Annotated in this window: 54 protein-coding genes (2 of these 54 only partly in view); 43 read left to right on the top strand and 11 right to left on the bottom strand. The window is 36.6% G+C overall.

Annotated features, from left to right (window positions below; genetic code table 11):
* Together MMB69_RS16905 and MMB69_RS16900 are read left to right on the top strand one after the other, a co-directional pair.
* Positions 1–169, top strand: partial view of a hypothetical protein gene (locus MMB69_RS16905; protein ID WP_181170473.1) — the 3' portion only. 8 nt of this gene lie to the left of the window's left edge; only the last 169 of its 177 coding nucleotides appear in the window; its start codon lies beyond the left edge, outside the window; its stop codon occupies positions 167–169.
* Positions 170–395: 226 nt separating this feature from the next.
* Positions 396–701 (top strand): hypothetical protein, encoded by a 306-nt coding sequence (locus MMB69_RS16900; protein WP_140450902.1) that lies wholly within the window; start codon positions 396–398, stop codon positions 699–701.
* A gap of 661 nt (positions 702–1,362) precedes the next feature.
* Here the strand turns inward: MMB69_RS16900 and MMB69_RS16895 are convergent.
* Positions 1,363–2,220 (bottom strand): permease prefix domain 1-containing protein, encoded by an 858-nt coding sequence (locus MMB69_RS16895; protein WP_277448032.1) that lies wholly within the window; start codon positions 2,218–2,220, stop codon positions 1,363–1,365.
* Complete coding sequence (locus MMB69_RS16890) at positions 2,217–2,555, bottom strand: PadR family transcriptional regulator (protein ID WP_153253235.1); 339 nt, start codon at positions 2,553–2,555, stop codon at positions 2,217–2,219. Before MMB69_RS16890 ends, MMB69_RS16895 begins: the two co-directional genes overlap by 4 nt.
* A 209-nt stretch (positions 2,556–2,764) precedes the next feature.
* On the opposite strand from MMB69_RS16890, the gene MMB69_RS16885 reads away from it, so the two are divergent.
* From MMB69_RS16885 to MMB69_RS16855, 7 genes are all read left to right on the top strand, one after another.
* Positions 2,765–3,271, top strand: coding sequence for an RNA polymerase sigma factor (locus tag MMB69_RS16885; RefSeq protein WP_277448031.1), 507 nt, complete (start codon positions 2,765–2,767; stop codon positions 3,269–3,271).
* Positions 3,255–4,190 (top strand): anti sigma factor C-terminal domain-containing protein, encoded by a 936-nt coding sequence (locus MMB69_RS16880; RefSeq protein WP_277448030.1) that lies wholly within the window; start codon positions 3,255–3,257, stop codon positions 4,188–4,190. The genes MMB69_RS16885 and MMB69_RS16880 overlap by 17 nt, the downstream gene beginning before the upstream one ends.
* A gap of 882 nt (positions 4,191–5,072) precedes the next feature.
* Positions 5,073–5,600, top strand: coding sequence for an RNA polymerase sigma factor (locus MMB69_RS16875; RefSeq protein ID WP_277448029.1), 528 nt, complete (start codon positions 5,073–5,075; stop codon positions 5,598–5,600).
* Positions 5,584–6,663 carry a DUF4179 domain-containing protein gene (locus MMB69_RS16870; RefSeq protein WP_277448028.1) on the top strand — a complete coding sequence of 360 codons (1,080 nt, stop codon included), beginning with the start codon at positions 5,584–5,586 and terminating at the stop codon, positions 6,661–6,663. The genes MMB69_RS16875 and MMB69_RS16870 overlap by 17 nt, the downstream gene beginning before the upstream one ends.
* A 194-nt stretch (positions 6,664–6,857) precedes the next feature.
* Entirely contained in the window at positions 6,858–8,027 is a 1,170-nt protein-coding gene (locus tag MMB69_RS16865; RefSeq protein WP_277448027.1) for an FtsW/RodA/SpoVE family cell cycle protein, read from the top strand.
* 365 nt (positions 8,028–8,392) lie between these two features.
* Positions 8,393–8,653, top strand: a complete 261-nt coding sequence (locus MMB69_RS16860; protein WP_277448026.1) for a hypothetical protein — start codon at positions 8,393–8,395, stop codon at positions 8,651–8,653.
* Between the two features lie 147 nt (positions 8,654–8,800).
* Complete coding sequence (locus MMB69_RS16855) at positions 8,801–9,460, top strand: DUF3885 domain-containing protein (RefSeq protein WP_277448025.1); 660 nt, start codon at positions 8,801–8,803, stop codon at positions 9,458–9,460.
* Positions 9,461–10,015: 555 nt separating this feature from the next.
* On the opposite strand, the gene MMB69_RS16850 is transcribed toward MMB69_RS16855, so the two are convergent.
* Complete coding sequence (locus tag MMB69_RS16850) at positions 10,016–10,927, bottom strand: sigma factor regulator N-terminal domain-containing protein (protein ID WP_277448024.1); 912 nt, start codon at positions 10,925–10,927, stop codon at positions 10,016–10,018.
* Positions 10,927–11,418 (bottom strand): RNA polymerase sigma factor, encoded by a 492-nt coding sequence (locus tag MMB69_RS16845; protein ID WP_277448023.1) that lies wholly within the window; start codon positions 11,416–11,418, stop codon positions 10,927–10,929. Before MMB69_RS16845 ends, MMB69_RS16850 begins: the two co-directional genes overlap by 1 nt.
* Positions 11,419–11,648: 230 nt before the next feature.
* Between MMB69_RS16845 and MMB69_RS16840 the strand changes: the two genes are divergently transcribed.
* Complete coding sequence (locus MMB69_RS16840; protein WP_277448022.1) at positions 11,649–11,882, top strand: hypothetical protein; 234 nt, start codon at positions 11,649–11,651, stop codon at positions 11,880–11,882.
* Positions 11,883–11,959: 77 nt separating this feature from the next.
* On the opposite strand, the gene MMB69_RS16835 is transcribed toward MMB69_RS16840, so the two are convergent.
* On the bottom strand, positions 11,960–12,517 hold the full coding sequence (locus MMB69_RS16835) for a hypothetical protein (RefSeq protein WP_277448021.1): 558 nt from the start codon (positions 12,515–12,517) through the stop codon (positions 11,960–11,962).
* A gap of 111 nt (positions 12,518–12,628) precedes the next feature.
* Positions 12,629–13,021, bottom strand: coding sequence for a UPF0715 family protein (locus MMB69_RS16830; protein WP_277448020.1), 393 nt, complete (start codon positions 13,019–13,021; stop codon positions 12,629–12,631).
* A gap of 393 nt (positions 13,022–13,414) precedes the next feature.
* On the opposite strand from MMB69_RS16830, the gene MMB69_RS16825 reads away from it, so the two are divergent.
* From MMB69_RS16825 to MMB69_RS16810, 4 genes are all read left to right on the top strand, one after another.
* Positions 13,415–13,684 (top strand): hypothetical protein, encoded by a 270-nt coding sequence (locus tag MMB69_RS16825; protein ID WP_277448019.1) that lies wholly within the window; start codon positions 13,415–13,417, stop codon positions 13,682–13,684.
* A 67-nt stretch (positions 13,685–13,751) separates the two neighbouring features.
* Complete coding sequence (locus MMB69_RS16820; protein ID WP_277448018.1) at positions 13,752–14,051, top strand: hypothetical protein; 300 nt, start codon at positions 13,752–13,754, stop codon at positions 14,049–14,051.
* A 537-nt stretch (positions 14,052–14,588) separates the two neighbouring features.
* Entirely contained in the window at positions 14,589–15,776 is a 1,188-nt protein-coding gene (locus MMB69_RS16815) for an MFS transporter (protein WP_277448017.1), read from the top strand.
* A gap of 232 nt (positions 15,777–16,008) precedes the next feature.
* Entirely contained in the window at positions 16,009–16,428 is a 420-nt protein-coding gene (locus MMB69_RS16810; RefSeq protein WP_277448016.1) for a MarR family winged helix-turn-helix transcriptional regulator, read from the top strand.
* Positions 16,429–16,606: 178 nt separating this feature from the next.
* Here the strand turns inward: MMB69_RS16810 and MMB69_RS16805 are convergent, their stop codons facing one another.
* Positions 16,607–17,485, bottom strand: a complete 879-nt coding sequence (locus MMB69_RS16805) for a LysR family transcriptional regulator (protein WP_221786037.1) — start codon at positions 17,483–17,485, stop codon at positions 16,607–16,609.
* Between the two features lie 307 nt (positions 17,486–17,792).
* On the opposite strand from MMB69_RS16805, the gene MMB69_RS16800 reads away from it, so the two are divergent.
* Entirely contained in the window at positions 17,793–18,071 is a 279-nt protein-coding gene (locus MMB69_RS16800; protein WP_025753557.1) for an ArsR/SmtB family transcription factor, read from the top strand.
* A gap of 355 nt (positions 18,072–18,426) precedes the next feature.
* Positions 18,427–18,999: a flavin reductase family protein gene (locus MMB69_RS16795; protein ID WP_025753556.1), complete on the top strand. Its 573-nt coding sequence runs from the start codon at positions 18,427–18,429 to the stop codon at positions 18,997–18,999.
* Between the two features lie 439 nt (positions 19,000–19,438).
* On the opposite strand, the gene MMB69_RS16790 is transcribed toward MMB69_RS16795, so the two are convergent.
* Positions 19,439–19,942: a L,D-transpeptidase gene (locus MMB69_RS16790; RefSeq protein ID WP_277448015.1), complete on the bottom strand. Its 504-nt coding sequence runs from the start codon at positions 19,940–19,942 to the stop codon at positions 19,439–19,441.
* A gap of 292 nt (positions 19,943–20,234) precedes the next feature.
* Between MMB69_RS16790 and MMB69_RS16785 the strand changes: the two genes are divergently transcribed.
* Complete coding sequence (locus MMB69_RS16785) at positions 20,235–20,720, top strand: PaaI family thioesterase (RefSeq protein WP_057241907.1); 486 nt, start codon at positions 20,235–20,237, stop codon at positions 20,718–20,720.
* 38 nt (positions 20,721–20,758) lie between these two features.
* On the top strand, positions 20,759–21,007 hold the full coding sequence (locus MMB69_RS16780; RefSeq protein WP_221786035.1) for a group-specific protein: 249 nt from the start codon (positions 20,759–20,761) through the stop codon (positions 21,005–21,007).
* Positions 21,008–21,189: 182 nt separating this feature from the next.
* Here the strand turns inward: MMB69_RS16780 and zwf are convergent, their stop codons facing one another.
* On the bottom strand, positions 21,190–22,704 hold the full coding sequence (gene zwf, locus MMB69_RS16775) for a glucose-6-phosphate dehydrogenase (protein WP_221786034.1): 1,515 nt from the start codon (positions 22,702–22,704) through the stop codon (positions 21,190–21,192).
* Positions 22,705–22,868: 164 nt separating this feature from the next.
* On the opposite strand from zwf, the gene hxlR reads away from it, so the two are divergent.
* The 10 genes from hxlR to MMB69_RS16725 all read left to right on the top strand — a co-directional run bounded on the left by hxlR (position 22,869) and on the right by MMB69_RS16725 (position 36,619).
* Entirely contained in the window at positions 22,869–23,234 is a 366-nt protein-coding gene (gene hxlR / locus MMB69_RS16770; RefSeq protein ID WP_013056244.1) for a transcriptional activator HxlR, read from the top strand.
* A 201-nt stretch (positions 23,235–23,435) separates the two neighbouring features.
* Positions 23,436–24,077 (top strand): 3-hexulose-6-phosphate synthase, encoded by a 642-nt coding sequence (hxlA, locus tag MMB69_RS16765; RefSeq protein ID WP_013056245.1) that lies wholly within the window; start codon positions 23,436–23,438, stop codon positions 24,075–24,077.
* 362 nt (positions 24,078–24,439) lie between these two features.
* Entirely contained in the window at positions 24,440–26,863 is a 2,424-nt protein-coding gene (locus tag MMB69_RS16760; protein ID WP_277448059.1) for a GcvT family protein, read from the top strand.
* Between the two features lie 30 nt (positions 26,864–26,893).
* On the top strand, positions 26,894–28,054 hold the full coding sequence (solA, locus tag MMB69_RS16755) for an N-methyl-L-tryptophan oxidase (RefSeq protein WP_277448014.1): 1,161 nt from the start codon (positions 26,894–26,896) through the stop codon (positions 28,052–28,054).
* Positions 28,055–28,120: 66 nt separating this feature from the next.
* Positions 28,121–29,269 carry an aromatic ring-hydroxylating oxygenase subunit alpha gene (locus MMB69_RS16750; RefSeq protein ID WP_277448013.1) on the top strand — a complete coding sequence of 383 codons (1,149 nt, stop codon included), beginning with the start codon at positions 28,121–28,123 and terminating at the stop codon, positions 29,267–29,269.
* Positions 29,270–29,349: 80 nt separating this feature from the next.
* The gene (locus tag MMB69_RS16745; RefSeq protein WP_221786030.1) at positions 29,350–30,603 is read left to right on the top strand and encodes a quaternary amine ABC transporter ATP-binding protein; all 1,254 of its coding nucleotides are present in this window, start codon (positions 29,350–29,352) and stop codon (positions 30,601–30,603) included.
* Positions 30,604–30,605: 2 nt separating this feature from the next.
* On the top strand, positions 30,606–31,469 hold the full coding sequence (locus MMB69_RS16740; RefSeq protein WP_221786029.1) for an ABC transporter permease: 864 nt from the start codon (positions 30,606–30,608) through the stop codon (positions 31,467–31,469).
* Between the two features lie 21 nt (positions 31,470–31,490).
* The gene (locus tag MMB69_RS16735; protein WP_221786028.1) at positions 31,491–32,372 is read left to right on the top strand and encodes a glycine betaine ABC transporter substrate-binding protein; all 882 of its coding nucleotides are present in this window, start codon (positions 31,491–31,493) and stop codon (positions 32,370–32,372) included.
* A gap of 620 nt (positions 32,373–32,992) precedes the next feature.
* On the top strand, positions 32,993–35,746 hold the full coding sequence (locus MMB69_RS16730) for a CHASE3 domain-containing protein (protein ID WP_221786027.1): 2,754 nt from the start codon (positions 32,993–32,995) through the stop codon (positions 35,744–35,746).
* Between the two features lie 18 nt (positions 35,747–35,764).
* Positions 35,765–36,619, top strand: a complete 855-nt coding sequence (locus MMB69_RS16725) for a CheR family methyltransferase (RefSeq protein ID WP_013056253.1) — start codon at positions 35,765–35,767, stop codon at positions 36,617–36,619.
* A 28-nt stretch (positions 36,620–36,647) separates the two neighbouring features.
* Here MMB69_RS16725 and MMB69_RS16720 read toward each other — a convergent pair whose 3' ends face one another.
* Entirely contained in the window at positions 36,648–37,790 is a 1,143-nt protein-coding gene (locus MMB69_RS16720; RefSeq protein ID WP_221786026.1) for a SpoIIE family protein phosphatase, read from the bottom strand.
* A 185-nt stretch (positions 37,791–37,975) separates the two neighbouring features.
* Complete coding sequence (locus MMB69_RS16715) at positions 37,976–38,590, bottom strand: LysE family translocator (RefSeq protein WP_277448012.1); 615 nt, start codon at positions 38,588–38,590, stop codon at positions 37,976–37,978.
* A gap of 289 nt (positions 38,591–38,879) precedes the next feature.
* Here MMB69_RS16715 and MMB69_RS16710 point away from each other — a divergent pair, with 289 nt between their 5' ends.
* The 15 genes from MMB69_RS16710 to MMB69_RS16640 all read left to right on the top strand — a co-directional run.
* Positions 38,880–40,253 (top strand): amino acid permease, encoded by a 1,374-nt coding sequence (locus MMB69_RS16710; protein ID WP_221786024.1) that lies wholly within the window; start codon positions 38,880–38,882, stop codon positions 40,251–40,253.
* A gap of 171 nt (positions 40,254–40,424) precedes the next feature.
* Positions 40,425–41,117 carry a Crp/Fnr family transcriptional regulator gene (locus tag MMB69_RS16705; protein ID WP_028408102.1) on the top strand — a complete coding sequence of 231 codons (693 nt, stop codon included), beginning with the start codon at positions 40,425–40,427 and terminating at the stop codon, positions 41,115–41,117.
* A 36-nt stretch (positions 41,118–41,153) separates the two neighbouring features.
* A complete protein-coding gene (locus tag MMB69_RS16700) occupies positions 41,154–41,870 on the top strand; it encodes a YjjG family noncanonical pyrimidine nucleotidase (protein ID WP_277448011.1) in 717 nt (238 codons plus the stop codon).
* 228 nt (positions 41,871–42,098) lie between these two features.
* Positions 42,099–43,787, top strand: coding sequence for a gamma-glutamyltransferase (ggt, locus tag MMB69_RS16695; protein ID WP_221786022.1), 1,689 nt, complete (start codon positions 42,099–42,101; stop codon positions 43,785–43,787).
* A 588-nt stretch (positions 43,788–44,375) separates the two neighbouring features.
* Positions 44,376–45,830, top strand: coding sequence for a glycoside hydrolase family 68 protein (locus tag MMB69_RS16690; RefSeq protein ID WP_028413955.1), 1,455 nt, complete (start codon positions 44,376–44,378; stop codon positions 45,828–45,830).
* 96 nt (positions 45,831–45,926) lie between these two features.
* Entirely contained in the window at positions 45,927–47,492 is a 1,566-nt protein-coding gene (locus MMB69_RS16685) for a glycoside hydrolase family 32 protein (protein ID WP_481861877.1), read from the top strand.
* 107 nt (positions 47,493–47,599) lie between these two features.
* Complete coding sequence (locus tag MMB69_RS16680) at positions 47,600–48,034, top strand: ferritin-like domain-containing protein (protein WP_277448010.1); 435 nt, start codon at positions 47,600–47,602, stop codon at positions 48,032–48,034.
* 301 nt (positions 48,035–48,335) lie between these two features.
* Complete coding sequence (locus MMB69_RS16675; RefSeq protein ID WP_277448009.1) at positions 48,336–49,796, top strand: MDR family MFS transporter; 1,461 nt, start codon at positions 48,336–48,338, stop codon at positions 49,794–49,796.
* Between the two features lie 487 nt (positions 49,797–50,283).
* On the top strand, positions 50,284–51,474 hold the full coding sequence (locus MMB69_RS16670) for a glycine C-acetyltransferase (RefSeq protein WP_013056265.1): 1,191 nt from the start codon (positions 50,284–50,286) through the stop codon (positions 51,472–51,474).
* Positions 51,475–51,511: 37 nt separating this feature from the next.
* Positions 51,512–52,471: an L-threonine 3-dehydrogenase gene (locus MMB69_RS16665; RefSeq protein WP_221786019.1), complete on the top strand. Its 960-nt coding sequence runs from the start codon at positions 51,512–51,514 to the stop codon at positions 52,469–52,471.
* 210 nt (positions 52,472–52,681) lie between these two features.
* Positions 52,682–53,146 (top strand): hut operon transcriptional regulator HutP, encoded by a 465-nt coding sequence (gene hutP / locus MMB69_RS16660; RefSeq protein ID WP_098287235.1) that lies wholly within the window; start codon positions 52,682–52,684, stop codon positions 53,144–53,146.
* A 354-nt stretch (positions 53,147–53,500) separates the two neighbouring features.
* Positions 53,501–54,721 carry an MFS transporter gene (locus MMB69_RS16655; RefSeq protein WP_013056268.1) on the top strand — a complete coding sequence of 407 codons (1,221 nt, stop codon included), beginning with the start codon at positions 53,501–53,503 and terminating at the stop codon, positions 54,719–54,721.
* 261 nt (positions 54,722–54,982) lie between these two features.
* Positions 54,983–55,648 carry a type 1 glutamine amidotransferase domain-containing protein gene (locus MMB69_RS16650; protein ID WP_221786018.1) on the top strand — a complete coding sequence of 222 codons (666 nt, stop codon included), beginning with the start codon at positions 54,983–54,985 and terminating at the stop codon, positions 55,646–55,648.
* Positions 55,649–55,852: 204 nt separating this feature from the next.
* Positions 55,853–56,143, top strand: coding sequence for a putative quinol monooxygenase (locus tag MMB69_RS16645; RefSeq protein WP_013056270.1), 291 nt, complete (start codon positions 55,853–55,855; stop codon positions 56,141–56,143).
* 471 nt (positions 56,144–56,614) lie between these two features.
* Positions 56,615–57,671, top strand: the 5' portion of a protein-coding gene (locus tag MMB69_RS16640) for an aldehyde dehydrogenase family protein (RefSeq protein WP_050689120.1). It continues 383 nt past the right edge of the window; the window shows 1,057 of its 1,440 coding nt (coding positions 1–1,057); its start codon is at positions 56,615–56,617; its stop codon lies beyond the right edge, outside the window.

The raw sequence follows: 57,671 nt of genomic DNA, 5'->3' as shown, positions 1-57,671 counted from the left end.
TATATCGAAACATCATGATCTCCAACGAAAATACAGAGAAACGCTACAAAACAAACAAGAATTAAACACATATGTGAGAGGTTGGTTCTTGTTTGTTTTATTTGCTGTACTTCTCGTAGTATGGAGTTATTTTTTTGGCGGAACGTTTATGCCTTACCGAACAATGTAGGAAAATGAACGTTAATATTTTTATAGTATTATAAATTAATGTCATAAAAAGCAGAACACCACATTTGATGTTCTGCTTTTTATATTAATACCATCTATATTATATTAGGAAAAATATTTAGTTAATAGTTTTCTTTTGTTACATTGAAAAAAATAAAAATTAGTGTAAAATTACACTAATAGGATAAAATATATCTTATTTAGAGTTTGTTTTGGAGGTGTAATATATGGTGAAAGCTAATGTATTTATATGTACTTTTCTATTTTCAGCTACCGTATTAGCAATATTTGGTCAAGATATTTCTTATTTTATGGATAAGAACATAATAAAGTTAAATCCAATCTACTACCTGACTGTTATAACAGGTATAAGCATTTTTTTATATCTAATTACAATTGTATTGACTTACATATTCAATAAAAAAAATAAACTTAAAAAGAGTACCCTGGATGTTTATTGGCTTGTTGTTTTAGGACTTAGTTTGTTTGTTTCCCTATGGTCATTATTTGTTTTAGTTATGTGGTGGGGATAATTTTATTGATACCGATAACTTCCATTATGTTGACTAAAGATGTAAGGGGTATAGTGATTAAAATTTATGTTATTGATAAAATGGTAAAAAAGGTAAATTTAGTTAGGTGGTTAGTATGTTCTTTAATATGTATCGAGTTATACATCTTTTAATAACAGGCATTATTATTATCCCATTCGCTTGGTTCCTTGCTGAAGGAGGAATAGGCGAAAACTTTTCTGGAAACAGATTTACCGAGCCTCAAATGTTACTAGTAATTCCTGTATGGATTTTAGGATCAGTCCTGTTATTTATCAAAAAAACTGTAAAATGGGGTCTCCTTATTACTCTCTTACCCATAATTTCAGCTGTATTATGGGTTTCAATTTCTATTTTGAGAACGCTGTTTTTCTCTTTATAGGTTAAGATTTCTAAGGTCGTTTATTTTGTGAAGGTTTTTTATTTATGACTGATAATCTTTTTACATTAACTAGAAAAAAACAAGAGAAGTAAGCATACCATGCTTGCTTCTCTTAATTTTAATTCAAACTCGTCGCAATTAATAGCATACCTAGCATGAGAAGGACTAGAATTAGAACAAATGAGCTCATCATTAGTCCTTTCTCGTGTTTTTCAAAAGCTATTACTCTACATGAAAAGCAAACCGGGTAAAGTGTGCCTCCTAAATGTAATCCTCATAAAATTCATCATGTTTGCTAGGGATAAGACCTTGTCTTCCTGTAAGATAATAAATTAAATAGCCTAGAATATTAAAGAATACAAATATAAAAACCCATCCAATTCGTAACCTTTTTTGATGATAAGCATTGATAATTGCCCAGATAGTAAACAGAGTCCAGTAAATAGTCATTCCCACAAATAGGACAACGGCTTCTAATCGACTAAAGCTTCTATTGTCTATTGAAATGAACCATTGGTCATCCCCATTTCCAAATGTGTCAAAGTCTGCTCCTAACCATTTTGGAGCCCAAAGGGTTCTTTGATATTGAAAATCTGGCTGCACTCCCTTCCAGTGATAGTCAATATAATTTTCGCCAGAACGGCTGATTATATTTTTTGATTTATAAATAGTAACCCCGGAAACATAGTTTGTATCTTCTACTAACGCTTCTATTTTTCTTTTTATGTCTCTGGTTATCACACCTTTATCTTTCAATTCATAGGATATTAATGAACCTGTGTCGGATATTCCTTGAGCCGTTGATTCTTCCACTTTCCATAGAAAATAAAAGCTGGACATTGTGACGATTAAGCATACTACTGCTACGTATAGGATGCGCTTTGCAAATATCTTCTGTATTTCAAACAATTGTCCAATCACATTTCGTATTTCTTTTTCTTCACCAAACCGTTTAATAGCTATTGCAATGGCCTGTTGTTCTGTTTTGCCTTCTGCTTTTAATTCATGGACTGCTTCCAACAGATGATTGGTCATTTCTGCTTTCAGCTCATTAATTTCTTGTTGATCTCCTTCTACATTCAGGTACATAGAATCCACAAATTTTTCTATTCTCTTCACTTAGTGCCTCCCCATAAAAAAGAATCCATCATTTTCTTTACAAATTGCCATTCTAAACGCTTGGCTTCAAAGTTTTGCGTACCTAATGATGTGACTTTATAATATTTTCTTCTTCCACCAGGGCCTTGTTCATCTCCCCAGTACGAAGAAATCCAATTGTTTTTTTCCAATCTCTTTAAAGACAAATAAAGAGTACCTTCCTTTAATTCAAATTGTTCTTCACTCTTCTCACGAACAATCTTAGCTAATTCATAGCCATACATATCCCGTTGATGGAGTAGCGATAAGATTAGCGTATCAATATGCCCTTTCAAAATTTCTCTACTAATTTCCAATTTATCCACCTCTTATGAAATTATAAAAAAGAATACCTTTTAATACAAGGTATTCTCAAAAATATGTCGCGTGAAATATAGAATTAAATCATTCTTTCTTCGAATATGTAATAAGAGATTAATTGTTTTCCTTTTTTGTAGAAAAATGTGAAATGATTGTATACTTTTTCACTGCTCATACGTTATAAGACAAGAAGGAGGAAAAACACTTGAAAAATCGGTTATCAAACGATCAGCTAAAAATTGTCATGAATCAACTTTATTTGTACTTAATCAAACAAGGTGCAAACCAAGAAACAGCTAAAGATATTGTTCAAGAAGCAGTTTGTAAGTTACTTATTCATCTTGATTCGATTGATACCGGTAAATATAAATCGTGGCTTTTCAAAGTAGCGATAAACTTATATTACGATTATTGTCGAAAAAACAAAAAATCTCATTACGCAATAGTAGAGGAGTACCTTATTACCAATGAGCAATTAATTGAGGAAATAATGATTGCAAAAGAAAATCAGCTTCTAGTAAGAAGCATCCTTCAAAAAGTGTCTCCCACCTTTAAGCAGCTACTTCTTTTAAAGTACGAGTTGGGCTGGTCTTATAAACAAATTGCGGAATATGTGGATATGAAACCTGAAGCTGTTAAAACGTATTTAGCTCGTGCTAGGAAGACGTTTAAAGAAATGTATAGGAGAGAATGTCATGAAAAAAACGAATGATGAGTTAGACTCCATTTTTGATGAAAAGTCTTTGCATAGAACACTAAAAAAAGCAAAATACATAGCATTTTTACGAACAGTTTTTATCTCAGCACTCGTAGTCTGTTTTGTTATTACTGTATTAATAAAAGGAAACGATTATTTTATAAATACACAAGGAAATAAACTAACTGAACGGTTCATTAAAGAAAATCATGTAAGGATGTCTCCGAACACATTTACTAACACCGATACCATCTCAACAGGAATTTTAAAGGGAACGATTAAGAGTGAAGTATTTAAAGTGATTGAAGATAAAGTTATACCTTGGGGTACAGAAGAAGTAACGTACGATTTAAATGGAAACTTTAATGCATCCTTCTCAACGCACAGTACGATTGTTAATGACACTACAATGTATCATATTCCTAATGGACAACGTGAGATGCTATTCTACGTACCTAAGTATAAGTATAAGGTGTATGCTAATGACTTTGACGTGATTAAAGATTATCCAAATGATAAATATATGGAGATGGCCATATCTTTTGATAAAAATTACACACTGAAAGAAGTACAAAAGATGCTGCCTACATCTGCTCACCAAACATGGTATTGGGTAGATAACTATAACTATAAATATGCAAAGTCTACTGGGTACAGAGGTGAGCCAGAAAGTGGACGATGGTTATTAGGTATTCCTAAACCATCACCACAACTAGGAGTAAAACTAACGAGTAATAAAGTCAAAACAGAAGCAGACTTTTTAAATGAGCTCCAAAAAACAGATCCAGGGGAAGTCAAAAGTCTAAAAGACAGACAAGAAAATGGATTAATTATAGGCGTAGTAGTTACAGGAACAAAAGAAGAACTCCTTTCCTTGCAAAATAAGCCCTATGTTAAAGCAGCTAGTTTAGGAGCAGTGGTTGATAAGTACTGATTTTTAGGATGTTGTGGTATGGGAAGTAGGAATATAAACGTCGGTTTATTAAGCTTGCTATTTGCTACCTGCAGAATCAATCATGCTAATTAAGATTCTATCTCTTCTACCTCAAAACCGGTATATACACATATAAACTGATATGGTAAAATTACTCATATTTTGTTGTTAGAAACTTAGATTATGTTGGAGGTTTCAAATGAGTTACAGTGTTCCAGTGTTTCTTATAGTAGTACTTATGTGTATTGTTGCAAGTCAGTCTTATTTACCAAAATGGTTAAAGTGGTTGGTTGGTGTCTATTATTCGTTAGGAATATTACTTTTTAGTTATCTTCAAACTCGTTTAGCCGATAAATGGTATGTGCATACTCCTGTTCCGGACGAATATTGGGATGCAAACTCAAAGTTAACAGATATATTTTCTGCTGTGTTCTTTATACCTGTCTGCATTCTTTTTTTAATACTATATTATAACTGGTTCAAAAAACTAAAAAAGCCTCTACATCGTGTATATTTAGGAATAAGTGTGGTTCCTCTATTGCTTATAGGTTTTATATGTTTCTTTATGTTTGATTTCTTGTACGGGTATAGACCTTAAAACCTTATCGTATTAAACAAACTAGTCTAATAGAATTTGCTTATTCTTTTACCGACGATACTTGTCATCGTAACTAAAGTTAAATAGTTCTATTACGATAAATACACTCTCTAGAAGGCATTTATCCTTACGTTTCATTAAAGTTAATCAATAAAAATTTATAGCATATTGAATCAAAAACTCTCTTATTTGAGAGTTTTTTTATTTTTTGTATAAAAAACACAACTTTTTTTGAAAAACTCTCGTCTAAGTAAAGAATATTGGATAAAAGGATGGTCAGGATATTGGAAAAGACAAAAAAAGAAGAAATTGAGCGTTGGTATGACGCCCATAGCGACGCCATATTAAAATTTATTTTAATGCTGGTGAAAGATTATCAGCAAGCTGAAGATTTAACGCATGAAACATTTGTAAAAGCTTACCTTTCTTATGATTCCTTTCAGAAAAACTCTAGCGAAAAGACGTGGCTGTTCCGTATTGCACATAATGTTACCATGGATTATTTTAGGAAACAAAAACCCTTAAGTCTTTTGAAAGATTTTGTTCTTTCTAAAACAGACAATAATCCTCTACCTCAAGAGATGATTGAGTTGAAAGAAACCTCTCTAGAACTGTATCAAGCGTTAAAAAAGCTTAAAGAAGCTCACAGAAAGGTCATTGTACTACGAAAAGTGCAGGGGTTTTCTGTTAAAGATACAGCTACTATCCTAGGATGGTCTGAAAGCAAAGTAAAATCTACACAGTTCAGAGCAATTCCTGCTTTGAGAAAGCAGTTAGTAAAGGACGGATATATATATGAAGAAACGATTTAATTCTTTTACGGATGATAGTTCACTAGAAAAACTGAATGAGGATTTGGTCTGGAAATCAAAACAAAAACAGAAGCAGCGACTTTTAGAAGCCATTGACCAATTAGAACGATCAGAATCAGTAAAGCCTGGAAACGATATATTACCTATGAAAAAAAATCGCCTTCTAAGAAATGTTGTCTACTGTGGTATTGCACTTGTTATTTTGAGTGGTGCATTCGTTAGCTCAGCATTTGTTTCTCCTGCAATGGCTCAAGTAGTTTCTAAAATCCCTTACTTGGGTCAGATTTTCAAGAAAGAGTCTGTAGGCACTGAAATTATTAATACACTAAGGAAAAAAGGTTATAAAATTGATTCTCTAGGTCAGACTTATTATGGAGGAAAGAAGCAAATTGAGATAAGTGTGGATGGTTCAGAGAAGTATTTTAAGCGCGTTAAAGACGATATAAATAAAATTACAAAAGGTATTTTAGAGGCACGTAACTATGATAGTTATAAAGTCAAAATTACATGGTATGATCCTGTTCAATATGAGTATAAACCTGATCCTCGTCAAGAAAAATACGACAAAATAAATCAAGAGATTGATGCTGAATTAAAAAAACGTAATTATCATGTGTTAGATGCTAGCATAGCAGGATTTGACTCGGACGCCAGAGTAGTTCTAGAAGTACTTGATACTGAGAAGCATATTGAAGATATTAAACAAGTGATTAGCGATGTTCTTGTTAACAATAACGAAGGAAAAACACCTATAAAGGTATATAAAATTAACTTAAAAAAGCAAGAACAAGAAGGTAGATGGGGAAATATCCTTGATGATGTTGGTGAAGATTTATTAGGAAAAGAGGAATATCATGTGAAGATGGTCGGCTACTCTGTTCACCCTGAACCACAGGTGTTTATTTATACATCATTAAGTTATTCTGAAGAGAATAAAGAGTTTGCAAACGAACTCGAAGGAATTATTGATGAATTCCTTCAAACAGATGACATGAAGGCTAAAATAAAAGGTGATCCTTATAAAATCATTATTTACGCTAAAGGAAAGAAAAAACTAAATTAAATAGACGCGTTCCTCCCCTGAGGATTAGGCTCACTATTTCTCAGGGTACTTCTTTTTTAGTTTATATCAAATGGAATACGGGCTATAACCTTACTGTGTATGAGTAATTTTTTCTCAGAAATAGAAAACTATTTTGTTTTTGAAGCGTCTAATTAACGATGTCAACAAATCTATATAGAAATGGTGTTTTACAAATGGAACGTAAGAAATCAGAAAGCTTTAATTATGGGCTTGCTTTCACCCTTTTGTTATTTTTTATCATTAGTTGTGTTGCTATTTTTAATGCCCAGCAAACAGGCCAGTACACAACAAACTTCGTCGTTAAACAAGTGGAATGGTACATTGTAGGCGGAGTCATTATCTTCATGATGATGAGGCCAGATGAAGACCAACTGAATCGGATCACCTGGTTTTTCTACGGTTTTACTATTTTTATTCTTATTTTGCTAATTATTTCGCCCACAAGTATTGCTCCTCTCAAAAATAATGCGAAAAGTTGGTTTGTACTCCCCGGAATTGGTTCTATTCAGCCATCCGAGTTCATGAAAATCTCCTTAATATTAGCGTTTAGTAAAGTAATTCAACAGCACAATGAAAAATTTAGAGTTAGAGATGTCAGAAGTGATTTGCTGCTGATTGGAAAACTAGGTGCGACACTTTTTGCACCTATTCTTTTAATTATGCAACAACCCGATTTAGGAACAGCATTGGTTATGATTTTCTTATTTTTTATGATGGTATTTGTGTCAGGTGTCGCATGGAAATTGATTCTACCTATCTTTGCTTCTATGGGAGTAGTCGCTTCTGTCATTTTATATATGGTCCTAAATCATGCAGCCATCCTAGAAAAATATCTTCATGTTCATTCCTACCAGTTTGATCGTATCTATGCATGGTTTGATCCAGAATCTTACGCAGGGAATCTTTCTTATAACTATATGCAAGTTGTAAAGGCAATTGGTTCGGGTTCTATATCAGGGCGAGATACCTCCCATTATGCTGTATATGTTCCGGAAAAGCATTCAGATTTCATTTTTAGTGCAATTGGAGAGAACTATGGGTTCGTGGGAACAAGTTTGGTTCTTCTTTTGTTTATGGTATTAATTTATCAAATTATAACGGTGGCCTTTCATACAAAAGATAAATATTCTACGTACATTTGTACAGGAATTATATCTGTTATTTTCTTCCATGTTCTTGAGAATGTAGGAATGTGTATAGGTCTTCTTCCTATTACAGGCATCCCTTTACCTTTTATAAGCTATGGGGGCAGTTCCCTTATGAGTAGTATGTGTTTAATAGGGCTCGTTTTAAATATTAGTTTTAGATCAAATGCGTATATTTTCGACCAAAGCGAGAGGTAACTAAAAATGAATCAAGAAGTGAAAAGTAATGAACCAAATATGACGGCTCAAACACGTCTACATATATTAAAATATATTTTATTTGTCTCTTTTGGACTCTTGTACATTGGCTTTGTTATGTGGTGTTTGTAGCCTATTAGCCTAATTGAACTATTTTAAGGAAAATAAATTAAAAAAGAAAGTTCGATTTATAATTTCATAATTAAGTTAACAAAAAGAAACCTTTTCCTATACAGGCAAAGGTTTTTCAAGTTTATTAGAATAGGGGGAATACGTTATTAGTTTGGCCATATTTATAGATTAATATACATGGTGATTTATAATTTCAGTATTTAATAAAGTCTAAATATAGGGAAGGTGACAAGATGGATAAATTTAAAGATTTGCTATCTTACGGCATTTTAATGAAGCCTACTTCTTATTCTAAGTTAAGATTAGCTATTGAAGAGTTAACAACGGAGGAGTGGTTTAAAGAGTTGTATAAGGTTCCGTCTTATAACACTATAATTTGGAAGGACAAACAAATAAAAAGGATCCTTTTAGATCCTCAAAAAATAAAGATGATAAAACAAGATCAATCTCATGCAATGGAATTTATTGATCTTATCAAAGAATCAGCCGAATAAAACAAAGGCTTTGCTGATAAGCAGGGGCTTTGTTTTATAATTAAAATTTCCGATAAGGTACATTATGGTAACTAGAGATTTATATCACACAAAAAGAATTCACTAAAAAAATGTTAAAATAAAATCAAAAACCACGGAGAAAAATATATGAACCATGATATTCTACATTCGTTTTTAGAAAAGCATTTTGAAAGACTAATTTTGAGCCCTTCCTTATTTTATTCTTGGAAGAAAAGCATTCGATTTGAAATATCAAATCCTTTAATACCTTATTACAAAAAGGAATATTTAGAGCAAGCATTTTATCGTTCAAACAGATTGTTTGAAGCAGTATTTGGAGAAGAAGATGAAATTTTTCTTGTTACAGATGTACACACCATAAAAAAAGATATCTACCTCCAAAAAAGGCCTTTAAACGTATATTTAAAGTACATAAAAGATAAAGAAAAGCTATACCAATTAGGTCATTATCTTTTACCCAGTGTATTTGATGAGGAAAATGATCAATCTGTTACTCATCGATTTGCACTTTCTTGTAAGAGGTCAGAACTAAAGTATGTACAACTCTTAAAAGCTATTTGTTATGAAGACTTTGCTCATCCATCTAGCATACTTAAAAGTAATCCACAAAGTGGTTATAATATTTATTTTATCAATCTTTCTAAAGAAATAATTTTTCATTTGTATGATGATCGAGGTTGTGATGTATTAGCCTCTAATAAAGAATCTATAGAGTTTCTTTATGAAGAATATAATCATTGGATTTTAGATTATGATCGAGAAGAAATTGACCTTTTATTTAAATAAAAACATTATCAATACGCTAACGATTGCACTCTTTGGACTACCGATAAGGGGTTTTATGGTAACTAAAGTATGTATTAGTTATGTTTGCTTCTTAATTATCTACTCTTTTTCCTTTTCCATAATAAGTTTGTGATAAATGCACTCAAAAATCCTATAAACATTAAACAAAAGATAATTTGATATAAGATAAAATTCCAACTATCTTCAGAAGAAAAAAGCGAAATTTTCCCTGAATCCATAATGTCGATAACAATAAATAACATGAGTGTAATAAGATATATTAAAGAAAATTTCTTGTAAAAGTAATTTTTATAATTAGTGCTCATTTTAATCACCTCAATATAATTGTACGTTAAGCTTATTTCAATGTTTATTGTATCTTTGAAAAAAGTGTTTAAAGAAAAGGGATTATTAAATTAAATAACAGCATTCTCCTTCCATTTAGGCGAGTGCTGTTATTTTCTTAAGGTTCTTATAAGTGCAATTACATTAACTAGATGTTATATTCTCAGTTAAAGGAACACGGAAGAGACCAAATACTTAGTCTCTTCTTAATTATTTTTCTGTCTTGATATAAGGAACCCTTTGTGCTGTTGCCCCTACAGAAGCGCCACGAATAAAATCTCTATTTTCTAACGCTTTAAAATTTTGGGTTTGGCCTGTCACCATCACTCCTAAAATTTTGACTTTATCAAATGATTTATCTTTATTCGATGCTAAAAACTTCTCAATTGCCTCATCTTCAGCATCTGCATTGTACTTTTTAAGGTTTGTGGTAAATTCATTATAAGCATCTTTTGGCGAATCAGATGGATCAAACCCATAAACAGGCATGCCAGCAGGTCCTTTACTTTCGTTTACAATAGGCGATGCCATATACAACCATACAATGTTTAAATTATTGGGAATTTGTTTTTGTATTTCCTTCAATGTATAAGGACGATTAAAAGAGATAGCTACTTCCGCAACATAATTTTTCATTTGTGAGACTGCATTTAAGTCATTTTTTACGCCTCCATAGTAATTCTTAATAGATGGATGATAAAAAATCCCAACCTTCTGTTTAGTTTGTTTATCATAGTGATAGAGCTCTTTACCATACCTATAGAATCCTGGCACTAATTCATTTGTGTCAATATTAGACCTAAACCAATCATAAGAGCTTGTTAGTGTACTCCATTGGACTACATAACCATCAATATTCTTGGAACGATTTGTTACAATGTTACCTTCAAACATCGAGCGACTACTTATTGCTTGGGAGTCAATTTGAATATTAGGCCCTGAAATTTCATTATTTAAAAAAAGTGCGTCATGAAGTCTTGCAGTACTTTTGGCTGCAAAATAGCTTCCAGCTCTATAAAGGGTTGCTAATGCCACAATTACAACAACAATTGATATGATGACAATTTTAAAAGCTTGTTTTCGTTTGGCTTTTTGTAAAGCTTTTTGTAGTGAACTCTCCATTAATGTTTTCCTCCTGCTTTTGAGTGAATCAAATTACGTGCACGATATAACTTCTGCTTTACACTGTTTATTTTAACGTCCAACATGACCGCAATTTCTTCATAAGAAAAATCATAGTAATACTTTAAAAAGAACACTTCTTTGTACTCTTTTTTGATGTCCTTTAACAGATAGAAAATTTCATTTTTATTTAAAATGGCATCAAGTTCACAGTCTGTATATTGCAATTTAGAATAAATTTTTTCTGTTAAATAGATATTCTGCTGCTCCTTTTTTCTTTTGAAGTCTATGTATTCATTAAGTGCGACTCTAAAAAACCATGGACGTATTGTGTTCTCTCTTAGATCACCTAATAGTGTATATACCTTATAAAATGTATTCTGAATAATGTCCTCCGCATCTTCTTTCGTCGCACCCTTCGTTATTAACAGTTTGAGTACTTCCTCTCCTAAATCGATAAGATAGGAGGCGAGTATGTCTTCTTTTTTCATCATTTATCCTCCCTATACTTATACAACGAATAAGTAACAATGAATGTATACACTTAAAGGAAAAAATAGAAATTTTTTATTATAAATAAAAGAAGCACTGGCTCTATAACCAATGCTCCTTCTATTTACTACTTATAACTGTGATTATGGTAACTAACAATTTAACAATTAATTAGGTCTCTTTATGTTAAAATGTCCATAGAAACATGTATAAGTTTGGAGGCAAGGCCATGAAACTTGCAATAGGTGTATTTCTTATTGCTCAAGCTTTATTAACGTACTTAACTATTAATACAATTTATACTCCTAGTGCGTCTACCATAGTGGATAGAAACACGGGAGTTACGACAGTTTTACATACTTATCCTTGGGTGTATTGGTTAAGTTTTATCGGTTTGGGTATTGTGCTTATTTTGGGAATATATTTAGTTTTCGCTAAGGTAAAGAAGCAGATCTTTAATTAAAGGTCTGCTTCTTTTATCTACAGATAAATGGCTTTATGTTAACTAAAATCGTATGTAATGTAGAGATTAACAGCTATTTAGTACTCATTTGTATATAAAACTTGACTATCTTTTTTGACTGAGACCTGGACAGATTCTCTGGGTGCTTCAGGAGTGGTTTTTTCTGAAAGAATATATCCTTTTTGATCTAAAGATATGTTCTTTCTTACTTTTGTTCCATCTTCAAATTCCATTTCTATATATTTTCCTTCTTGAATTAATTTATTATTTGTAATGTATATGCCGAGATATGGAACCCCTGATAAGGCTCCTGTAACCTGTATTGGCAAGGTTTTATCTATTGGTACTTCTATTCCCTTGTGCTCTTCAATTCCTTGCCTGCTTTTTGTAAGGATGTAAGTGCCCAATTTAGTATTATCTTTATATAAAATAAGAGCATGAGGATCTGGCTTAGATGTAATATTCTCCTCTTTAAGAATAGATAAGTTAGATTTTCTTTTATCTTCTATAAAATCATTAATTTCTCTTTTAGATAGCATCTTATGATGGTTACTGCTATATAAAAAATAACTACTAAAACCTATTATGATTAATAAACTCAGTAAAACTAATGTGAGATTACGGGATAAAGCCATATTTGTTTTCCCCTTTACTATGTCGTTAGAATTTAACCACATTTTAAGATTAGAAGAACAAAAAATTTATTTAATGCATTTTATGTAGCTTATATAGTTTAGGTTTGTACTTTAATAGTACGGATATTCTTTCTTATTCATGATAATGGAATCCCAAAACCAGTATATGATGGCTGCACCGAGTGCAAATACAAACATTTTACGAAAATCCCCTATCGGATTAGACCAATTTCCTTGAAGCTTATAAGAGATATAAAGGAATAGGATTGCTACGACAGAATAGGTACATAAGTAGAGAATACTAAACTTCTTAGGCCATTTATTTAGAAATAGCTGCAATGGTACGGCTGCAACAGAATAAGGAATGATTGTAATAAGTGAGATCATAAAAAATGCAATAACAGCTCTATAACTAGGCTCAATGATGATAAGGAATATGGAATAAGAGACGCTAGAGCTAATAACTGTTAACGCATGATATGGCAAAATCTCTTTAAATGTCACTGAATGAACACACCCTTCTTGTCTAGTCTACGGGTGTATATTATATAAAGATTAAAGCTAGTTAACTTTAGTTTTTATATTTAGCTTTTTTGATAAATAAAAACAAACTAGTCCAGCGCCTATAACCTAAAAAAAAGGAATAAATGCATAGGAAGGTGCGATTAAAACACTAACAAACAAATAGGCACTTATAGCAAATATAAACCAACTTGTTATAAGTAAAAAACTTGATAAAAACTCCTTCATAGACTTCATCCTTTAGAGAAGATTATATTTTTATCATAACAGATATTTTTTCTGATAAGGATATTTTTTCCTGTAATTAGTTTTATATTAACTGACAGGTGAATAAATGGTATTATTAACCATATATTTAGTTCTTGGAGGGTCAACTTGAAAAAACGTTTTAGTCAATACTCATTGTGGTTATCGTTGCTTGGAATTGTTATTGGGGTAGGACAATATTTCACACCAATATATAGCTCAAATATTCTTTGTATAGGGATCGTCATTTACCTTGTGGGCTTTTTATGTGGAGTAATAGCTTTTGGAAAACATGAAAAAGGGCTGATGAAATATTTTAGTTTGACCTCTTTTGTTGTAATTCCACTGCTTATCATGTTAGGTATGCTATTTTTCGCAATGAATTTTAGTGAAAGTTAAAAGGTAATTATCCCCTCTTATATTTATATTATGGTGAATGTGCAGTGCTCAAATAGGAGGAATTTAGATGAAGAAATTCTTAAAAGATTCTTTAAAGGTATCAATAGCCTCTTTAGTTACTTCAATAATCTTGTATGTAGTTATAATTGGGTTCTTTCTTTTATCAGTTTTTACAGCAAACGCTTTTGGTACTGTGATTAAGATTATTGTGCCTATTTTAACTTTAGTTACAATACTCGGGTTTATTTATTCTTTCTTTATCAAAGGTAAACAGAAAATCCCTTTTTTAACATTACATTTTGTTTCCTTATGTGCTCTTTCGTTTAGTATCTATCTTGCTGTCAGTTTTCAAGGGTTTGCGCCTTGATAAATATTTACATAAAAAAAGAACCCTTTGCTCATATAGGCAAAGGGTTTTCAAATTTATCGGAATAGGGGGAATACGTTAGTAGTCTGGCCAGATTTGTAGATTCATATATATATACCTTTAAAAACAAATGTTGTCATTCACTATATTTATGGAAAATAACCATGTCTACGTTTTATTATCCGTTAAGTAAATATTAAATTACTGCATTTATTATTAAGGTTTTACTATTTACACTTAATGACGACAAATACGCAGTTTTTCTACAAAGTGTGTAATAGATAAAACAATTTTTAATAAAATACGGTGACTATTACTTTTATTAATAACATTAATTTGATTCTATACAGGAAGTGTTGTGCTTATAAGAAATATAAAAACGACCAATACGATTATTGGTCGTTTTTTATTTTTCATTCTCAACATCATAACATTTTTGTTATATGCATTATAAAAAATACGCATTTTATTTATAAAAAAACCTAATGTACCATAGAAGAGAATTAAGTTTCAAGAAATTAACCGGAGGTAATTAGTATGGTCAATCGTAATAAATTGTTTCTATTTGCACTTATACTAGCTGCATTTAACCTTAGGCCAGGTCTAACTTCAGTTAGCCCGGTCTTGCATGGAATAACGAAGGATCTAGGTATGAGTTCTACTTTAGCTAGTTTGCTCACTTCCATTCCTTTGTTATGTTTTGGTTTTTGTTCGTTATTTGCTGGTCGTTTAGCAAATCGCTATCAACCAGAAAAGATCATTACTTTCGCTATAACTTGCATAGGTATTGCAACGTTTCTAAGGGCCTTTACAAATTCCTCAACTTACCTGTTAATAACAGCTTTATTAATTGGTGCAGGAATTGGTGTTGTAAGCCCCTTGCTTTCTGGTTTCATTAAAAGTCATTTTCCAGACAAGGCAGCATCGATGATAGGCATATACTCTACTTCAATGGTAGTGGGCGCATCTATTTCTATTGGGCTAACGACACCACTTCAACACTGGTTCAATAATTCATGGAAAAATGGATTAGCATTTTGGAGTATTCTTGCTCTACTCGCTATTCCACTTTGGCTTATGGTAATAAAACAATCCCGTATTCCTGTAAGTAATTTTTCAAAAAAGACGAAGGCTTCTTTACCATTAAAAAACAAAAAAGCCTGGCTATTAACTTCTTTTGTAGGGATTGTAACTCTTCTATTTTATTGTTTTGCAGCATGGCTACCAGCCATTGTAGAGGAAAAAGGGTGGACACCAGCATTTGGTGGTCTTGTAGGTACAATTGCTATGATTTCACAGCTACCAGCTACTCTTTTATTACCTAGTCTTTTAAAAGTGCTACCGAGCAGAAGGTTTTGGATTACAACCTTTACCTTAAGTATAATAATTGGTTTATCCCTTTTATGTTTTACAAACGTAACACCTATTGTTTCAAGTATATGTTTAGGAGTTGGTGCCGGTGGTCTTGTGTCGCTAACTTTGTTGTTACCATTAGATATGGCATCTTCCCCTCTAGAAGCAAGTACTTGGTCAGCAATGACTCAAGCAATTGGATATATGATTGGTGCAGTCGGCCCATTTATAATTGGATTTCTGCATGATTATCTAGGAAGTTTCGTTCCGACATTATATCTTCTTATAATTATAGGATTCATTGCCATCTTATTAGGGTGGAAAATCACCAAACCAGCTAAAGGTAAAGCAGAGGGCTTACCTGTGAAATAAAAACCACGAAGTAAATCGTGGTTTTTATTTTAGCTTTTAAAAAAGCTAAACAACTTTCAAAGTATAGAATGATATTACTGTGTGCAGGAGAAGGTTTAGCCACATGAATACATTTGGTCAGATAAATAGTAGCGATTATATAGAATCACACATGGGTACCGCCTACTAATAAAGACTTATATTACTCGATTATTAGCTTAAAACATATTTTTCACATTTCTGAGGTGACGTTATGGATTTACATGATTTAACAGGACATCTTATTCATCGAACAGATGTAAGAGCAATGAATTATTTCAAGAAAAAGCTCAAACCTTATGGCATGACTCCAGTACGATGGAGCATCATTAGTGTTCTAGATTCTCAAAAAGGGATCACCCAAACAGAACTAGCAGAAGCAATTGATAAGAAACAAACAACTATTGTAGAAATGATTTATGCGATGGAGGAAAAAGGACTCTTAAAAAGAATATACAGTAAACGAGATCGTCGCTTACACTATCTATTTCTTACAGAAAAGGGGGAAGAGTTAAAGAAAATTCTTTTACCTTTAGTTGAAGACGCTCACCTCTTCATCACGCGTCAATTAAGTAATGAAGAAAATACTCAACTAAAGACATTGTTAAACAAGGTATATAACGGTATACAATAAGCCGTGTTACTGAATATTCCTTATAAAGAGAAACCTTTTTTATAAGCATTCAATAAATACTCTTCCTAGCCACTACCATTCATAAATAGTAGAAATAAAAAAGACGGCCACTTTTTGAATCAAACAGCTGTCTTTTTTATATGCACTAAATAGCAACACATGTTTATTTAAGTACTATTTAAGCATCTTCTTGAGCAAAAAGGGTACGAGCTGTTTGGATAAAAGCATCTGTCGCTTTGGATATATCTTTCATATCTAGCACTGCTATATTGATATCTCTATACGTATCTGGTTTTAACTCACGAACAACAACTTGGTCTGGCAACCACCAAATATTTTGTTTTGTTGTAATGGTAATTCCTAACCCTTCTTGTATCATACTTAATCCTGTCTCTATATAATCCATCTCAAACCGTACTTTAGGAGTCAAGTTATACTCGTTGAATAGAGCATGAATCTGTACCTCATAACCGCATTTTCCAATTAGTATATCTTCATCTTGTAGGTCAGGAATACTTATTGTTTCTTTCTGAGATAAAGGATGGCTTGAGTGCATAAGTACAATCAGTTGATCTTTAATTAAAGGTAAGGTATCAAAATCTTTATCAGGAGGAATGATAATTCCTACATCAATGCATCTGGAACGTAACCACTCTTTTACTTGATCTACACTACCTTCCGAAAGCTTGATTTCTATACCAGGATACTGACTTTCCATTGCACGTATGATCTTAGGAATAAACCTAGTACAAGCAGTTCGGTAAGCGCCAATGTGTACCTTTCCAATTTCTAACCCCTGTTCAGCCACAATTAATTCATCTACTTTTTGTAATTCACTCAGGATTGTTCTAAAAGTAATTAATATTCTCTCTCCTACATCTGTAAAAGATATTCCATTCTTCTTATCTCTTTTAATTAACTTCGTTCCTAATTCCGATTCAATTGTTGCAACGGTACGACTTACCGCAGGTTGTGTCATATGTAGCTCTTCACCGGCTTTTGTAAAACTTCCTGTTTCTGATATCCGGACAATAAGTTCAATTTGTGATTTGTTCATATCAATTTTGTTATCTCCTATATAATTAATATGCATTTCATTTGTATTAGAATCCAATGTATCATGAAAGAGAATTAAACTTCAAGAAATTAACCGAAGATAATTAGGATTAGCGATTGTAATAAATTATTTTCATTTGTGCTTATAGTACTGTTTTGAGGATTTTATTTTTAAAGTGCAGTTGGCTTTAGCAATACTATATAATCATCCATCAGGAAAATGAGATCTCTATAGTATACTTGCAACTATAATTTTAGCTTGTACTCATATGGGGTATCTAATTCATTCAGAAAAAGGGGTACTAACAATGGAGGATAACTCGAAGTTACAGCAGGCGACAAAAATATATAAAGCACTCGGTGAACCGACCCGATTAAAGATTGCTCGTTTGCTTGCTAATGAAGCAAATTTATGTTGTTCGGATATTGGGACAAAACTTGAATCAATTGCTGGATCAACTTTATCCCATCATTTAAAACAATTAACTGATTGCGGACTTCTGAGTACTTATAAAGAAGGCACATATATATACTACAGCCTAGACCGTGAGTTAATTGGAAAGTATGCTCCATATGTAATGGAGTAATTTCTCTTAGTTCTATATTTCTATACTTAAGGAAATATAGAACTAAGAGGTATGATTTTTCTTGTCTGGATTATGGCTAAATTGCTTGATAGGTATCCTCATCTAAATTCTGAGTATATCCATTACTAGTACTTTAGATAAAAAGGCTAAAGCAAATCATCTATCGTTATTATAAGCGCGTTAAATTCATGTTGTGTCACCTTTATAAAACATTTCTGAAGAAATTGTAAAGGTCCCTTTGTCTACGTGCAAAAATCAGCTCTTTACAGCTAATTTTTCAAACGCTCGGTTAATGTATGAACTTAAATCTATATTTCTAGAAATATCAAAATATAAAACAAAAGGAGAATGAATAATGGCAATTAAGCCTGTTGATTTAAAGAAAGCATACCGTTTATTACAAGTAGGTCCAACAACCATGATTTCTGCTAAACACGATGGGATAGAAAATGTAATGGCAGCCGCTTGGGTCGGTCTGGTGGGAAATAATAAAGTGATGGCGTTTATCGGCAAACAAGCTTTCACACGTGAACTCGTTGAAAAGAGTGGTTATTTTGTAGTACATGTTCCAACTGTTAAACAAATGGAAACTGTCTTGTATGTTGGTGAGCACAGCTCTAAAGAAATAGACAATAAACTTGATAAGATCTCACTATTTTACCAAGAAGAGTTTGATTTACCACTAGTTGAAGGTTCCGCTGGCTGGCTAGTATGCAAGGTTCTTCCAAATTCTGAAAATGAACAAGAACATGATCTTTTCATGGGTGAAATTGTTGGTGCTTGGAGTGATGATCGAGTATTCAACAACGGACATTGGATTTTTGATGATGCTCCTGATGAATTGCGTACAATACACTATGTTGCTGGCGGTCAATTCTATGCTATTGGAAAAGGTACTAAATTTAATCACGGACCTGGTACAGACTAAATAAATCGGTAAAGAAAACTCTCACAGTCTCATTTTGGTTAGATGAAATGGCCAAAGAGGAAATGCTTTTGAGGATGGACTGAGTCTTAAGAACAAGTAAAAATCAGCCTTACAAAAAAAGTGGCCTTTCTCTAACGAGAAAGGCCGCCCATATTGTTTACTTATTTTGTTCGAGAGTTACATTTTCAACTACCACAGCTTTTTCAGAACCTGTAACTGAATTGGAACTTGTTCCTGTCTCCATTGTAAAGGCCAGTATAACAACGGCTGTCAAAGCAAGTCCTCCAACAGCATAAGCAGCGTAACGCTTTAAGCTCTTTACAGTTAATTTTTCAAACGCTCGGTTAATTTGCAAGATGTCAGTAGAGTATAAAAAGTCAGCTTCTTAATTCATGGTTAATGCCTGCATCATAGAAAAATTGTTAATACTGCTTTTTGATTAATTTTCTTTTAAATGATACCCTTTGAACTCGTAACCGTACACGCTCGTCAACTCTACAAAGCTCTTATAGGAATAAGTGATAGCAACCGGTGTGCCTATTTGGACTTTATCATAAAGCTTTTCGATGTCTGCATTATGCATTCTTACGCACCCTTGACTCACATATTTTCCAATGCTACTTTCATTGTTATTGCCGTGAATACCGTATGTATCACCATACGTACCGTTTGCATTTAATCCTAACCACCTTTTTCCTAATGGGTTGCGAGGATCGCCCCCAGGAATATGTCCTGTATAGTAAGGACGGTTTTTAATTTTGTTTACCACTTTAAAGAAGCCAACAGGTGTTTTATCCCATGTTTTTCCCGTTGCTACTGGATCAAACATTTCAATATAGCCATTGTGAAAATAGGCAAGCTTGTTGTAGTACTTGTTAATAATATCAAATCTTGATTCGTAGGCTTGCTTGCTGCTTCTGTTTTCACCTGATTTACTCCACATAATGCGACCATTAATAAGGTAAGAACGGTCATTGATTTCATAAAAATATTCTTCATAAAAACTCTCCTCTTTTTTATATTTTTATAAGAAACAAAAAAGCACCTTTCAATTAGAAAGATGCTTTCTCGTCACCATCATTTATAAATAAAACCCTAGTTAATCGATTATTTTTTAAGTGAGGCTTTTCTTCTATTATGATTTTTGGTTATTTAAGCTTGAAAATAGTCCGTTTAGTTCTAACGATTGTAGGAGAAAATGTGTTAAAATATTCCGAAAAAAGGAGTGGTGAACCATGGAAAAAGTAGTAAAAGCGATTCAAGACGAGTATCCGGATGATTTTGCATGGTGTTACGGCTGCGGCCGATTAAATCAAGAAGGCTATCATTTTCGGACAGGGTGGTTGGAAGAAAAAACCATTACCCTTTATACACCTAAGCCTGAACATACAGCCATACCAGGATTTGTTTATGGCGGACTTCTTGCATCACTGATTGACTGCCATGGAACAGGCTCTGCATCTCTTGCTCTATATCGTAAAAATGGCTACGAAATAGGAGATTCAGCAGAGCCGCCGCGATTTGTTACCGGTTCTCTCCACGTAGATTTTAAAAAACCAACGCCGCAGGGTGAAGTACTAAAAGCAATAGGAACGGTTGAAGAAATTCACCCGAAGAAATGGAGAGTTAAAACAGAAGTATACGCGAGTGACATCATTGTTGCGACCGGAGAAGTTGTGGCAGTTGTTATGCCAAGTACGTTTAAACGCAAAGAAGACTAAAAAATGCAAAACAGTTACATGAAAAGGGAGGAAAAGGTATGGGTAAATGTAATTTAGACCACTCGGTAGAAGATGTACAGCAGAAGTTTAACTCGCAGTCACAATGGCTGCCAGAAGATATTCGCTCGTTATTTCATGAGTTTCTCGTACGAAATCCTTCGCAAACAACATTAAACGAGATGTTTCACTTGCTGAAGAAATATGATTTGGTTGATGAACAAGAAAGAAAAGAGCGAGATCGAAAAATCAAATGGCTGATATTAAATAAAGAAGATACGAAGGTTTAATTTTTTAAGTGACATAGATTTAGCCAGGTGAAGTTATTTGAAACATGTACAAAAAGAGGATGGAACACGAATGTTTTAGTTAAAGGAAGGTCCGAACAATGTATCATTCGGATCTTTCCATTGTTTTAGTTATGTCTCAATCTCTTTTTATAGATTAGAAATAATCTAGGATAATGATAAAACTACCACCACTTAAACCCGTCGTCTTCTAATAAATGATTTGAAGCTGCTGGTCCCATCGTACCCGCAGGATAAAAATGAAGAGGAAAGCGTTCATCATTAAAAACTTCTAAAATAGGTTGCACCCATTTCCAAGATAATTCAACTTCTTCCCAATGAGCAAAAAATGTGGATTCTCCCTGTAAAGCATCAAATAACAGCAGTTCATAAGCCTCGGGTACTTCTTTTTGATTTGTTGAGAAATTGATAAAAATAGGTTCGATTTTATTATCATTCAAAGGGTTTTTGCTGTTTAATTGCAGTGATATACCTTCATTTGGGCTGATTTCGACAACCAAAAGGTTGGGAATAACTTCTTCGTCTGTATGAACATTTTTTAAAGGATGTTTAAATTCAATGACGATACGCGTGCATTTTTTACTCATTCTTTTTCCTGTGCGAAGATAGAAAGGAACTCCTTTCCAAAGCTCATGATCAATCCATACCCGGACTGCTATAAATGTATCATTAACGGAAGCTGCATTGATGCCGGGCTCATCTTTATATCCTATAACGGAACGATTTTGGATTTTTCCCGCTTCGTATTGACCTCTTATGACGTTCGAATGGATAAACTCTTTTTGTAGAGGGCGAAGGCTTTTCATAATTTTTATCTTTTGTTGGCGAGTTTTTGCAATGTTAAGTGTCTTTGGCAGCTGCATGGCAGTCATCATCAGCATTTGAAGCATATGGTTTTGGAACATATCCCTAATTGCACCGGACTGATCATAGTAATGCGCTCTTTCTTCTACACCAACTGTTTCACTAGCTGTAATTTGAACATTTGCAACGTAGTGATGATTCCATAGTGCTTGTAAAATAGGGTTTGCAGATGCTAGAGCCTCCAAATTTTGAATCATGGGTTTTCCCAGATAGTGGTCGATACGATAAATCTCTTCTTCATTGAACGTTTCAGTAAGCTTTTGATTTAACACTTGAGCAGATTGTAAATCGTGTCCGAAAGGCTTTTCGATAATAAGACGTTTCCAGCCTTTTGTAGATCCCAATCCGCCGGTATTTATATTTGAAGCAATAACGTCTACAAATTCAGGAGCCACTGATAAATAGAAAAGACGATTTTCAGGAATATTTAATTCTGCTTCGCCTTCTTGAATAGCATGCAGCAACTGGTCATATCCATCACTATTGGTAACATCCATTTTATGATAGCGAACTGTCTTAAGAAATTCTTTTATCTTGGATTCACCTTGTCTAAAGCGCCTTGAAAAAGTCTTTACTGATTCTTCTACATATATTTGAAAGGCATCATCAGACCAGTTGCTTCTATCCGTACCAACAATAGAAAAGGAAGAAGGAAGCTTTTTATCTAAAAATAAATTATATAACGCAGGAAAAATTTTTCTTTTAGCTAAATCTCCTGTTGCTCCAAATAAGATAAAGGTCATGGAATCCACTTCTAACGCTTGTGGTGAATGAGACTTGAGACAATTATCACGTGAACGAGCTACACTGCCCAATTGATCTCCTCCTTTATTTTAACGGTCTATTGCAGTGAATATAGTCTGTTACCACCTTTACAGATTACAGTATAGCAGGTACAATTTTCCTTTATAAGTAGACACTTTATTTTCATATAGTGTCTAAAACTATACTATTACGCGTAAAAAGGGAGGAAAAAGGATTGAGCAGACTTTTTAGCAAAACGTTTAACTGTGAAAAGGAATTAACGTTAACGATTATTGGAGGCAAGTGGAAAATGCTGATTATGTGGCACCTAGGAAAAGAAGGGACGAAACGATTTGGGGAGTTAAAGTCCATGATGCCGGGAATTACTCAGCGAATGTTAGTAAGTCAGCTGCGAGAATTGGAAGAAGATCAAATCGTTCATCGAAAAGTCTATCCGGTTGTCCCTCCAAAAGTTGAATATTCCTTGACTGAACACGGGAGAAGCTTAATGCCCATCCTTGAGAGCATGGATGAGTGGGGAAAAAATTATATGGAAACCGTTATAGAGCCTGAAATGAATAATTCCAGCCATATGGGTTAAAATCTTTTGGTAAGAAGGATAAAACTACTCTTATTATTCGGAATTTTCTAAAATAAATACAAATGATACGCTGCATTGAAGCGTCCATAGTATATTTTTAGTGACTATATGTTTTAAAAGTGCCTACTTTTTTTTTGAAAGTAACGGTTTTACAATGAATTCATGCTAGACAACCCCATTTAATGAAGGAGTGAAGTAAGTATGGAACTTCAATTAGCATTGGATCTTGTAAATATTTCAGAGGCAAAAGAAGTAGTGCAGGAGGTTCAAGAGTATATCGATATTGTAGAAATTGGAACTCCAGTTGTAATTAACGAAGGGCTAAAAGCAGTCAAAGAAATCAAGGAAGCCTTTCCGTCTTTAAAGGTATTAGCTGATTTGAAAATTATGGATGCAGGTGCTTACGAAGTAATGAAAGCTTCTGAAGCGGGTGCTAGTATTATTACGATTCTTGGCGCTACTGATGATTCGACTATAAAAGGCGCTGTAGAAGAGGCTAAAAAACAAGGAACACAAATTCTTGTTGATATGATTAATGTAAAAAACCTTGAGCAACGTGCAAAAGAAGTCGATGCACTCGGTGTTGACTATATTTGTGTACACACAGGGTATGATCTTCAAGCTGAAGGAGAAACCCCGTTCGAGCAGCTTCAAACGATTAAACGAGTTGTGAAAAATGCAAAAACAGCGGTGGCAGGAGGTATTAAACTGAATACACTTCCTGAAGTCGTGCAGTCACAGCCGGATCTTGTGATTGTGGGCGGGGGAATTACAAGTGAAAAAGACAAAAGAAACGTTGCAGAAGAAATGAAAAAAGTAGTCAAACAAGCAACTTTGGTCTAAAAATAAGCAAAAGTATTTAAGCCTTCAAAATTAATTAATCGGTAAATGGTTTAAAAAGAAGATAGCTAAGTTATTTTAGCTATCTTCTTTCCGTCATTTTTAGTATAACCATTCATTGATAAGTGTCATTTTGACAGATAGATAGTTTCTTTAAAATTCGTTATTCGAAAGAAAAAGACGGCAGTTTTTCTGGTATTTTAAAGTTAAGAAAGCGTTATCCGAACATTAGCGGAAGAAAGTCTAAAAAAATCTATGTCACATCTTTTAACAAAATACTTTGAAAATTATGAATATTAAAAATATAATTAACTATCGACAATATTTAACATCTTCAAACCAAAAAAGGAGGGAGATATAAAGTGATGGAACATAAGAGGATAGTAGTGATAGGAGCTGGAATTGTCGGGTGCAGCATTGCCTACTATTTAAGTAAAATGGGGCAAAGAAACATAACAGTGATTGAGCAAGGCCCTTTGTTCGAAACGGGAGGATCTACTTCTCACGCTCCGGGGCTTGTATTTCAGCTTAGCTTTTCAAAAATCCTGACAACACTAGCTTCTCAAACAGTCGAGACCTTTAAAGAGTTGAGTACAGATGAACAGCGCTCGTTTTATCCTGTCGGCAGTTTAGAAGTTGCCCGTACACCAGAGCGATTAGAAGACCTAAAGAGAAAGGCTGGTGTTGCCAGCTCATGGGGAATCGAAGCTTTTCTTCTTTCACCGCAGGAATGCGCGGAAAAAAATTCGTTGATTTGTCCTGATCGTATTTGCGGAGGTCTCTATGTTCCTTCAGACGGTATTGCCAAACCTTTGCATGCCGTTGATAAAATGACTCGTTTTTCTAAAGAGTGCGGAGTAGAATTTTACGGTCATACAGAAGTGACGAATATCGAAGTGACAAATGGTCAAGTAAAAGCAGTGTACACGAGCGCTGGAAAATTTGAAGCAGATGTAATCGTGTGCTGTGCCGGATTTTGGGGACCTCGCATCGGAGAAATGGTCGGTGTAACGATTCCTCTTCAGCCGATGGCTCATCAATATGTGTTTACAAATGATTTACTTGAATTAAACGGAGAAACGGAAGAAGTCGCGACTCCTCTTATTCGAGATCAGGATAACGCAATTTATTTTCGTCAGGTAGACAAAGGGCTTGGGATTGGATCATATCAGCATGAGCCGTTTCCAGTCGAACTCAGTGACATTACAAAATACGGAGAAACAAAAGAAATGCCTTCTGTTAAACCTTTTACACCAAAAAGTTTTGAAAAACCGTGGGAAGATGCATTGGAATTAATTCCGGCATTAAAACAGCCAGGAATAAAAAAAGGAATGAACGGCATTTTTTCCTTTACACCTGATGGAATGCCGCTGCTTGGCGAATCACAAGCAGTAGGGGGATTTTGGGTAGCCGAAGCCATATGGGTAACGCACTCTGCAGGTGTCGCTAGGCAAATGGCTGAATGGATGATGAATGGTGCACCGACTGTGGACTTGGAGCTATGCGATATTAATCGTTTCGATACGTATGCATGCAGCCCTGTTTATTACAAACAGCGGTCTATTGAAGAATATGAAGAGGTTTATAGCATTCATCATCCATTTATGCAGCGAAAAGTATCGCGAAACATGCGCGTAAGTCCATTTTATATGCGTCAGCAAGAACTAAAAGCGTATTTTAACGAAAAAGCAGGTTGGGAGCAGCCGCAGTGGTATGAAGCTAACTATCCGCTTATATCCACATATGAAAAGAAGATGGTAATAAGAAAGGGGTGGTCCGCTGAATATTGGTCACCGATTATCGAAGCTGAACAGTTGCATACTCGTCAGTACGCAGCGATTTACGATACAACGGCAGCAAAGAAAAGGTTGGAGATTAAAGGGGAAGGAGCTCTCCAGTTTTTACAGAAGCTAACGACAGGAAATATAGACATTACAGTAGGTCAAAGCATACGTACGTGTATGTTGCATGAGCGAGGCGGCATAAAAGATCAAATAACGGTTATTCGCAAAAATATATCCGCTTTCTTGATTGTTTGTACGGGAGCTGTAGAAGCAAGCTGGATTCAAAAACACGTGCCTCAAGACGGTCAAGTTGTTTTTCAAGATGTAACGTCAGGGACATGCAGTATAGCATTAATTGGTCCTAAAGCTACAGGAGTAATGAAGTCCGTGGTTCAACGCTCAGAACTTAGCAGCACTTGGCTTCAAGGGCAAGCGAAAACCCTGTTTATTGAAAATAGTTCAGTTCTTGCTCTGCGTGATTCCTACGGGGGAATGGAGAGCTGGGAGTTGATTACAACTTCTGATCAAGGCCTGAATTTATGGGATTTATTAATTGAACAAGGACAGCCTTATCAGCTGATTGCCGCGGGAGACCGAGCTCTTGAAAACCTTCGAATTGAATCTTTTTCGTTAAAAAGCGGGAAAGACTTTTGGAGCCAGCATCATCCATATGAAGTTAACCTTCATGAAATGGTTGATTTAACAAAACCAGTTTTTATTGGAAAAGAGGCATTGCTTGATCGTCAGCGAAAAGATTCTGAAACAGTATTAGCGACGCTCATATTAGATGATCCTTCAGCGATAGTAATGGGATATGAACCGGTCTTTTATGGAGAAACAGCCCTCGGATTTGTGACAAGTGCTGGCTATTCATACAGCTTAGGAAAAGGAATTGTACACACTTTATTATCTCAAGCTGTACATGAAGAAATGGTTTTAGAAGTTGAATACTTTGGTCAGCGTTATAAAGCAACAATGATGACACACTCCCCAGCGGTAGTTTAATTGATCAATCGAAAGACAGGAGGAATGCAGATGTCAACACATTATGATGTCATTATTATCGGATTAGGAGCTATGGGGAGTACGGCTGCTTATCAGCTCGCCAAAAAAGGTCAGCGGGTATTGGGGTTAGAACAGTTCGGTCCCGCTCATGACCTAGGATCGAGTCACGGAGGTTCTAGAATCATTCGGCAGTCGTATTTTGAAGACCCTGCTTACGTTCCATTATTGCTTCGCGCCTACGAATTATGGAATGAAATTGAAAGAGAAAGCGGTCAAGAAATTCTTACGGTTACCGGTGGACTTATGATGGGACCTCCTGATAGCTTGACGGTTTCTGGAAGCATCGAAAGCTCTAAACAGTGGAATCTTGCGTATGAGATTCTAGAAGCAAAGGATATTTACAAACGGTTTCCGGCGTTTACACCTTCACCTGCTACGGTTGCTCTATATGAAGAAAGAGCTGGATTCGTCAGGCCGGAAGCGAGCGTATATACTCACCTTCTTCAAGCAGAAAAGTACGGAGCTGAGCTTCATTTTTTTGAGGAAGTGGTGTCGTGGGAAGCTCATCCTTCTGGTGAAGGCGTGCGCGTTGTAACAGCTAATGGAATATACGAAGCTGGAAAAATCATTATTTCTGCAGGCGCTTGGGCACCCGATTTATTACGGGATTTAGGTGTTAGCTTACAAGTAGAGCGTCATGTGCAAATGTTTTTTGAACCAACACAAGGAATAGATATTTTTTCAGTGGGAAAACAGCCGATTTATATTTGGGAAGCAGATGATTATGTACAGTTGTATGGTTTCCCTTCTTTTGGATTAAAGGCTGAAGGAGCAAAAGTGGCGTTTTTTCGAAAAGGAACAGCTTGTACGCCGGAAACGATTGATCGAAATATATATGAAGACGAAGTGAACATGATGCGGCACTATCTAGCTCAAGGTATTCCACAGCTTAACGGTCGATTTTTACAAGGGAAAACGTGCATGTATACCAATACACCAGATGAACATTTTGTCATTTCACTGCATCCTGAATATCCTCAAGTAGCGATTGCAGCTGGATTTTCTGGACATGGTTTTAAGTTTGCAAGCGTAGTAGGAGAGATTTTAGCAGATTTAGTGATAGAGGGAAAAACTAATCACCCAATTGATTTGTTTACTCCGCAGCGATTTGCGGCGAATAAAATAGTATAAATCGTCGTCAGCTCTTGCGAATGGTTCTATTTAAATGTTTCTAAAGAAGCGAAGGAGGAATAGTAGATGGTTATGGAACATGGTTTAGTGAATGATAATGGGAGACTTGAGCCCACGTTGAAAGGAGAGCTGTATACATCTTCGGACATTTTTAAGTTAGAAAAAGATCATATATTTTCTAAATCATGGAGTTTAGTTGCATTTGAATACGAAATAGCAGAGCCGGGACAATATATTACGACGAGAGTTGAGGGCGAAAATATTTTAATTACTAGAGGAAAAGATCACGTGCTGCGTGGATTCTTGAACGTATGTCGGCATCGAGGAGCTAAGCTGTGCAGCCAAGCATCCGGTAAAGCAGGTGTTATTCGCTGTCCATATCATTCGTGGAGCTATAGCTTAGATGGTGATTTAGTAGGTGTTCCTAACACAAGCCACTGTCGAGAAGAACTCGTGCATAATGAAAATTACGGACTAACATCCGTTCACATTGAAGTGTGGCACGGTATGGTTTGGGTTAATTTATCTGACAATCCTATGTCTGTTGAATATCAGCTAGACGCACAAATTTTTGATCGTTTTGGAGAACTTTATACGTTTGCTAGATATGAAATTCAAAACTTGAAATCCGCTCATCGTGAAGAATATGAAGTCGAGGCAAACTGGAAGCTTATTGTAGAAAACTTTCAAGAGTGTTATCACTGTTCCTCTATTCATCCTGAACTTACGGCAACGCTGCCTGAATTTCGTTCGGGAGTCGGTACTCAAAGTTCCGTGGGGGGCGGGGCTAAGTTTGGGAATGAATTAGAAGCTTTTTCAATCAGCGGGAAAGGAAGCCGTCCTATGCTAAAAGGATTGCTTCCTGAAGATGACCGCACGTATTTTGGCATTACCGTTCTGCCGCTTGTATTTATCAATTTAACACCGGATCACGTTATTATTCATCGTATTATTCCAATTAGTGCGGAAAAGTCTAAAGTGATTTGTGAATGGTTATTCGACCCGGAAGAAATGGCTAAGCCTGATTTTGACCCAAAAGATGCCGTGGAATTATTTCACCGCGTTAATTTACAAGACTTTGAAGCGTGTGAGTGGTGTCAAGAAAATATGAGCTCAAAATCTTATAAAGAAGGAGGTATTTTAGTACCTATCGAACAGCACGTTTCTCATTTTTACAATTATGTATTGGAAGCAATCGGTATGAAGGTCGAATAGTAAGTAGAAGTGGTCTGATACGTTACCTTAAGGTGTCAGACCACCTCTAACAATCTACTTTAAAATAAGGGGGAAATAAATTGAGTACAAGCTCTAAACTAACAGAACCCATTATCCGCGTTACCGATGTTTCAAAAGTATTTGGTCGCCAAAAAGAACAGGCTCTTAAGCTGAGAGAGTCTGGACAAAGTAAATATGAAGTCGAACAAGCTACGAAGACAACTGTTGCTATTTACAATGCTCATTTCGAAGTAAAAAAGGGAGAAACCTTTGTGTTAATTGGATTATCAGGAAGCGGGAAATCTACTTTACTTCGATGCTTGAACGGACTTGTAGAACCGACAGAAGGGGCGGTATATCTAGAAAACACAGATATTTCTCATATGTCAAAAAGACAGCTTCAGGAAGTCCGGAGAAATAAAATTGGGATGGTCTTTCAAAATGTGGGCCTCCTTCCAAACCGCACCGTGATTGACAACATTACGTTCGGTCTAGAGATACAAGGTGTATCAGCAAGCGAAAGGGAAAAGCGAGGGAAAGAGGCGCTTGAAATGGTGGGATTAAATGGACAAGCTTATAAAAGAATTTATGAATTATCAGGAGGTATGCAGCAGAGGGTTGGATTAGCGAGAGCTCTTGCTTCTGAACAGGAGATTTTGCTAATGGATGAGCCTTTTTCGGCGTTAGACCCTCTTATTCGAAGAGATATGCAAAAGCTATTTCTTGATATTCAAGGAGAAGTACAAAAAACAGTTATCTTTGTAACGCATGATCTAGATGAAGCATTAACTTTAGGGCACCGAGCTGCCGTAATGAAAGACGGAGAGATTGTACAGCTTGGAACCGCTGAAGATATTTTAAGTCAACCGGCAACCGATTATGTAAAACTGCTTGTTCAAGACGTTAATTACGGCAAAATTCGCCTTGCTAAAGACGCGGTGGTTCCGGTAGAAACGGCTGCCTATGAGTATGAATCACCGCAAGTCGTATTAAGAAGAATGAGAACCAATCATTTATCTACTATTTTTGTTCTTGATAGTGCTGACCGCTTGTTGGGCTTAATGAGCATTTATACGGTGATGGAGCTGATAGAAGCTCATAAGCATGATTTAAAAGGAAAAGAAATGACACAGCCGCATTGTGTTAATCCGGATATGTCTTTACAAGAAATGATTCCTTTATTTACAGACAGTCATTCGCCTGTAGTCATTGTTGATAATCATCATCGCCTACAAGGTATGATTTCCCCAAGCACCCTTATTGCAAATCTCACTGAACGTACTGCAGTAACCGAGCAACAAGAAGTTAAGTCATATCAAATGGAGGTCCGATAAATATGATGGTAAATTCCGCGACGATTCCTCGTATCCCTTTAGATAAATGGGCAAATTCATTTGTTGATTACATGATTGATAGTTTTTCAGGTGTATTTACTGGAATCAACCAGGTAATGACCAGCTTAATAAGCAGTCTCGAATGGGTACTGACCGCTTCTCCTCCTCTAGTAACGGTCGTTGTTTTTGTTCTATTAGCGCTATGGTTAACAGATTGGAAGATAGCTGTATTTACGTGTTTTGGTTTACTTCTTATTATTAGCTTGAATTTATGGGAAGCATCGATGCTGACCTTATCTCTCGTTTTAGCTTCTACTATTATCTCACTTCTATTTGGCGTTCCTTTAGGCATATTATCACACCGCTTTAACAAAGTTGGAGCAGTGATAAAGCCGATTCTTGATATTATGCAAACAATGCCTGCTTTTGTTTACTTAATTCCGTCCGTACTTTTATTTGGATTAGGGAATGTTACAGCTCTTATTGCTACTTTTATTTTCGCAATGCCGCCTGCCGTTCGCCTGACGCTCCTTGGACTTCAGCAAGTTCCTCAAACCACTTTAGAAGCGGCAGAAGCTTTTGGAGCGACGGAATGGCAAAAATTAATTAAAGTCCAGCTGCCGCTCGCTTTGCCTATGATTATGTCGGGTGTAAACCAGGTTATTATGCTATCTCTTTCGATGGTTGTTATTTCTTCAATGGTCGGTGCAGGGGGCTTGGGTGCTGAGGTATTAAGAAGCATCAGTATGTTGGATGTAGGCTTAGGGTTTATCGGTGGGATTGCGGTTGTCATTATTGCCGTTATTTTAGATCGTCTGACGCACCTTTCTACTCAAAAAAGAGAAGGTATTCAATCAAGCAAATAAAATGAATAAAGGTGGGAGTATATGAAACAATCAAAAAAAGTTCTTTTTATTATGCTAACAATCATCATTATGCTGCTTGTCTCCGCATGTGGCAATAGCAATACGGCAAGCAGCACCACGACTAAAAAAGAAATTACAATTGGATACATACCATGGGACGAAGCCGTAGCTGTTACGTTTCTATGGAAGGAATTATTAGAGGAAAAAGGTTATAAAGTTAAAGCAGTTCAAAGCGACGTAGCTCCGCTTTTTTCAGGAGTTGCTCAAGGAAACATTGATTTATTTTTGGATGTATGGATGCCGACCACCCATAGTTCTTATATGAAAAGATTTGGAAAACAAGTTGATGTGCTCGGTACTTGGTATGATCAAGCAGATAGCGGATTGGCCGTTCCCGACTACGTAGATGCGCAGTCACTAGCTGATTTAAAAAATAAGAAAGATGAGTTTAACGGAAAGATTATTAGTATTGAACCAGGATCTGGAATAAACGGTCTTACTAAAGATCATGCGATGCCAAGCTATGGGTTAACAGACTGGAATTTAGTAGAAAGCAGCACAGCCGCCATGTTATCGGAATTAGATAAAGCCATTGCTAATAAAGAACCCATTGTTGTTACGTTATGGCGCCCGCACTGGGCTTTTGAAAAGTATAATCTCAGATACTTAAAAGATCCCAAAAATACGATGAATCCAACTGGACCTGAAAAAATACAGTCGATTAGCAAAAAGGCATTTAAAGAAGATTATCCAGAAGCAGCAAAGTGGCTGAAAGATTTTTCTATTAGTGCCGATCAACTAGCATCTTTAGAATCAGAAATTAACAGTGCAAAAGACGAAACAAAAGGTGTGAAAAACTGGATTTCTAAAAATAAAAAAGTGACGGAAAGCTGGGTGAAATAATAGAAGGAAAAGAAAAGGCTGTCTCATAAGTGAAGCTATTGACTTAGAGACGGTTTTTTTGTGGGAGAACTTTTTATCTGCAGCTTTTCTAACGGATTAAGGTCGGTAAAAGCTCAATAAATGAAAGTTTTTTAACCTGATATGTAAATTAAAAAAATATATTTAAATTAAAAAAAGTGGCATTGCTTTCTATTATCCAAGTACAATTTAAATAATGAATGCTTTATGTTTCGCATGTAAGTATTTATTTATACCTATGTTGTCATAATTTATGTGATTCCCTAAAGCATAAATTACTTTTCATTACCTTATTGTGTACAAAAATATTGTAAGATAGGCTCATGCTTTTAACAGCATGGGCCTATTTTTATAGACAGCTTGAAAATAGATATTTGTAAACTGGAAAATTAATCTTTCCCTCTTGTACAATAAATATTCTTCTGTACAAAAATAGAGTGTATAATAGGAATGTTAAATTGATAGGAAAAAGAGAGAAGCCCTATTAAGTAAAGGAAGATGGAGTGGAGAGTGTGTACTGAAAGTAAAATTGTCCAGCGGCAAAAATAAACATGTTTTTCGAATGCTTCTAGAAGAATATCTAGAATGAAAGTAGGAACATTATGGAAAAGAAAATGAGGTTTGGCATCAAATCCAAAATTATTATTGGATATTTAATTGTTATTGTCTGTTTATTTATTGCATTTATTGTTTTAAACAGTCAAATTTCATCTTTGCAAAAAGAACGAAATTTTATCATTGATCATGATATCGAAGTGCATGATCTGACCAATCGAATTGAAAAACACCTGCTCGATATGGAAACCGGACAAAGAGGCTATATTATTACAGGAGAAGCGAGTTACTTAGAACCTTATAACAGCGCAGCATCAAGTTGGGAAAAAGATTATAATGCACTGTATCAGCTTCTAAATAATAATCCAAATCAGCAGGAGAAACTGGAGAAGATTAAAGGAAGCATTCAAGACTGGATTGAAGCTGCTGGTGAACCGACCATTGCATTAAAAAAAGAAAATAATACAAAAGAGCTTCAGCAGTTTTTTGAGAAAGATCCTGGGCGCCAGTATATGGATGATATACGCAGCCAGTTTACTTCTTTTAGAAATGTAGAGAAAAAATCGACTGAAACAAGAGCAGCAGAGTTAGACGGGAAAAATCAAAAAATAAAAATTGGACTTTACGGTTTGCTGTTATTTGTTACGCTTATTTCACTTGCTATCGCTATTGTTTTGTCCAATTCCATTGTGAATACGATTAAAGAAGTTACGCAAACGATCAAACGAATTACGGCTTCAAAAGGCGAGTTAAAAGGAAGAATTAAAGTTCGATCTAATGATGAAATTAAAGATTTAGGGATAGCCACGAACGCGTTGTTAGAAAATATTGAAGAGCGAAACTGGCTTCAAACGAACATTGCTCATGCTGTAACGATGTACCAAGGCATAGCATCCGTAGACAAGCTTGCGGAAAAATTTCTCTTTACGGTTTCAGAAATGACAGGAGCTTCTTTCGGAGCATTTTATGTTCGAGAGGAAAATGATAAAGGAGATCTATTCGTCAAACAAGCTGCTTTTGCAGATAGAAAAGGCGACGCGGGAAGAGAGAGCTTTTTGATAGGCGAAGGGCTCATTGGACAAGCTGCTTTAGAAAAAAGAACCCTTGTCATAAACGATGTACCTGACACGTACCGGCTCATTGCTTCAGGATTAGGAGACGTAAAACCTAAGAGTATTTTTATTGTACCCGTCTTGTTTGAAGATGAAGTAATTGCAGTTATTGAGCTGGCATCGCTGCACGAATTTACAGTTTTAGAGCAAGAACTTATTAGTCAAGTGATTGAAACGTTTGGTCTCACTATCAATGGTGTAATCAGACGTATGGAAATTGCTCGTCTATTAAAAGAATCTCAGGCGATGACAGAAGAGCTCCAGGCTCAGTCTGAAGAACTCCAAACACAATCAGAAGAACTGCAAATGCAGTCTGAAGAGCTGCGTATGATTAATGAACAGCTAGAAGAAAGAACAAAAGATGCAGAAGAAAAATCGTTTGAATTAGAGGCTGCAAAAGAAGATTTAGAAGAAAAAGCGCATCAGCTGGAATTGAATTCTCAATACAAATCCGAATTCCTTGCTAATATGTCGCACGAGCTTCGAACACCGCTTAACAGCATTCTTATTCTGTCTGAAATGCTTGAAGAAAACGCGGCTAAAACGCTATCTGAAGATGAAGAAGAATATGCTCGTATCATTCATTCTTCAGGAAAAGACTTGTTGGCATTAATCAACGACATCTTGGATTTATCAAAAGTAGAGTCTGGAAAATTAGATGTTTTGCTTGCCGAGATGAATATGAGTGAGCTTCCAGATCAAATTGAACGTAATTTCAGCCACGTTGCTGAACAGAAAAAAGTACAATTGAAAATTAATAAAGCACAAGATGTACCGGACATCATTCACACAGATGAAAAGAGATTCCAGCAAATTGTGAAAAACCTTTTATCAAATGCATTTAAATTTACGGAATCGGGATCTGTCACAGTATCCATTCAACGAGTGGCTGACCATCGTCTTACAACACCTATGCGTACAGTGGATACGGATTGCTGGCTAGAAATAGCTGTAGCCGATACAGGGATTGGTATACCAAAAGAAAAGCATCAGCTTATCTTTGAAGCGTTTCAGCAGGCGGATGGAGCTACGGTTCGCAAGTACGGAGGAACCGGACTTGGCTTATCTATTTGCAGTGAGTTTGCAAAACTATTGGGCGGCTGGATTTCCCTAAGCAGTGAAGTAGGAAAAGGAAGTACGTTTACACTCTATCTTCCTAGTCTCTCTAACGGCCTTGTTGACTATGAAAAAGTGAATTTTGCATATGAAGAAGTAGCAGTATCTGTAGAAGAAGCTGAACCTAAAACAGAAATAACTGAAATTGACCATCCTGTACAACCAGTTGAACCTTCATTGCAAGATGATGAAAATGTGTTTCAGGATAAGCGAGTGATCATCGTGGATGATGACCAGCGCAACATTTTTGCCTTAAAAACTGCGCTAGCTAAACAAGGTATGACCATTATGACAGCTCGTAACGGAATAGAGTGTCTTGAAATGATGAAGAATGGTGAACCATTTGATCTCATTTTAATGGATATTATGATGCCGCAAATGGACGGATATGAAGCGATGCAGAAAATTAGAGGAGAGCTAAAGCTTGTTGATTTACCTATTATTGCACTAACTGCTAAAGCGATGAAAAATGATCGTGAAAAATGCTTGGAAGCTGGAGCATCAGATTATATCAGCAAACCTTTAGATTTAAATCAGTTGTTCTCCGTTATGCGTGTATGGCTAGTAAATTAAGCGGGGTATGAAACATAAATGGATATGAAGCACCTAGATTTAAGTGAAGACTTAGTTATGAATAAAAAAACAGATTTGGAGATTGATTTACTGCTGACGGCTATTTATCGATTAACAGGATTTGATTTCAGACAGTACGCTAAATCTTCTATCTGTCGCCGAGTCTATAATCGAATGAAAATTGAACGTATTCCAACCGTGTCTCGATTGTTAGAAAAAGCGATTCACGAAGAAGAGTTTATGAATCAGCTTTTAAATGATTTTTCGATAAATGTAACAGAGATGTTTCGCGATCCAAGCTTTTTTAAAGCATTTCGCACAAAAGTGATTCCGGTATTAAAGGATTATCCGGAAATTCGCATTTGGCACGCTGGCTGTGCAACGGGCGAAGAGGTATTTTCTATGGCGATTCTTTTAGAAGAAGAAGGGTTAATGGATAAAACGGTCATTTACGCAACCGATATGAACGAAGATGTATTAGAAAAAGCAAAACAAGGTGCCTTTTCTTTACGTAAAATGAAGTCATATACAAAAAATTATATTCAAGCCGGTGGAAAGAACGCCTTCTCGGAATATTATCAGACGGATCATCACTATGCATATTTTCATCCGTCGCTGTTAAAAAATATTATCTTTGCTCAGCATAATTTAGTCACGGATCAGTCATTTAATGAATTTCACGTCATCATTTGCCGAAACGTCCTTATTTATTTTACAGCTCAGCTGCAAAATCAAGTGTATAATTTATTTTCAGAAAGCCTGTGTGCAAAAGGATTTCTTGGGCTTGGTGATAAAGAAACGCTTCGCTTTGCTGAAGGAGCAGCTTCTTATATCGAGTTTGCAGGGAACGAGCGCATCTATCAAAAGCAATAAAAAAAGACCTCATTTGTGAGGTCTTTTTTTATTGCGCCTGTGCTTGAATCATAAGCACGCACATGTCATCAGGCTGATTTAACTTTTGTTCTTCTGAAAAAATTTCATTCATAAATACCTGCGGATTTGTCCATTTTTGTTCAGTAAGTTTTTGAAGACGAAGAGCAGATTCATTTTCGCAAGGACCCATTGATTCAAGAGCTCCGTCTGTAAATAGCAAAATTTGCACATCGTTTTCAAAGCTGACAACAGATTTCTGAACGTCCATTTCTTCAAAAAACCCTACAGGACAGCTTCCTCGTTGAAGAGGAACGAGCGTATGTTCATCCACTAACATATAACCTTCTGGATGCCCGGCGTTCACATATTCTACTGTCTTAGCTTCCGTATCAATGACTAAATAAATAGCAGTGAAATAGTAAGGGATTTCATCTTTTTCGCTGTGCAATAATTCCATGTAGCGATTTAACTCTGTAATAACCTTCTCAGGGTCTACGAGGGACTTGATAGCTTCTCTGAGCACAGACGAAATAAACATACAAACAAGGGAGGCAGAGATGCCGTGCCCCATCATATCAAAAAGAATGATTCCGTATCGGTGCTCGTCAATTTTGTGCCAATAGTACATATCACCCGCTAATTTAAAAGAAGGATAATATGAAACTTCCATTTGAATATCTTTCTCTCGTAGAGGGGGACTGAGTAAGTTTTGCTGTACGTGTGTAGCTAAATCTAACTCATTTTGAATTTTCTTTTCATGTTCCGTGTGCCAGTCAATTTCTGCTTTAAGGCGTAAAGCTACCCGCATACGAGCCAGCAGTTCCACTTTATTGATCGGCTTTGTGATGTAATCTGTTCCGCCCGCGTCTAGAGCTTCTACTAATTTGCTGCTGTCTTCTAGAGCTGTGACAAAGATAATTGGAATATGTTTTAAGCGTTCTACCTGTTGAATTCGCCTGCAGGCTTCAATTCCATCAATTTCGGGCATCATAATATCAAGTAAAATCAAATCGACCGAATTCGTTTTTGAGTTCTCATCGTCCAGGTTAAGATAGTCGAAAAGGGCATGGGCAGACGTAAGAGACACACAGTTATCGTAGCCAGCGCCTTTTAAAATTTTTTCAATCACAAATAGATTGACTTGATTGTCATCTACTAGAAGAATGGTCATGCTTTATTTCCCCTTATTATGTTTGAAGACTAATGATTGAGTATGTAGTTTTCAAGCATTTTTATACTTTTTCTGTTTTTCTATTTATCTATTATACAGAAAAGACAGCGTTTAGGGTATTTTTTAAGATTATTCTTTTCTATTAAACAAGTAAATCGCTCCCATAAAAGGAGACAAATTACTTTTTATAGCAATTTGTATAACGCAAATATCCCGAAAGTCAGTACAACCGCTCCCGAAATACGATTTACCCAGATTAAGCTGTTATTCGTAAACTTCGACCGGGCAAGACTAATAGCAAAGCTGAGTGAAAGCCACCAGCAGGCCGATCCTAAAAATACGCCTGCAACCATTGTCAAAGCAGAAGTAGCATCAAATGCTGATTTACTAATGCCTACACCAGAAAATACGCCAATAAAAAATAAGATCGTCATTGGATTCGTAACGGTTAAAAAAAGAACGCATGTATAAGAACGAAGCAACCCCCCTCCTTTAGCAGCAGCAGCGTGCTCTGCAGGCTGAGAACGGAATGTTTGAACACCTAAATAACATAAAAATAATCCCCCAATCAGCTGAAGCCAAATCTTTTGGGTTAGTAAAAAGGTTGTAATGAACGTTAGGCCAAACGCAGCGATGCATCCATAAAGAGCATCTGCTGTAGCTGCTCCCAGCCCGGATACAAATCCGTGTAATCTCCCTTTAGATAACGTGCGATTGATGCATAAAATACCAATGGGACCGACGGGAGCAGCAACGGAAAAACCGATCACTAACCCCTTTAGAAAATAAAATAAGCTCATCTTTTACGTTGCTCCTATGAAGTTTTTCTTTAGTATAGTACAAAAGCAATCGTGAATGAAGCCAAATTTGAGAAAGTTGTTAACACATACTTTTAGTCTGTTCGGGTACATCATAATGGTGTTATAAAAAACATCACTAGTAAATTTATTTTAATCATTAAAAAGTTCAAAAACTAAATTATTTTACACAGAAAATTAAATGTAGTAAAATAATTCACTGTTACATATATAGAAAGATCTACCACTGAAAAGTAGTCATTCGTAATGAGATGAAGAGAGGTTAGTCATCATGAGTAATCTGTTTGCAAAAAAAGATGTTAACAAGCTGTTAGAGGAAAATGCAGCAAAAGAATCAACTAAGACACTAGGGTTATTTGATGTTATCTTGATGGGAGTAGGAGCAACTATTGGGACAGGAGTTCTGGTTATAGCAGGGCTAGTTGCCGCCAGGGATGCAGGGCCCTCGGTCTCCATTTCCTTTGTTATTTCTGCAGTAGCCTGTATTCTTGTTGCGCTGTGTTATGCAGAATTTGGTTCAGCTGTTCCAAGTTCGGGAGGCGCATATACATACATATATGTTTCATTAGGGAAATTTGTAGCGCATTTAATAGGGTGGTCGATCGTAGGATGCTATACGGTATCTTTAGCTTCTGTAGCGGGCGGATGGTCATCTTATGTGAATAATGTGCTTACTGAATTTGGTATTAGACTTCCTGAATCGTTCACGGCCATACCAAGCGATGGAGGTATTATTAATCTTCCTGCAGTATTTATTGTGCTGTGCATGTCGTTTTTATTAACAAGAGGGGTAAAAGAAAGTAAAAAAATAAATAACTTAATGGTTTTAATCAAGATAGGTATTGTTCTTTTATTTGTAGCCGTCGGCGTCTTTTTTATTCATACAAATAACTGGCACCCATTTACCCCTTTTGGTGTGAAAGGAATCTTTGCAGGCGCAGCTTCCGTCTTTTTTGCTTATAACGGATTTGATGCCATTTCTACTTCGGCAGAAGAAGTGAAAAATCCGCAAAGAAACTTGCCGCTAGGCATCTTGATTGCACTAAGTGTTTGTGCAGTCATTTACGTAGTAATTGCATTAGTATTAACAGGAATGGTTTCTTATAGAGAGCTAAACGTAGGCGATGCGTTGTCATATGCGCTCAATAGTGCAGGACAAGAATGGGCAGCGCTCATTGTATCTATAGGAGCGGTTATTGGCATTATGGCCGTCGTATTTGCTTATTTGTTTGTCGTGCCTCGTATACTGATGTCAATGAGCCATGATGGATTATTGCCGTCTCTTTTTGCGAAAGTAAACCGGAAAAACAGTGAACCTGTCATATCCACATGGCTTGTCGGGGCGTTAGGCGCGCTCGTAGCTGGTTTTGTTGATTTAAAACAGCTGGCGGATTTAGCGAATATGCTGGCGATTGTTACGTTTGCTGCCGTTTCATTTTCGATTTTGGCTCTGCGAAAAAGTCAGCCTACTTTAAAACGAGGTTTCAAAGTACCTTTTGTGCCATTTATTCCGATTATTGCTATTCTTTGCTGTATCTTTCTCATGTTCAACTTATCAATAAAAACGTGGATGTATTCAATCGGCTGGATGCTGATTGGCGTCTCTATTTACGTTGGATACGCCAGAAAGAACAAGAGCGTTTAACAAAAAGACTCTAAGCCAACGAGCTAGAGTCTTTTTTGTGTATATATTTCTCTTGAAAGTGAGCTATGAACATAACGTAAAAATTAAAATTTTATTTGAGACATATGTCCTTTTTATTTTAGGAAGTGTTATTGTTTAATAAAAAGAAACCGTTATGATGGAGAGGAAAACATGAGGGAAATTACGAGTGAGAAACAGCTGATGGAGTATATAAATACTTATAAATTAGAGTCGGTTTTCAAGAAAGAGTTACTACCGCATTTGTCATTGTATGATGTCGAGGCAGGGGAACGTCTTTGTTCTCAAGGAGATGCGTCTCACTGTTTGTACATATTGATGAAAGGCAAGGTTAAAGTTTATACCATATCGCCCGAAGGCAAGACGCTTGTTCTTTCTTTTAAACAGCCCCTTGAAGTAATAGGCGATATTGAGTATGTACAAGATGTTGAGATTATGAATACGGTTGAAGCCGTTTCACCTTTAGTTGTTATCGGTATACCATACAAACGATTAAAACAGCATGCGAGCAATGACCCACAGCTGCTGACGTTTTTACTGGAAATGCTCACAAAAAAGTTTTGCGCAAAATCTAACTCGCTAAGCTTTAATTTAATGTACCCAGTGGAAGTGCGACTGGCTAGTTACCTGCTCTCTATTTTTTGTGAAGAATCGCATTTGGTTATGAATCAAAAAACAGAAAGCTTAAAAGATATAGCTAATTTAATCGGAACGACTTACCGGCATTTAAATCGTGTTCTTCAGAAATTTGTAGCGCAAGGAGTTATTGAAAAAAAGAAAGGCTCCATTATTCTCAAAGATAAGGAAAAACTGAGCTGTCTAGCAAACGACAATATATACGAGTAGAAAAAGTAATAGATTAGTTGAAGGGGAGAGAGAAGAATGAAGACATACCGAACGCTACTATTTGACATTGATAATACGCTTTTAGATTTTAATGCAGCCGAAGAGCAGGCTTTACAGCTTCTTTTTGCTAACCACGATATTCCGCTGACTGAGGAAAGCAAAAAACGTTATAGTTTGATCAACCAGGGGTTATGGACAGCTTTTGAAGAAAATAAAATAAGCCGTGAGCAAGTTGTAAATACTCGCTTTTCTACTCTATGTAAAGAATATGGAATAGAAAAAGACGGAAAGCTACTTGAAGCAGAGTACCGAACTTATTTGAACAATGGCCATCAGCTAATTGACGGAGCAGTTGAGGTAATTGAAAAACTGAGCAATTACTATGATTTGTACGTTGTTACAAACGGAGTCTCGGCTACACAGTATAAGCGCCTTCAAGACTCAGGCCTATATCCTTATTTTAAAGAAGTATTTGTTTCAGAAGATACAGGTTTTCAAAAACCTATGAAGGAATATTTTGATTATGTTTTTTTACATATAGAAGAGCTGTCCGTACATGAAACATTAATTGTGGGAGATTCTTTGAGTGCAGATATTCAAGGCGGGCAGCTAGCTGGTATTGATACGTGCTGGTTTAATCCTCAGGCAAAAAAGAACGATACAAAGTGGGTGTCAACCTACGAAATAGGAAGACTTCAAGAGCTTTATGACTTGCTGAACGTAAGTAATGAAGCAGCTTCGTTACAAGTCTAAAAGTGTATAAACGTTAGAGAATGCAAAAGTGCTAACCTTTTCTTTAAACAAAAAGGGTTAGCGCTTTTTTATTTTGTGGCGTTCAAAGGCTTAAAATACGCGAGGGATATTGATCTATAAATAGGATGGCTAAAGTAATCAATACAAATTTAAACAGTTTTATCCCAAAAGCAATAGGGTATTTTACCAATATCCCAGATAAAGTAAGTAACTAGGAGGTCGTAAAAGATGATTAATGGAAAAAGTTTATCTCGTTCAGGAAAGAGTTCATATAGAAGAGAAACAGCGGTTGGAAAAACGGGAATGGTAGCCAGTGCTCATCCAATTGCAACAGACGCCGGAGAACAAGTGCTAAGAGCTGGAGGCAACGCAATTGATGCAGCAATTGCCGTTCAGTTTGGGCTCAACGTCGGAGAACCGATGATGACCGGTATTGGAGGCAGCGGCTTTTTTATGGTGTACCACAATGAAAGCAAAACAACTAAAATTTTTGACGGGCATTCTCAGGCTCCTAAAGCAGCTTATCCTGAAATGTTTCTTGATGAAAATAAAGAAGTTATTCCTTTTAGAAAGCGTTCTACTCATGCAACGGCAATTGGAATTCCAGGGATTTTAAAGGCGATGGAAGCAGCTCGTAAAGAGTATGGAACAAAACCCCTTGCTGAATTGATTGAACCGGCTGCCAAAGCAGCAGAAGCAGGTGTGGAAACAAACTGGGTTCTTGGAGATATTTTAAAAACATATGCCTACCGACTAGGAGAACATGCTAAGCAGCTATATTCCCCAAACGGCAAGCCTATGCAAGAAGGAGATATGATTAATAAAAAAGATCTTGCTAAAACATTCCGCATTCTTCAAGAAAAAGGTATCGAGGCTTTTTATGAAGGTGAAATTGCAGAAGCCATTATTTCAACGATCAAAGAGCACGGCGGTTTTATGGAACTGTCGGATTTGAAAGAATACCAGATTAAGATTGATGAGCCCGTGTGGGGAGATTATAAAGGATACCGAATTGCTTCTTCCAACATGCCTAGTGCAGGAGGAACCACCGTGCTGCAAATCTTAAAGCTATTAGAGGACTTTGATGTGTCTCAGTACGACGTGAAATCTTGGGAAAAGTATTATTTGTTTGCAGAGGCTATGCGCATTGCATTTTCAGATAAAATTGCATTTTCTGGAGATCCAGCCTACAGTGACATTCCATTAAAAGGGCTTTTAAACGACGAATATATAAAGGGACGTCAAAAATTAATTAATTGGAAGCATAAAAATGAGAAAGTTGATTTTGGCAACCCGTGGGATTATGAGAAAGGCCAAAAAGTGAACGTTGTGCGTCAGCCTTATGAACCTGAACGTGAGCTTAGTGAAACAACTCACTTCACGGTCGTTGACCGTTGGGGCAATATTGTCGCTTGTACATCAACTGTGGAACATCCTTTTGGTACAGGAATTATGGTTAAAGACCATGGGTTTTTACTCAACAACGAGCTTACTGATTTTGATGCTATTCCTGGAGGATTAAATGAAGCAGATGCAGGAAAGCGTCCGGTTAGCTGTAAAAGTCCAACCATCGTTTTTAAAGACAGCGAACCTGTACTCACTCTAGGATCTCCAGGCGGACCAACGATTGTAGGGTCTGTGTTTCAAACGCTTATGAATGTCTTAGACTATGGAATGGATATAAAAGAAGCGATTGAAGAACCAAGAATTTTTAATAGTACAGGATCACTTATCGGTTGGGAAGCCGGAGTGGATATGAATGCCAAAGGAGAGCTGGAAGCCATGGGATTTAATTTTGGAGATGAGCCATTCCCAATCGGAAATGTTCAGGGAATTCAAATCGATAAAGAAAACGGCCGTTTATTTGGAGCAGCTGATTCCAGCCGTGAAGGAAAAGCAACTGGTTTAGACTCTTAATAGTTAAAAAATGCATTATACGCTCTCTCTTTCGTAAAAAGGGAGAGCGTATAATGCATTAAAAAAGATAAAAATGAGTAGGTAAAAAGAAGGAAAAATTTTTTCTGAAAACATACTTTAGACCTTTATTATTATCAGCTTAATCTTCAGAAAGGAAAAAAGAATAGAACGTTTTCATGTCCGGCTAATAAAAAAAGGTACTGATTTTTCAAGAGATTAATGAAAACAGAATGGTCGGAAAGTATAAAAAACGGAATAGCGTTTTCAATGCTGGAAAGATAAAGTGTTTAATCATGTAGAAAGTATAAAACACAACGTCTGGAAATCGTGGTTTGAAATGTAAAAAAAGCCGTACACTTTTGTTGGAAAAACGGTTACATAAAAAAGGCTCTTACACGTAAACTTTGGTCCTAGTTACAGCTCAATGAAAAAGATGAAAATGAAAAATAGCTACATTTGGCATGTTTGACTTTCGTCATTTATCCAAGTAATCTTTTGGTTGAGCGGAACCGGTTCTGTTTTCGGATTTTTGATAGCTAATTGAATTAATAAATTTATATTCTTTACTAACACAAAAGGAGAAAACATATGAAAATGAAACGAGTTGCTAAGCATACAACTGCTGCTACATTGGCCGCAGCCCTACTAGTAGGCGGGGGATATCAAACATTTGCTAAAGGAAATGACAGCAAAGACTTTAATAATAGCTACGGAATTTCGCATATTACTCGCGATAATATGGTGAAAATTCCACAGCAGCAAAACAGTGATCAGTTTAAAGTTCCTGCTTTTGATGAATCAACTATTAAAAACATTGCTTCTGCTAAAGGAAAAGATGCATCGGGAAATACAATTGACTTAGATGTATGGGACAGCTGGCCATTACAAAATGCTGACGGAACAGTGGCGACTTATCATGGATATCAAATTGTGTTTGCCCTAGCAGGTGATCCAAAAGATTCGAATGACACGTCTGTTTATCTTTTCTATAAAAAAGCTGGAGACAAATCTATTGACAGCTGGAAAAACGCTGGAAGAGTGTTTAAAGACAGCGATAAATTCGTTCCGAATGACCCGCATCTTAAAAATCAAACACAAGAATGGTCTGGTTCTGCCACGTTAACAAAAGATGGTAAAGTTCGTTTATTCTACACGGATTATTCAGGTAAACAATACGGAAAACAAACGTTAACGACAGCTCAAGTAAACATGTCACAGCCCAACGATAATACGTTAAAAGTTGATGGAGTAGAAGATTACAAGTCAATCTTTGACGGTGACGGAAAGATTTATCAAACGGTTCAGCAGTTTATTGATGAAGGCGGTTATGACACAGGGGATAACCATACGCTAAGAGATCCTCATTACATAGAAGACAACGGACATAAGTACCTTGTTTTCGAAGCTAACACTGGAACAGAAGATGGCTATCAAGGCGAAGACTCTCTATATAACAGAGCATACTACGGAGGAAACAATCCTTTCTTCCAATCTGAAAAGAAAAAGCTTCTTGAAGGATCTAATAAAGAAAAAGCTTCTTTAGCAAACGGGGCGTTGGGCATTATTGAGTTAAATGATGACTATACGCTTAAAAAAGTAATGAAGCCGCTTATTACTTCAAACACAGTTACAGACGAAATTGAACGTGCAAACATTTTCAAAAAAGATGGAAAATGGTACTTGTTTACTGATTCTCGCGGATCTAAAATGACGATTGATGGAATCGGACAAGATGATGTGTATATGCTAGGCTATGTTTCAAATACGTTAACAGGAAAATATAAGCCTTTAAATGATACGGGATTAGTTCTTCATATGGATTTAGATCCTAATGATAAAACATTTACGTATTCTCACTTTGCTGTACCTCAAACAAAAGGTAATAATGTCGTTATTACAAGCTACATGACAAATAGAGGCTTTTATGAAGACAACCACTCTACATTTGCACCAAGCTTCTTAGTAAATATTGACGGTTCAAAAACATCGGTTGTAAAAGATAGCGTTCTTGAGCAAGGTCAGTTAACAGTGGATGAAGACTAAGTGCTTTGCAATAGCAACAAAAGAAAATGGTGATTGTAATCACCATTTTCTTTTGTTTTATTCGATGTAGACAAAAAAGAGAAAGGCGGGGTTTGTTTGAAGAAAAAAGGTGCTTATAAATGGATAATGCTTGCCGTTCTTTTAGTTGTAATAGCCGGACTCATTATAGCAGGCGTATCCAAAAAAGAGGATACAAAAGATCAAGGAAAAGAAAAAGGGAATAAAAGTGAATCCACTTATCGCCCGGTGTATCACTTTAGCGCGCCTGATAAATGGAAAAATGATCCTCAAAAGCCTATTTATTTTGACGGGGAGTATCATTACTATTACTTATACAATCATGATTACCCTAAAGGGAACGGGACGGAATGGCGACATGCAACGTCTAAAGATTTGGTTCATTGGAAAGATGAAGGAGTAGCTATTCCAAAGTATACAAATAAAAATGGCGATATATGGTCCGGATCCGTTGTAGAGGATAAAGAGAACACAGCAGGCTTTGGTAAAGACGCAATTGTAGCCATTATGACCCAGCCTTCTGCCGATGGACAAAAGCAAGAACAGTATCTATGGTATAGTACCGATAGAGGAAAAACCTTTAAATCATATAGCAAAAATCCTATCATGCCTAATCCAGGCACCAAAGATTTTAGAGATCCCAAAGTCATATGGGATAATGAACATGACAAGTGGGTTCTCGTCATGTCAGAAGGTGAAAAAATCGGATTTTATGAATCTTCTAATCTAAAGGATTGGACGTATACGGGAGGATTTGTAACTAAAGATATTGGCATTACCGAATGTCCAGATCTTTTTCAAATGAAGGCAGATGATGGGACAGTTAAGTGGGTTCTCGGGACAAGTGCAAATGGAAAAGAAAGCGGAAAGCCAAACACCTATGCTTATTGGACAGGAAATTACGATGGAACAACATTTACTCCCGATATGGACGAGCCGCAATGGCTCGATCATGGTTTCGATTGGTACGGAGCAGTCACGTTTGAAGACGGTGAAAATAAAGGTTACTTAGAAAAACGGTACGCTTTTGCATGGATGAACAACTGGGATTATCCAGATAAGACGCCAACGATGAAAGAAGGGTTTAACGGCTTCGATTCAGTAACCCGTGAAATTACGCTTTCAAAACAAGACGACGATCAGTACAGCCTGTTATCAAAGCCTGTCGAAGAATTAAATCAGCTAACTGATTCAACAAACTCTGTTGAACAAGTAGAAGTAAACGGAGAGAAAAAGTTAAAGATAAAAGGTGAAGCTTATCAGCTTGATACAGATATTTCATGGTCAGATGCAGAAAATGTAGGCTTACGACTTCGAGAGTCCGCAGATCAAAAGCGGCACATTGATGTGGGCATTTTTGCAAAAGATAACGTCTCATATGTGAACAGAAGCTATAGCAATCAGCCTGATCAAAGCAAAAAGTATGTGGAAAGCCGTGATTACTTTGATGCAGGCATGAAAAATGTTCATTTGAAGATATTGGTAGACAAAACAAGCATTGAAGTCTTTGTTGATGATGGAAAAACCGTGTATTCTAGCGAAGTGTTTCCGCGTCACAACGACCAAGGAATTACGCTTTTCTCTCAAGGAGGAACGTCTCTCTTTAAAAATATACAAATCAAACATTTTCGCTCTCTTCAGTAATTTCCCTACTTTTAAAAAGAAGGAGTAGAATATCGCCTTATTGTGGTTTAGGACTAGGCAGAAAGGGTACATGTCTACTAACAGCAAATGAAAGGGTGTTTATTCAAATGGAAGAGAGAATGAGACAACTAATAGAGGGACTTAATACCGATTTAGCGGGTGAATATTCGGCGGTTATTCAGTACACTTACTATGCGTCTACAGTAACCGGCCTAGAATATCAAATTTTAAAACCTTTCTTTGAAGGAGAAATTCCTGACGAGCAAGGACACGCCCTTTATTTATCAGAAAAAATCAAAAACCTTGGCGGTGAGCCAACAACAAAGCCGGCTGAGGTGAAGCACGTTTCAAACGTGACGGAAATGCTTAAAGAAGCGAGCAAGGCTGAAAAAGAAACTATCCAGCGCTACGAAGAGCGTAAAAAGCAAGCAGAAGAGTTAGGTTTAACAGAGCTTGTTGTAAAGCTTGAAGATATGATTGCAGATGAAACAAATCATATGGAAGAAATGGAACGTTTATTAAAAGATCCCCGATTAAGTTGATCATACAAAATACGTAAAAGCATCCCGTACCAGGTATTACGGGATGCTTTTTTGCAATTTAAAAAGGAAATAAAACATCATGTACGCATGTTTCTATCAATGAGAGGAAAGTCATATTTTTGAAATTATCTATCGCTTTGAAAAAATTTATAGTAAAATAATTATTTGGCTGCATATGGCAGCAACTATATGCGGGGCATCACATACATATAAAGGCTAAAAGGGTATCCGTATATTGAAACCGCTTTTATCTTCTATAAGAAAAACCATGGTATGCCCGCAGTTGCAAGGAGAGAGAAAGATGAGGAAACGAATCATGACAGCGCTGCTGCTTGTCACTGTTTTAGCTGCAATGGAAGGAACCATTGTCAGTACGGCTGTTCCAAGAATTACAAGTGATTTGTCGGGCATTGAGCTAGTTAGCTGGGTGTATGCCATTTATATGCTGACAACTGCTGTATCTACACCTATATACGGAAAGTTAGCGGATCTATTCGGCCGCAAAAAAGTTATGCTTGTTGGAATCATTATTTTCTTAATCGGATCGATACTATGCGGACTTAGCTTTTCGATGCAGCAATTAATTGTCTATAGAGCGATCCAAGGGCTGGGCGCCGGGGTCGTTATGCCGCTTACAATGATTATTATTGGCGACTTGTATGAAGAAGCAAAAGAAAGAGCCAAAGCGCAAGGGTGGATTAGCGCAGTTTGGGGAGTTGCGGGAGTTCTCGGGCCTCTTCTTGGAGGATTCTTAGTGGATACGCTGTCTTGGCGCTATATTTTCTTTTTAAATATACCGTTTGGACTAATGGCTTTTTTTGTTCTTTTAGTAAACTATAAAGAAGAAGTGGTAAAAGAAAAACGCTATATCGATTATATTGGAGCGGTGACGTTTTCAGTGGGAACAATTACGTTTTTATACGCGCTTTTAACCGGAAGTCAGCATCAAAACTGGGGAGACCCGACCATTATAGGGTTATTTGTTCTAGCTGTTCTAACATTCATTGGCTTTATTTATATAGAAAAGAAATCTCCCGAACCTCTTATCCCGCTTGAACTGTTTTCCATTCGAAGTGTATCTGTTATAAACTTATTAACACTTCTTGTGGGATCAGTAGTTATTAGTATTACGGTCTACCTTCCAATTTGGAGTCAAGGAGTGCTGGGGAAAAGTGCAACCGCTGCAGGTTTTGTGTTAATGCCTATGCCAGTATGCTGGACGATTGGTTCACTGCTTTCAGGGAATTTAGTAGGGCGTCTTAAAACGCACTCCATCCTTACGCTGGGAACGGCAATTGTAAGTACGGCATGTTTTATGCTGTTTTTAGTTTCCACCCACTCACCCGTATTTTTAATTTATGTAGCCGTTGGGGTCCTTGGGTTAGGAATGGGTATTATTACGCCTATTTTTATGCTAGTTATTCAATCAGCGGTCCCGGCTAGCAAAAGAGGAGTAGCGGTGGCTCTTAATACGTTTACAAATACATTTAGTCAAACGCTAGGTTCTGCGGTGTTTGGTACAATCTTTAACTTAGTGACACTTTCACAAGCAAAGAAATTAGGGCAAGAAAATTTAAATGCTTCGTTTGAGACAGGTGGAGTACCAGCAGAAGAACTGTCAAAGCTGCATGAAATTCTTGCATCGGGTGTTCACATTATTTACAGTGGAACGTTTTTAGCTGCATTACTAAGCTTTGCTGTTTCATGCTTATTAGTAAAAAACGAAAATAAAAAAATAAAGACCATATCTATGCAAAAGTAAGGGAAGAGGCTGTTACAAAAGTATTTTAGTTGAAGGACCATCCGAACGAGTTTGATTAAGAACCAAACTCGTTCGGATTTTTTTATGGGTATGGTGAATGTAGGTTTTACACATCTAGCTGCTTTTAGCTGTTGATTGGATTGATTTCGTTATATATGAGTCTCTTCTTTAAAAGAATTATCAAAGAAAGAAAAGAAAAAAGATATTGTCTGATAACGTTCTCGTAAACTCATTCATAATAAGAAGGATTCTTATCAATGCAGAAATTTTTTTATTTTTTGTTTTTTTAGTATGGACATTTACCTAGTTGTTTATTATTATGAATTCTATAAGTATTGAATTTTAAGCGCTTTCAAAAGAAACATTTGTCTTTCTCAGGAATACACTTGATTTTTAACTCATATACTGTAAGTGCTTAGATGAATCTTTTAATGGGGAAAAGAGAAGTTTATAAGACGTGTTGAACAACAATGAGGGGGTATGGAAGATGACAAGCAGACGTTTAAAAGAATTCTTGAATAATAATTTAGAAGATTTAAAAGATAAAGGATTATACAATGTCATTAATCCGGTAGAGGGGCCAAATGGACCTGTGATTCAAATTGAGGGAAAGCAGTTAATTAATTTATCATCCAACAATTATTTGGGGCTTGCTACAGACGAGAGGCTTATTAATGCGTGCAACGAAGCCACTGAAAAATACGGAGTGGGGGCTGGAGCTGTCCGAACGATTAATGGAACTCTAGATATTCATATTAAGCTAGAGGAAAAGCTAGCCGAGTTTAAGCATACAGAAGCAGCTATAGCTTATCAGTCTGGCTTTAACTGTAATATGGCAGCCATCTCCGCGGTTATGGATAAACATGATGCGATTTTATCAGATGAGCTGAATCACGCTTCAATTATTGACGGATGCCGGCTATCAAAAGCAAAAATTATTCCTTTTAAGCATTCAGATATGGAAGATCTTCGTGCAAAAGCAGGCGAAGCACAAAAATCCGGTTTATATAATAAAATAATGGTAATTACCGATGGTGTATTCTCAATGGATGGAGACATTGCTAAGCTTCCGGAAATTGTAGAAATTGCAGAGGAATTTGACTTAATCACATACGTAGATGATGCTCACGGGTCGGGCGTATTAGGGAACGGCATGGGCACAGTCAAACATTTTGGTTTATCTGAAAAAGTAGACTTCCAGATTGGAACGTTGTCAAAAGCGATTGGAGCTGTAGGTGGGTACGTAGCCGGAAAAAAAGACTTAATCGACTGGTTAAAAGTAAGAAGCCGTCCGTTTTTGTTTTCGACTGCTATTACACCAGGCACGGCTGCTGCCTGTATGAAAGCAATTGAAATCCTAAGCACAAGTACAGAACTGCAGCAGCAAATGTGGGAAAACAGCCGGTATTTAAAGCAAGGATTAAAAGAACTAGGCTTTAACATTGGAGAAAGTGAAACACCTATCACTCCGTGCATCATAGGAGATGAAAACCAAACGCAGATTTTTAGTGAGAGATTAATAGAAGAAGGGGTATACGCTAAATCAATTGTTTTCCCAACCGTTCCAAGAGGGACAGGACGCGTTCGCAATATGCCGACGGCTGCTCATACGAAAGAAATGTTAGATGAAGCACTTCGTATCTACAAAAAGGTAGGCAAGGAAATGAAATTAATCTAAACGTTTAATCTAGGCAGTACACGAGGAGGATATTGACATGAAAAAAGTATTAATAACGGGTTCTTTAGGGCAAATCGGTTCTGAGTTAACGACGAAAATGAGAGAGATATATGGTTCAGAAAATATTATTGCCACCGATATTCGCAAAACGACGAGCGATGTCGTGACTTCAGGTCCATTCGAGATTTTAGATGTAACGGATCAGACTGCGTTATTTACGATCGCTAAAAAGCATAAAGTTGATACGATTATTCACTTGGCTGCGCTGTTATCAGCGACAGCCGAGCAAAAACCGCTTCTAGCTTGGAATCTAAATATGGGCGGATTAGTAAACGCGCTCGAAGCAGCACGTGAGCTTCAGTGTCAATTTTTCACTCCAAGTTCAATTGGTGCATTTGGTCCAACGACTCCAAAAGACTGGACGCCGCAGGATACAATTCAACGTCCTACCACGATGTATGGTGTTAATAAAGTAGCGGGTGAATTACTTTGCGATTACTACCACCATAAATTCGGAGTAGATACACGAGGGCTGCGTTTTCCAGGCTTAATTTCATACGTAACGCCTCCAGGTGGAGGGACAACGGACTACGCTGTTGAAATTTATTATGAAGCCGTTAAACATAAGCGCTATACGTCTTATATCGACAAAGGAACATATATGGATATGATGTATATGCCTGATGCACTAAACGCTGTTATCCAACTAATGGAAGCAGACGGTTCTAAGCTGAAGCACCGAAATTCATTTAACGTTTCTGCCATGAGTTTTGATCCAGAACAAATGGCGACTGAAATCAGAAAAACGATTCCGGAATTTGTTCTGAATTACCAAGTAGATCCTGTTCGACAAGCAATTGCTGAAAGCTGGCCTAACCATATAGATTCCAGCTGTGCAATAGAAGAGTGGGGATTTAAAACAGAATACAACCTAGAAAAAATGACGAGAGAGATGCTGGGAAAGTTAGAAGTTGAATCACAGCTTGTCTTAACGTAAGTAGAGAAAAATGATTTCTTCTTTAAAAGTAAAGTAAGCGCTTACTGAAAGATAGGTTACTTGTTTATGCAAGTTCTACTTCGTAACAGTGGTGGACAGTACACATAGATCTCCTAACCCTTTAAGTGAGCGCTCGTTCGTTGAATAATCAGCACCCTTTTAGGTACCGTCTGTTAAAATAATAAGGGGATAGAAGGGAGGGAATGACAGTTGAGCAATAAATTTCAACAAGTTAATGATTTTTCAATGGGAAGATTAACATCTTTACTCGTTCTTTTACATAATACGGAACTAGCTGAAGGTATTGAAAAGGAAATCAATGAGAGAGGATACAGCTACACAGTAGGAAAAGTGGGAGCGATGGAGCTGTCTAAAGTCGTGGCGGCAATTGAAACGAGCGCCAAGACAAATAAAATTATTAATGCCCAGTCGTACCGGGAAGTTCACGCTCTTTATCATGCTATACTTGAAGCCATTCAAGGAGTTAGTCGAGGAACGCTGCAGCTGGGTGATATTTTACGGACGGTCGGACTCACATTTTCAATCGTACGAGGAAAAATTGAGTTTTCAGGATTAAGCGACGAATGGATTAGCGTTTGTGTGTATGGAACGATAGGTGCGCCTAAAAAAGGTTTTGAACATGATACATTAGGCTTTGGTTTTAACCATATTTAAAAAATAATGAACGAAATAGTATGAATGTAAAAAGTGAGAGATGTACATAGCTGCTTTAAAGAAGATATTTTTCTTATTGAAAGGTTCTGTGCGGCGTGTTAACATAATGATTAATATAATAACTGCCTTTAAGACGGTCCAGAGAGGCCGAAAAGGACGGATCACTTATCTACTGCTTCTATGCCTATCTGTGCCCTTTTGCCCTCTGCGACAAAAGGGCTTTTATGTGTTACTTACCTCTTTTAAACGAAGTCCAGAGAGGCTTCAAAAGAGAATGGAGATATGTTATTTATCCATTCCTTCAAAAAAGAAAGAGCGTTGATACAGAAAGAATACACTGGAGGGTGGAACAACATGAATTATCGTAACAAGACAGTTGTAGCATCAGTAGCAGGTTTGACGTTAGAAGGGATGGACATTATGTTTATCTCGTTTGCTATGTCAATGATTATTGCTGAATTTCACATTGATTTAGCAACAGGTGGACTTATTTCTTCTATTACGAATATAGGAATGCTGATAGGTGGAGTCATCTTCGGAATTTTAGCAGATAAATTTGGAAGAGTGCGGGTTTTTACCTACACGGTTCTTCTATTTGCAGTCGGAACGGCATTGACAGGTTTTGCAGCAAATGTTGAACAAGTGTATGCCTCGCGATTTATTGCCGGAATTGGGGCTGGAGGAGAGTACGGGATCGGTATGGCTCTTGTAGCAGAAGCGTGGCCGAAACATAAGCAAGGACGAGCTTCATCCTATGTTAGTATTGGCGCACAATTTGGAGTGATCCTTGCGGCGCTTTTAAGTTCTCTGATCCTGCCGATTTTCGGATGGAGAGCGCTGTTTTTTGTCGGAATTATCCCCGTCATTTTTGCTTTTATCGTACGAAAAAATTTAAACGAATCTCCTGAGTGGCTACAAGCTCAAAAAGAGAAAACAGCGGTTGTTAAAAATAATGGTAAGCTTCGTCAATTATTCGCTACGCCTAGGACGGCGATGACGACTATTTCGCTGGCAGTGATGGCTACAGTTCAAATTGCAGGCTATAACGGACTCATGATATGGCTTCCGTCTATGCTTCAGCAATCACAAGGCCTCTCTGTTTCAAGTTCAGCTCTTTGGACAATCAGTACAGCCGTTGGAATGATTATAGGCATGCTAACATTTGGTCAATTTATGGATCGTTTTGGTTCGAAACGTACTTTTGGAATCTTTCTTCTCGCTTCAGCTTGTGCGGTATTTTTATACTCGTATGCCGAAGGAAGTGCAGGGCTGCTTATAGGAGGAGCTGTAGTCGGATTTTTCTCAAACGGAATGTTCGCGGGATACGGAGCATTGATCAGCAGCCACTATTCAGTAGAAGTGCGCAGCACTGCAACGAACACTATTTTTAACTTTGGGCGAGCGTTGGGAGGGTTGTCACCCATTCTTGTCGGCTATCTTTTGCAAAGCTATGATATGACAGTAGCGATGACGTACTTGGCGGGGCTGTACTGTATTTCGTTTATTTTTATGGTAAGTCTTAAAAGAACGGGAGAAAAGAAAGTGAAACAAATGAACGCTCAATCTGTTCTTTAAAATAAAAGACAGATTCTATGCTTTTCTGGAAAAACCGCGCTTACTCAAAAGGGCGGTTTTTTTGAGTGTGTAAAAAATAAGTTTAGGTGTTATATGGTTGTTTCTTTCGGGGATGCTTTATTAACAATGACACATTATCTATAAAAATATTTATGGATAAGCAGATATTTTCTAATTTGTATTATAGTAATTCCTCTTTTACAATATAGTGTGTAAGGCGGAAACAGAAAATACTATCTTTATTTACAGGAGGACGTTACTATGTCTAAACATATATTAATGGTCGTAACAACGGCTGACAAAATGAAAGAAAATCATCCAACAGGCCTTTGGCTTTCAGAATTTGGTGAAGCGTACGTAGAGTTCGAAAAAGCTGGATTTACGATTACGGTAGCAAGTCCTCTAGGAGGAAAAGCGCCGGTGGATGCTCGCAGCCTTGAAGGGGAGACTTCTCAAGAAATCTTAAATACAGCTAAGCATCTAGAGAATACCCTAAAACTTGATACAATTACAGACAGTGCTAAATTCGATGCTGTTTTCTTACCAGGCGGTCACGGCACAATGTTTGATCTGCCAGATAATCAAACGCTCCATGCTTTAATTCGTGAACTATACGAAGGAGACAAAGTAGTAGCCGCTGTATGCCACGGACCCGCAGGCTTAGTAGGTGTTACATTATCAGATGAAAAGCCGTTGGTCGAAGGAAAAGATGTCGCTACGTTTACAGATGATGAAGAACGTGAAACAACATTGGACCGCTTCATGCCGTTTCTTTTGGAAACACGTCTGCGTGAACTTGGGGCAAATGTAGTAACTGCTCTAAACTGGACAGATAATGTACAAGCAGATGGCAACCTAATAACAGGTCAAAATCCTCAGTCAACAATCAGTGTAGCAAAAGCAGTCGTGAAACAATTATTGAAATAAGATGTAAAAAAGCCTGTAGGCTATAAGCCTACAGGCTTTTTTATCAACAGCATCAAGAAAGACTGCTGTAGATAACATGGATGTTTTGCTGTCTTGGACTAGAGAAATCAATCATCATACAAAAAATATGATGGTCAGTGTAATAAATACAAAAAGAGGGAAGCTTTTTATGGGAAATATTTTTTAAAGAAATGAGGAAAAACGATGTCAGAAATTATTATTAACGCCATTTTGAAAGCCAAGCCAGGAAAAGAAGAAGAGCTTCGATCAGAGTTAGTAAAAGTTATTGAACCATCAAGAGGAGAAAAAGGATGTATTCAATACACTCTCCACCAGGATACAGAAAAAGCAGGCACATTTGTTTTTTATGAGAAATGGGAAAGCAAAAAAGATATTGAGGCTCACATTGAAACACCTCACTATCAACAATACAGACAGCAAACAGAACCGTTAATTGAAAGCAGAGTGGTACATCGTTTACAAGAAGTACGTTAATACAAAAGAGGGGAAAACAAAAGTGTTTTAGTTAAAGGAAGGTCCGAACGAGTTTGATTCTTGATGAAGAATCAAACTCGTTCGGATTTTTTTGATGTAGGTTTCATTTAGTGAGACCATGCAGGAGCGTAAGCGATGAGGGGGCTCATCGACACCCTTGGAAAGCGAAGGCTTGCACGAAAATCAACAGCGGTATAACAAATAATCCACTACCTTATCCCATTTGTTCATCTTTAAATTGGCTTGATTTCGTTAGGACTCAATCTCTGTTTGTTATAAAAAACTAAAAAGCTGCAGAGGAAAAAAATTCAGCTGCCAAAAGCCGATTGGAAAAGGGATAAGGCAGTGAAAGAAACAAAAAATAATAGAAGCGGCGTTTGAGAAGCAGACAGGCGGGTAGATAAAAACTAGATGACATAGTTCAACAATTAACAAACTAAAAGTAACAAACTAAAAGGAGAGATCAAATCAATGCGTACAAACTTAAAACACTTTATTAACGGAGAATGGGTTGAATCAACAGGAAACGAAACGTCAGATGTGATCAATCCTGCTACTGAAAAATCAATTGGTAAAATTAGCTTAGGTACAAAAGAAGATCTAGATAAAGCCGTGGCAGCAGCTAAAGCAGCTCTTCCCACATTTTCAAAAACAACAAAAGAAGAGCGAATCAAAATGCTTCGCAATATTGCAAAAGGATATGAAAAGCGTAAACAGGAACTTATCGAAGTTATGACTGAAGAGCTTGGCGCTCCTTTAAAGATTTCAGAAGAAGTTCACTATGAAATGGGACTTAGCCACTTTAAAGAAGCAGCTAATGCACTTGAAGATTACACATTTGAAAAAGATCATGGAAGCTACAAGGTCGTGAAAGAGTCTATTGGAGTAAGCGGACTTATTACGCCATGGAACTTCCCAACAAATCAGACGTCTACTAAAATTGCAGGAGCTATCGCAGCAGGAAGCCCAATGGTATTAAAACCATCAGAACTCACACCGTATGCAGCGATGATATTAGCAGAGATCATTGATGAAGCTGGCGTACCAAAAGGTGCCTTTAACCTTGTAAACGGAACGGGAAGCACAATCGGTGACGGTATTAGTTCTCACCCTGATATTGATTTTGTATCATTTACAGGATCGGGTGCTGTCGGCGAGAAAATTATGCAAAACGCGGCTAAAACAATCAAAAAAGTAGCGCTTGAGCTAGGCGGGAAATCACCGCTAGTTGTATTAGAGGATGCGGATGTAGAAGAAGCGGCTAAAATAGCAGTTTCACACATTGCAATGAATACAGGACAAGTATGTACGGCAGCAACGCGCATTATCATTCCTGCCTCTATGAAAGAAAAATTCGAAGAAGCAGTGAAGAAGGTTCTGCCATCATTCCCAGTTGGTGATCCATTAAATAAAGACAACGTAACTGGACCGCTCGTAGCGGAAAAACAGTGGGATCGCGTACAGGATTATATTAAAAAAGGAATGGACGAAGGTGCAAAGCTTCTTACTGGCGGAACGGGCAAACCAG

Origin of the sequence: Priestia sp. P5 (genome assembly GCF_029522155.1) — a bacterium.
GTDB lineage: Bacteria > Bacillota > Bacilli > Bacillales > Bacillaceae_H > Priestia > Priestia megaterium_E.
This window is presented reverse-complemented; position numbering and strand designations above follow the sequence as displayed.

Coding starts and splice junctions, on each gene's coding strand:
- MMB69_RS16900 (WP_140450902.1), top strand. CDS start 396: ATGGTGAAAGCTAATGTATTTATATGTACTTTTCTATTTTCAGCTACC.
- MMB69_RS16880 (WP_277448030.1), top strand. CDS start 3,255: ATGAAAAAAACGAATGATGAGTTAGACTCCATTTTTGATGAAAAGTCT.
- MMB69_RS16870 (WP_277448028.1), top strand. CDS start 5,584: ATGAAGAAACGATTTAATTCTTTTACGGATGATAGTTCACTAGAAAAA.
- MMB69_RS16865 (WP_277448027.1), top strand. CDS start 6,858: ATGGAACGTAAGAAATCAGAAAGCTTTAATTATGGGCTTGCTTTCACC.
- MMB69_RS16860 (WP_277448026.1), top strand. CDS start 8,393: ATGGATAAATTTAAAGATTTGCTATCTTACGGCATTTTAATGAAGCCT.
- MMB69_RS16855 (WP_277448025.1), top strand. CDS start 8,801: ATGAACCATGATATTCTACATTCGTTTTTAGAAAAGCATTTTGAAAGA.
- MMB69_RS16850 (WP_277448024.1), bottom strand. CDS start 10,927: ATGGAGAGTTCACTACAAAAAGCTTTACAAAAAGCCAAACGAAAACAA.
- MMB69_RS16845 (WP_277448023.1), bottom strand. CDS start 11,418: ATGAAAAAAGAAGACATACTCGCCTCCTATCTTATCGATTTAGGAGAG.
- MMB69_RS16840 (WP_277448022.1), top strand. CDS start 11,649: ATGAAACTTGCAATAGGTGTATTTCTTATTGCTCAAGCTTTATTAACG.
- MMB69_RS16835 (WP_277448021.1), bottom strand. CDS start 12,517: ATGGCTTTATCCCGTAATCTCACATTAGTTTTACTGAGTTTATTAATC.
- MMB69_RS16820 (WP_277448018.1), top strand. CDS start 13,752: ATGAAGAAATTCTTAAAAGATTCTTTAAAGGTATCAATAGCCTCTTTA.
- MMB69_RS16815 (WP_277448017.1), top strand. CDS start 14,589: ATGGTCAATCGTAATAAATTGTTTCTATTTGCACTTATACTAGCTGCA.
- MMB69_RS16810 (WP_277448016.1), top strand. CDS start 16,009: ATGGATTTACATGATTTAACAGGACATCTTATTCATCGAACAGATGTA.
- MMB69_RS16805 (WP_221786037.1), bottom strand. CDS start 17,485: ATGAACAAATCACAAATTGAACTTATTGTCCGGATATCAGAAACAGGA.
- MMB69_RS16800 (WP_025753557.1), top strand. CDS start 17,793: ATGGAGGATAACTCGAAGTTACAGCAGGCGACAAAAATATATAAAGCA.
- MMB69_RS16795 (WP_025753556.1), top strand. CDS start 18,427: ATGGCAATTAAGCCTGTTGATTTAAAGAAAGCATACCGTTTATTACAA.
- MMB69_RS16790 (WP_277448015.1), bottom strand. CDS start 19,942: ATGTGGAGTAAATCAGGTGAAAACAGAAGCAGCAAGCAAGCCTACGAA.
- MMB69_RS16785 (WP_057241907.1), top strand. CDS start 20,235: ATGGAAAAAGTAGTAAAAGCGATTCAAGACGAGTATCCGGATGATTTT.
- MMB69_RS16780 (WP_221786035.1), top strand. CDS start 20,759: ATGGGTAAATGTAATTTAGACCACTCGGTAGAAGATGTACAGCAGAAG.
- hxlA (WP_013056245.1), top strand. CDS start 23,436: ATGGAACTTCAATTAGCATTGGATCTTGTAAATATTTCAGAGGCAAAA.
- MMB69_RS16760 (WP_277448059.1), top strand. CDS start 24,440: ATGGAACATAAGAGGATAGTAGTGATAGGAGCTGGAATTGTCGGGTGC.
- solA (WP_277448014.1), top strand. CDS start 26,894: ATGTCAACACATTATGATGTCATTATTATCGGATTAGGAGCTATGGGG.
- MMB69_RS16750 (WP_277448013.1), top strand. CDS start 28,121: ATGGTTATGGAACATGGTTTAGTGAATGATAATGGGAGACTTGAGCCC.
- MMB69_RS16740 (WP_221786029.1), top strand. CDS start 30,606: ATGATGGTAAATTCCGCGACGATTCCTCGTATCCCTTTAGATAAATGG.
- MMB69_RS16735 (WP_221786028.1), top strand. CDS start 31,491: ATGAAACAATCAAAAAAAGTTCTTTTTATTATGCTAACAATCATCATT.
- MMB69_RS16730 (WP_221786027.1), top strand. CDS start 32,993: ATGGAAAAGAAAATGAGGTTTGGCATCAAATCCAAAATTATTATTGGA.
- MMB69_RS16725 (WP_013056253.1), top strand. CDS start 35,765: ATGGATATGAAGCACCTAGATTTAAGTGAAGACTTAGTTATGAATAAA.
- MMB69_RS16720 (WP_221786026.1), bottom strand. CDS start 37,790: ATGACCATTCTTCTAGTAGATGACAATCAAGTCAATCTATTTGTGATT.
- MMB69_RS16715 (WP_277448012.1), bottom strand. CDS start 38,590: ATGAGCTTATTTTATTTTCTAAAGGGGTTAGTGATCGGTTTTTCCGTT.
- MMB69_RS16710 (WP_221786024.1), top strand. CDS start 38,880: ATGAGTAATCTGTTTGCAAAAAAAGATGTTAACAAGCTGTTAGAGGAA.
- MMB69_RS16705 (WP_028408102.1), top strand. CDS start 40,425: ATGAGGGAAATTACGAGTGAGAAACAGCTGATGGAGTATATAAATACT.
- MMB69_RS16700 (WP_277448011.1), top strand. CDS start 41,154: ATGAAGACATACCGAACGCTACTATTTGACATTGATAATACGCTTTTA.
- ggt (WP_221786022.1), top strand. CDS start 42,099: ATGATTAATGGAAAAAGTTTATCTCGTTCAGGAAAGAGTTCATATAGA.
- MMB69_RS16690 (WP_028413955.1), top strand. CDS start 44,376: ATGAAAATGAAACGAGTTGCTAAGCATACAACTGCTGCTACATTGGCC.
- MMB69_RS16680 (WP_277448010.1), top strand. CDS start 47,600: ATGGAAGAGAGAATGAGACAACTAATAGAGGGACTTAATACCGATTTA.
- MMB69_RS16675 (WP_277448009.1), top strand. CDS start 48,336: ATGAGGAAACGAATCATGACAGCGCTGCTGCTTGTCACTGTTTTAGCT.
- MMB69_RS16670 (WP_013056265.1), top strand. CDS start 50,284: ATGACAAGCAGACGTTTAAAAGAATTCTTGAATAATAATTTAGAAGAT.
- MMB69_RS16665 (WP_221786019.1), top strand. CDS start 51,512: ATGAAAAAAGTATTAATAACGGGTTCTTTAGGGCAAATCGGTTCTGAG.
- MMB69_RS16655 (WP_013056268.1), top strand. CDS start 53,501: ATGAATTATCGTAACAAGACAGTTGTAGCATCAGTAGCAGGTTTGACG.
- MMB69_RS16650 (WP_221786018.1), top strand. CDS start 54,983: ATGTCTAAACATATATTAATGGTCGTAACAACGGCTGACAAAATGAAA.
- MMB69_RS16645 (WP_013056270.1), top strand. CDS start 55,853: ATGTCAGAAATTATTATTAACGCCATTTTGAAAGCCAAGCCAGGAAAA.